The sequence below is a fragment of the Patescibacteria group bacterium genome (genome assembly GCA_041662965.1).
Taxonomy (GTDB): domain Bacteria; phylum Patescibacteriota; class Patescibacteriia; order Patescibacteriales; family GWC2-42-12; genus JACPHD01.
In genome coordinates this window covers 1-57,671 of the sequence record JBAZRI010000005.1, presented here as the reverse complement: position 1 = coordinate 57,671, position 57,671 = coordinate 1, and the positions used below count along the sequence as shown (strand labels likewise).

The window sequence follows — 57,671 nt, the reverse complement described above, 5'->3', positions numbered from 1 at the left end:
GTCAACCAGGGTAAAAAATTATCCGAGGCTTTATCGTCCGGCTTATTCTCTAAAGCTTTGTCATTTTTCGGCGATTTAATCAACGCCGCCAAGCCGAACGCGCAAGCCAATAAGCCGGAAAAGGAAAACCGCTTAACCGCCATGGAGCAGGAAGTTTTAAAGCTGATTGAAGAAAAAAATTCCAAGGCCGGGCTGGATGTCAATATCAGGCTGGTGGCCAGCGCCCGAGATTCAATCCGCGCCAAAGTTTTTTTAAATAATATGATCGGCGTTTTCAGTCAGTATAATTATTACCAGTACGGCAATGTTTTTACCAATAAAATCCCTTTTTACAATAATTACATCCAAAAATTTTTAGTTAAAGATTTTATTTACCGGCGTTTTAAGCCAAGCGCAGGCTTTATTTTAAATACCGAAGAGCTGGCCTCGCTTTATCATCCGCCTCTAGCCAGTGCGGAAACGCCGAATATCCGCTGGCTCATGGCCAAATATTCGTCCGCGCCGTCTAATATCCCGGGCGAGGGGATAATTTTAGGCAAAAATATTTATCGCTCCGTAACCACGGAAATAAAAATGAAGCGCGAAGACCGGCGCCGGCATACTTATGTCATCGGTAAATCCGGCGTGGGCAAATCGGTTCTGCTCGCCTCCATGGCGATTCAAGATATCATTAACGGCGAAGGTGTCTGCGTGATTGATCCGCACGGCGATTTAGTTAATGACATAATAAGCCGCATTCCGCCCGAGCGCGCTGATGACGTGATTTTATTCGCGCCGGCCGATACCGAGCGGCCGCTAGCTTTAAATTTATTGGAATTTGACCCGCGCTATCCGGAGCAAAAAACTTTTGTCATTAATGAAATGATCAAGATTTTTGATAAATTATACGACCTGAAAGCTACCGGCGGGCCGATTTTTGAGCAGTACATGCGAAACGCCATGCTCCTGGTTATGAGCGATCCAGGGAGCGGTTCAACTTTAATGGAAATTCCGAAAGTTTTAGCCGATCCGGAATTCAGGAAAATGAAATTGGAAAAATGCCAAGACCCGACCGTGGTTGATTTTTGGCGCAAAGAAGCGGAAAAAGCCGGCGGGGAAGCGGCTTTAGCTAATGTCGTGCCATATATTACCTCAAAATTGACTTCGTTTATTTCCAACGATACCATGCGCCCGATAATCGCCCAGCAGAATAGTTCGTTTAATCTGCGCGACGTTATGGATACAAAAAAAATCCTGCTAGTGGATTTATCCAAAGGCCTAATCGGCGAGATGAACGCCCATCTTTTAGGCATGATACTGGTCGGAAAAATTTTAATGTCGGCTTTATCGCGCACCGACCAGCCGCAAGAAAAAAGAGTGGATTTTTATTTATACATTGACGAATTCCAAAATTTTACCACCGATTCGGTTAATTCCATCTTAAGCGAAGCCAGAAAATATAACTTGAATTTAATAATCGCGCACCAATATTTAGGCCAGCTGGTAAAAAATCAAGACACTTCCATTAAGAACGCGGTTTTCGGCAACGTCGGCACTTGGCTCCTATTTAAAATCGGCTCGGAAGACGCGGAAACCATGGCTAAAGAATTCGCGCCAGTCTTTAACCAGTATGATTTAATCAATATTGAAAAATACACGGCTTATGTTAAATTATTGGTAGATAATACGGCGACACGGCCATTCTCCATGTCCACGATTTGGCCTTTGCCCGGAATCAAGCGGGAAGATTTAACGGCTAAAATTAAATCCCTCTCCCGGCTTAAATACGGGCAGGACCGGAATATAATAGAAGCGGAAATTATGAATCGGGCGAAAAAATTATGATAGCTTTACAAAATTGATGTTTTTAGTTAAGATTAGTATAATTAAAACTTAAAAACAAAAATTTATGCCAAACCAAAATAAAAACATAGACGATGATTTGGACTTAGAAAATGAAGCCGAAAATCCGGAAATTAAAGAATATTTAAGCACGGATCCGCCTAAACGGCCGGCTAAAGAAGAAAACATCACTATCGCTAAATCAAAAATGGTTTTAGCGAAAAAGCTGCTCATAAATATTAAGGAAAATAACGAACGTTTAATCCAGCTTCTGTCCGGCAGCTTATCCCCGGAAGACGAATCCGCTATCAGCATCGCCCAGCTAAGCGATGATAATTTTGACTCGGGCGAAGAAAGTTTAGGCGAAGCCCGCGTGATTGAAGGCGTGTTTGACGGGGAAAATATGATCGGCCCGGACGGCAAGCAATACAGCGTGCCGGCCAATTACGCTTCCAAGTCAAAATTGGTTGAAGGCGATATTTTAAAACTTACCATAACCGCGACCGGCACTTTCGTCTATAAGCAAATCGGGCCGATTGAACGGGCCCGCGTGGTCGGTACGCTGGAACGCTCCACGGCCGGCGAATATTTCGCTTTGGCCGACGGAAAAAAGTGGCGGCTCTTAACCGCCAGCGTAACCTATTATAAAGGCGAAAGCGGGGACGAAGTCGTTATACTTGTGCCGAAAAACGGCGAGTCAAAATGGGCGGCGGTGGAGAATGTGGTTAGGCAGAAAGAATAATGATGGACGGATAACGGGCGAAACAAAACATTTAATTTATTTTTTAGTCTTTAAAATTTTCAATTTTCAATTTTCAATTTTCAATGAATTTTTAATTTTTTAATTTTAAAATTAAGAAATTGAAGCATTGTTTAGAAATTGGAAATTAGAAATTGGAAATTTTTATTTGGCAAAATTCACGAACTTGCCTTTTAAGCCAAATGAGTTAATATAAAAGCATGTCTACCTTATACCGAAAATACCGGCCGCAGAATTTTAGCGAAGCGGTCGGGCAAAATCACATAAAAATAACTTTAGAGCAGGAAATAAAGACCGGCAAAATCGCCCATGCTTATCTTTTTTGCGGACCGCGCGCCGTCGGTAAAACCACTTTAGCCAGAGTTTTTACCAAATCAATTAACTGCGAAAAGCGTAAGAAAGATTCGGCCGATCCTTGCAATACCTGCTTAAGCTGCTTAGAAATTACCGCCGGCCGAGCTTTAGATATCATTGAAATTGACGCGGCTTCAAACACGGGCGTGGATAATGTCCGCGATAACATAATCGCGAGCGCCAGAGTCGCGCCGTCAAGGTCAAAATATAAAGTTTTTATCATAGACGAAGTGCATATGCTGTCCGCCCAGGCTTTTAACGCGCTACTCAAAGTCATTGAAGAGCCGCCGGCCAACGTAGTATTTATTTTATGCACGACCGAAGCGCATAAAGTTCCGGCCACGATTATTTCGCGCTGCCAGCGCTTTGATTTTAAAAGAATCGGCGTTAACGACGCGGTTAAAAAATTAACCTATATAATCCAGGCGGAAAAAATAAAAATTAGCAAAGATATTTTAGAAGCTATCGCCCGCCACTCCGACGGCTATATGCGCGACGCGGAAAGCCTATTAGGGCAGATTATTTCCATCGGCGGCGCCGAGGTAACGCAGGCCGAAGCTGATTTAATAATCCCGCGCTCGGATTTAAATGAAGTTATAAATTTACTGGATTTTTTAATAAAGAAAGACGCGGCCGGCGGCATCAGGCTCGTAAATAAATTAATGGACGACGGCGTTGACCTTAAAATATTCGTTAAAGATACGATTGAAGTTTTGCGCAAGCTTATGCTCATGAAAATAAGCCCGAGCTTAATAAATAAATTATCGCTGGAGCTTGGCGAAACGCTTGAGCTGAAAATAAACAAATTAGCCCAGGATTTAACCGTTGAGCAGGCTTTAAAGCTTTTGGAAAAATTCATTAAAGTTTCCGGCGAGATAAAAGCTGATTTTATCCAGCAGTTATCTTTAGAAATGGCGATCGCTGAAATTTGCACCGCGGCCGCGGCGGTTAGGAGCCCGCTCGGCGCTAGCCCGAGTTTTTCGGCCGGCTCAAGGTTTAATCAGCCGAAAAGCCAAACCGTAGCGGTTAAAACGGAAGCGGACAAAGCAGTTAGCGCCGGCGAGCCGGTACAATTCAGCGACAGCCAAATCCAGGAAAAATGGAACGAAGTTTTAGCCAAAGTCAAGCAGTATAACCATTCTTTATCATTTATCTTGCGCGTCTGCCAGCCGCGCAACTTAAGCGGCAACCAGCTTTGTCTAGCTTTTAAATATAAATTTCATAAAGACCGCGTCAGCGAAATCGCCATCAAAAATATTATAGAAAAAGTTTTGCATCAGGTTTACGGCGCGCCGGTGACGATTGAAGCGGTTATTGACGAAAATCTGGAAGTGGCGGCCAATAAATTAGTCTCCGACGAGCCATTGGTTATAAAAAAAGAAGCTGAACCGGCGCAGGGCGAGCAGGGGAATATGATTGATAATTTATTAAAAACTTTCGGCGGGAAGATTGTAAGTTAAGTTTCGTTGCTATGAGTTCACTGACTATAAAATTATTAGCTTTGGCATTAATTATCATCGGCGAAGCCGTAATGATTTACGCTGAAATCAGCGGCGCTAAAATCTATTCGGGAAATTTTACGTTTCAGCAGGCTTTTTTAAAAAGCATTGCCGCGATTTTTATCGGCGGCGCTATTTTATTGTCCGGCTATATAATGGGCTATAGAGGCTTTAAAAACATTTGGATTGTCAGCGCCGTTTCCGTCACTTCAATTTTAGTGATTGAACCGGTTTTAAATTATTTAATATTCCAGCAGTTGCCGACCAAGGGCGCTTTAATCGGCTTGATTTTAGGCATAATTGGTTTTATTTCGGCTTTGTTTATATAATTGCGGGATCGTCCAATGGTAAGACATCGCCCTCTGGAGGCGAGTATCTTGGTTCGAATCCAAGTCCCGCAGCTGGTATTTTATGACAAATTCAACCTTCAAAAAAATAATCAAAGATTCGAAGGCGGAAATTCAAAGAATTGCCGGTAGAAACGGCTGGATGTGGTTTTATGAAATGCATCAAAAAGAAGTTATTAAATACGCGGAAAAATTGCTAAAAATGTATAAAGGAGCGAATTATGAAATAGTTTTAATTTCCTGCTGGTTGCATGATATAGCTCATTATTATGCCAAAAACGATATAGAAATATTAAAAGTTAAAAAATTGCATCATGTCAACGGAGCGAAAATCGCGGAAAAATTTTTGCTTAAATATAATTTAGAGAAAAAAGAAACAGAAAATATAAAAAATTGTATTTTAAGACATAGAAATAATAAGCAATATCCAGTTCGGACATTAGAAGAAAAAATCGTGGCGGTCGCCGACACTTTATCGCATTATGGCAGTATTTTTTATTTCACCTATTTTAAATTTCACCCGAGACATTCTTTAGAGAAAATGGTAGAAGATGATTTAGCCAAGCTAAAAAGAGATTGGCGCGATATACAAATTTTACCCAAAGCTAAAAAATTAGCCGAAGCCGAATATAAAATGTTGAAAAAATTGTTTGAAAATTATAATAAGAGATAATAGAGCAAAATAACCATAAAATTTTATGGCAGAAGTTAAAATTTTAATTGAAGGCTATACCACGGCGGATTTCGGCGGAGAAAAAACCACTCCGACAATTACATTAATCCGAGACGGAAATAATAAAATTATTGTTGATCCCGGCGTTTTGGAAAATCAAAAGATGCTGGCTGACAAATTAAAAGAAGAAGGGTTATCCGTTGATGATATAAATATTGTATTTATAACTCATTCTCATATTGATCATTACAGAAATATTGGCATGTTCCCAGAAGCTAAAACTCTTGAATTTTACGGACTATGGGATAAAAATATGGTAGAGGACTGGCAAGAACAATTTAGTGAAGATATTAAAATAATAAAAACGCCAGGCCACAGCTACGACGGTTTAACTCTTTTAGTTAAGACTAGCGATGGCGTCGTTGCTGTTTGTGGCGATGTTTTTTGGAAAAGAGATTTTCCGGTAGACGACGAATATGCCACGGATAAAGAAAAGTTAAAGCAAAGCAGAAAAGTAGTTCTAGAGTCGTCCGACTGGATAATTCCAGGGCATGCGGGGATGTATAAGATTAAATAAAATATGCAGAAAATTACCATAAAAAATCGTAAAAATCAGAATGTTGTTGTTTTATTGGAAAAAGCCGAAAAGCGAAAAGGCTTGGCGTTCGTTATGCACGGAAACGCCAGCAATAAAGATTTAAGACAAATTAAAACTTTTGCCCAAGTTTTTAAGGAAAATGGTTATACGGCAATCAGGTTTGATACAACCAATTCTTCTGGCGAAAGCGACGGGAAGATAGAAGATGCGACGTTCACAAATTATTATGAAGACTTGGAAGATGTGATTAGCTGGGCAAGCAAGGAAAATTTTTATCAGGAGCCGTTTATTTTGTGCGGTCATAGTCTGGGCTCGATGTGCGTAGCTTATTTCGCCGAGAAATATCCGGGAAGAGTGAAAGCCCTGGCGCCTATTTCCACTGTGGTGTCGGGAAAATTATCAGAAGAGACAACTGAATTTAAAATGATAGCCAAAGACTGGGAGAAAAAAGGCGTTAGAGAGTGGGCGAGCTTAAGTATGCCAGGAATAACTAAAAGATTAAAATGGCAACATGTTTTAGACAGAAGAAAATACGATTTATTATCCGAAGCTTATAAGTTAACTATGCCCGTGCTTTTAATCGTCGGCGACAAGGACGAGACCACGCCCTTGAATCAGCAAAAATTATTATACGAAAAGTTACCGGGCAGAAGAGAGCTAAATATAATTAAAGACGCATGCCATGCTTTTAAAGATAAAAAATACCTTGAAGAGATTTATCAGATTATGGATAAATGGATTAAAAATTTGTAATTTTCTTGCCTAAGGAGGTTCGAACTTTGTCCATTAAGTTTAGCCGATTTGGAAAGGTGCCGCTGATTTTCCCCGAGAAGTTTATTTTAAATTTATGGAAGATAAAAAAGCACTGGCCATTTTAATAAATCTGTTAAAAAAGCGTTGGCTTAACGCTGAAGAAAAAGAAGCGGTTTCGGCCGCCATCGGCATTCTTAGCTGGACTTCCTTATCTAAAAGCAGGATAAAAGCTTTAAAAGCCAAAAGGGATAAGAGCGTTAAATGGTAAATAAAATTTTATGATAATACTTGGAAGCATAATTTTTATAATCGTCTTGGCGGCAGCTTTGGTTATGGGAGTTAAAGAAGATAAGAATAAATAACATGCAAAAGGTAACCATAAAAAACCATCAAGATTCGCCTTTTTCTATTTTGGTCCGCCTGAATAAAGCCCTTGCTTTTAAATTTATTTTATGGTAATTTACCATATTCTTTAATAATTGAATAAAATTAAAATTTAAACAATTTAATTAGGGAGGGGAAGCCATGGATGAGCTAGAGAAGTTGACACTTTTATTAAATGTCGCGGGCATGCTTAAAAAGATTTTTGGCGAAGAGGGGTTTACTCTGAACGCCGCGCTAAAAGCCATAGACGATTGTTATCCTGGACTGGAAGGCGGGGCTTCAATAGAACTATGCCGTGAGATGCTTGCTAAAGTTATTGAAAAAGCGCCGGTAACCCCGACAGAGAAGTTAATCCCGGGATATGAGGAGAAATTTTTACTCATGCCAGCAGTTAGGGGGATACTGGAAGAAGTAGCCAAATTGAAAATATCATAACTGTACAATAACGTTAGCATTCATTAAAAGGAGATAAGCAGATGGAAAAAATCAGTTCAATTGTCGCCAACGCCAAAACGGCCGCCACGATCGCGGAGGGTAAAATAAAAGCCGGAATTACGCAAGTTGATTATCTGCATGGAAAAATTTCGGAAGGCAATGAAAAGCTGGCGCAGACCGAAGAAAAGTTGGTAGAAACCTGTGAAGGATTGCAAAAGGCCGGCGAAAAAATAAAAGATCTTGAGTCGCAGTTGTCGGCGGTAAATAGAGACATTTTGAAATTAACCGACCTGGTTGAAATTTTATTGTGTGAAAAAGCGGAAGCTGTCGACGGCCGCAAAAACGCGGAAGAAAAAGCGGCTACCCTTCTAGCCAATATTAATTGCGCACGCGATGCTCTTAAAAAAGGAATTTCGGCTGATAAGTTTTGGGCCAGGGGAGATGCTAAAAATATTTTTGAAGAAGTTATAAAAATTTTGGGAAAAAATAACGAAACTGACCATGAAATAGGAGGTGCGTAAAAAGTTTTTTAACCGAATAAATTCAAAGATCCGATTGTCTTAAACGGCGAAAGGATCTTTTTTATTTTGATTTAACTATTGGCGCGACGGCAAAGTATGCTATAATGCAATAAGTTGTTTAATTAAATTTTTAAATGAATATAATAGAAGTAAAAAATTTAACAAAAAAATTCGGCGAATTAACCGCGGTTGATAATATTTCTTTTTCCGTTGAAAAAGGCGAGATTTTCGGCTTTTTAGGGCCTAACGGCGCCGGCAAGTCAACTACCATAAGCATGTTGGCGGCTTTGCTTAAATCCGATTCGGGACAGGCTTTAATTAACGGTTTTGATGTAAATAAGCAGAGAAACCAGGTCAGAAAATCAATCGGTTTGGTTTTCCAGGATTCTTCGCTGGACGATAAGCTAACCGCCGAGGAAAATTTATATTTCCATGCCGATTTATACGGCGTAGATAAAAAGATTTTTAGCGAGCGCCTGCCCGAAGTTTTAAAATTAGTTGATTTATGGGACAGGCGCGATCATATCGTAAAAACTTTTTCCGGCGGCATGAAAAGGCGCCTGGAAATCGCTCGCGGCTTAATTCATTATCCGGCTGTTATGTTTTTAGACGAGCCGACTATCGGCTTGGATCCGCAGACCAGATTTAATATCTGGGAGTATGTTCTAAAGCTTAAAAAAGAAAAAGACATGACTATTTTCATGACCACGCATTATTTAAACGAGGCCGAATACTGCGACCGCATCGCCATTATTGACCAGGGTAAAATCGTGGCTTTAGACACGCCGGCTAATCTTAAAAAAATGGTGGGCGGGGATATTATCACCCTGGCCGCGCTTAATCTGGATAAATTAAAGCAAGAGATTGAAGAAAAATTTAAATTAAACGTTAAAAATTTTGATAATAAATTAAAAATTGAAGTAACAGACGGAGATAACTTTTTACCCAAATTATTTAATGAACTTGAAGAAAAAATTCAATCAGTGGAATTACGAAAACCCACGCTTGATGACGTATTTTTAAATTTAACCGGCAAAAAAATCCGCAAGGAAGAAGCCTCGGATAAAGAATTGATGCGGCGGAGGATTGCCATGAGGCGGTAATTTAGAATTGCCGTGTAAAGATGTTTGTTTTTCGCTTAGACGAAATTTGGGCGATTTTTTAGAAAAATCTTTACAATTTCGTATGCGCTCAAAACAAACATCTTTACACGATATTTTATTAATATGAATGAACTAAGAGCTATCTATACAATTTGGAGAAGGGAAGCCATAAGGTATACCCGCGATAAGGCCAGGATATTTTCCACCTTGCTCCAGCCTTTGATGTTTTTAGTGATTTTCGGCGCCGGCTTGGGCGGTACGTTGACTAAAGGCAGTTTTGGCATTGATTTCATGAAATTTATGTACCCGGGCATTATCGCCATGAACGTTATGGGCATTGCTTTTTTTTCCACCGTCTCCACGGTCTGGGACCGCGAATTCGGTTTTTTAAAAGAAATTTTAGTGGCGCCGATTTCCCGAACTTCAATCGTTATGGGGAAAATTTTTGGCGCCGTTACCGTGGCTTCAACCCAGGCGCTGCTTTTATTGGTTTTGGCGCCGTTTATGGGCATTCATTTGAATATTTTAATAATTATTAAGCTATTTTTGTTCATGATACTTTTGGCTTTCGCCATTTCCGGCATGGGGCTTTTAATCGCCACGCTCATGAAAACCACGGAAAGCTTCGGCATTATCATGCAGGTTTTAATTTTCCCCATGTTTTTTCTCTCCGGCGCGTTTTTCCCTTTGACTAACGTGCCTATTTGGATGACGGCGCTTTCCCGGCTTAACCCTTTGACTTACGGCGTTGACGCTATGCGGCAGATTATTTTAAACGGCATTCCGGCGGAATTAGCGCAAAAATTATTTTTATATCCGGTTCAGATAAATATTTTAGCCTTGCTGGTTTTTTCGGTCATTGTGGTTTCCATCGCCACTTTGGCGTTTAACAAAAGGAGTTAATAAAAAAGGTATAAGGAGGAATGAGAAATGACGATATCAGTTGATGTAGCGAAAGCAGAAGGGTGGAGGAATAAAGTGTTTCCTCCCTGGCAAGATTGCCGTGATTTACCGACTCCGCCGGTGGATACAAAAAACAAGCCAGTTTTGGCTTCAGACGCGACTTTGGCCGAGATTTTAGTTACTACAGCGGGCTACGCTAAGAAATTAAGAAAAAAAGTTTCGGCTGATCTTAAAAGAAGGAGGTTAAAATGATATTCTATTGTTCAGGTCCCGGTCCTAGCTAGGGAACTGGGTGTAGAGCCAAGAAAGAATTGATGAAGCCAGACGACTTTCAGAAATCAGGTTGGATAAAAACAAAGGCAGGGCCTTTATGCCCCAGATGCCAAAAGAAAGCGAAAAAAAGCAAGGAGTAAAAATATTATCTCCAAGTCAGATAAGGCCAAAGAAATTTGGCCTTTTTCATTTTATGCTATAATTTAATTATGGAAAATTTAAAACAACTGAAAAATGAATTAAATAAACTGGCAAATAAAAAGCAGGCGGAAAATTTGCAAAAGTTTTTTAAAACCGGCCCGGGCGAGTACGGGGCCGGGGATATTTTTTTAGGCATAAAAGTGCCGGCGCAAAGAATTGCGGCTAAAAAATATCCAAGCCTGAATTTTAATGATTTGCAGAAACTTTTAAACAGTAAAATTCATGAGCATCGCTTAAGCGCTTTACTAATTTTAATCGGCCAATATAAAAAAGCCGAATCCGGCGCTAAGAAAAAATTTGTAGATTTTTATTTAAGAAATACCGAAAATGTCAATAACTGGGATTTAGTGGATTTGTCCTGCCATTATATTTTAGGCGATTATTTACTGGACAAGCCGAGGCGAATTTTATATCAGCTGGCCGGTTCAAAAAATTTATGGGAGAGGCGAATCGCCATGATTTCCACTTTCGCTTCTATCAGAAACAAGGAATTCGGTGACACCTTGAAAATCGCCGAAAGATTATTAAATGACCAGCATGATTTAATCCATAAAGCCGCTGGCTGGATGCTTAGAGAAGCGGGCAAGCGGGACCAGGCGGTATTGATTGGTTTTTTGGACAAGCATTATAAGGCCATGCCCCGCACTATGCTAAGATACGCGATTGAAAAATTAAGCGAGAAAAAGAGAAAATATTATTTGGGAAAGTAGTCCATCGTTGTCATTGCGAGCGCAACGCAGTGAGCGAAGCCTGCCTACCGGTAGGCAGGCAATCTCACGTACTATTTATTAAAATTATAGATTGTTTCTGCAATGAAGATATATTCTGTAAAATTGTTCGTGAGATTGCCGCGTCGTCGCTACGCTCCTCCTCGCAATGACAAAAATTAGCCTATTTTTTAGGCTTTTAATTTATTCTTGACTTTCGTATTTTGTTCGTGTATAATGAAATTAGGCTAGACATAGATTGTGGATAACTAATTTTAAACATAAATATATGGGCAATAATTTAACAAAAAGGCAAAGGCAGATTTTGGATTTTATAACCGAATTTACCGGCGATAAAGGCTACGCGCCGAGCTTAAGGGAAATCGGCGAGCATTTTAATTTATCTAGTCCGGCCACGACTCACGCGCATGTGCAGGCGCTAAAGCAAAAAGGCATGCTTAAAACTTCGTTTAACGAAGCGCGGTCTATTGAGATTATTCCGGCTAACGTTAATTGGGCGGCGAGCTTGGAATTGCCGTTGGTCGGTTTAATTACCGCCGGCGAGCCGATTGAGGCGGTTGAAGACAACGATACAATCGCCGTGCCGGCTGATTTCGTAACCGATAGCGCCAACAGCTATGTTTTAAAAGTCAAAGGCGAATCAATGATTGAAGACGGAATTTTAGATGGTGATTACGTAATCGTGGAGCGCAATCCGTCGCCGCAAAATGGCGATGTGGTCGTAGCCTTATTAAATAACGCTTACGCCACATTAAAAAAGTTTTACCGCGAGTCAAAGCGCATCCGCCTGCAACCGGCCAACTCATCAATGAAACCGATTTACGCGGCCGACCCGCTGATTCAGGGAGTGGTCAGGGGAGTAATAAGAAAATATGCTTAAAAAATATAAGACGTCCGACGTCTGTCTAATATGTTGAATATAAATAAACAAGAATTTGAAAAAATTGTCGAACAAACTCTGGAAAGCCTGCCGGAGAAATTCAAAAGTAAACTTCATAATGTCGCCATCTTCGCTGAAGACGAACCGACCGACGAGCAGCTTAATAAAATTAAATTAAAGCGCGGCGATTTATTATTCGGCCTGTTTGAAGGCTATGCCCAGGCTAAAAGATTGAATTTCGGGCCGGTCTTGCCCGATAAAATAACAATTTTTAGAAAAGCCATTTTAAGCCAGTGCGCAAACGAGAATGAGCTTAAACAAAAAATTATTTCTACGGTTAAACATGAAATCGCGCATCATTTCGGTTCAGACGAAAAAGGCGCGGCCAAAGCCGGGAAAAGATAAGCAGTTTACTTTAAATAGCGCTGGGCTATATCTTTTCGCTTAGTTATGCTAATATTACTATAGAATAAAATAAATTAGTCTATTTTTAGTGAGAAATACAGTTTTTTTATTTAATATTAGCAGTTTAATAAATTAATCGTCTGATCGGATTAAGCCCCGGCGGCGAATAAATAACTCTATGGAAGCTTATTGCGTAAAATGCAAGGCCAAACAAGAAATGAAGGATGCTAATGAGGTGGAAATGAACGGCAAGGGCGGAGTAAAGCGCAAAGCCATGAAGGGCAAATGCCCGGTTTGCGCCACAGCTATGTTTAGAATCTTAGGCAAAGCTTAAAAAACTATTTTCATTTAGTGAAAATACCTCGGTTTTTTACCGGGGCGTTTTCATTAAAGACGGCTTGTAAAATTATTTAAAAATTAGTATAATTACTCCAGGTAATGCTAATTGCTTTAAATTTTAATTGTATGAGCGAAAATAAAAAAATTCTTATAATTGAGGATGACGCTAATTTGCTTTATGGCCTACAAGCTAAGTTTAGAGTAGAAGGTTTTGAGGTTATTACCGATGAAGGCGCGGATAAAAAAGAGGCTATGGAAAAAATAAAAATTCAGAAGCCGGGTTATATTATTTTAGATATTATTTTACCGAAGATAAACGGTTTTGACATGCTGGCTAAAATCAAAGCCGACCCGGCGATTTCTAAAATACCGGTTTTTATCTTTACCAATTTAAGCGATTCGGACAGCCGGCAAAAAGGCGCGGAGCTTGGCGCGGATTTTTATCTGATAAAAACCGAGTTGAATCTTGATGAGTTTGTTGATAAATTTAAAAAAATTATAGAAAATAGGAAAAAAACAAATGAAAATTTTTAAAAACAAATTTTTTATTATCGGTTTATTGATAATTATAGCGGCTACGGGCGCGTATTTTATTTTTAACAAAAAACCAAAGATTGAATATACGACCGCTAAAATTGAGCGGGGAAATTTAATCCAGACTGTTAGCGAAACCGGCATGGTTAAAGCCAATAAAGAGATTGATCTAAATTTTACCATAAACGGAAAAATCGCCAATATTTTCGCCGGCGTAGGCGATAAAGTCAAGAAAGATCAAATTTTAGCCGAGCTTGACTCAAGCGATTTGCTGTTAAAAGAAAGAGAGGCTACGGCCAGCTTGCAGGTTGCCCAGGCGAATTTAGCCAAGCTTTTAGCCGGATCCACGGCCAGCGAATTGGCGGTCAGCCAGGCCAGCGCCGACCAGGCCAAGACGGCTTATGTTTCGGCTTTAAATGAATTGGAGAAAATTAAAAATACGGTTAATGAAAATATAACGCAAGCGGAGAAGAGTTTAAGCGATCTTTATTTAACCTCCGGCGAAACTATAACCAGCTATCAGCAAGCGGTCAAAAATTATAAGGCCGTGGCTTTAACGACGATAGAGGCGAAAATTTCCGTGGCCGCCAACGCTTTGGACAACATCAACACCATATTAAATGATGATGGCGCCGAATATCTTTTGGGCGCGGGCGATTTTTCTTTGATTGACGCGACGGAAAAAGATTATCTTTCAGCCAATACGGCTTTAACCAAAGCCAGGGCGAGCCAAGCCGGCGGAAATATCAGCCAGGCAGCGGCCGATACTTTAGACGCTTTAAATAAAACTTTCAGCGCCTTAAAAAATTGCTATAATCTTTTAGAAGTAAGCATAGTCGGCGCGAGTTTTACCCAGGCGGAGCTTGACGCTTATAAAACAACTATCAGCGCGCAACAGACTAACGTTTCCGCCGGCATTGCTTCGGTGCAAACAGCCCAGAATAATTTAAATGATTCAGTTAATAATCTTAATAACGCGATTTTAGCGGCTAAAAATGCTTTAGCCACAGCTAAAGTAACCGGCGCGCAGCAGAACGCGGCGGCTCAAGCCAAAGTTGACACTTATTATAAGGCTTGGCTAGTGGCCGAAGCGCAATTAAGCCAGATTAAAGCCGGAGCGCGCTCGCAAGATATAAATTTATACCAGGCTCAAGTTAACCAGGCGCAAGCTTCTTTAGGCTTAGTGAGAAATCAAATTAATAACAATATTATCAAGGCTCCGCTTGACGGCACGATCACGAAAAAGAATTATGAGGCCGGCGAGCAGTTTTCTTCGGCCAAGCCGGTTTTTTCCTTGCTCGGCATGAATAATTTTGAAATTGAAGTTGATGTTTCCGAGGCCGATATAACCAAGGTGGCCGTAAACGATCAGGCGGAAATTACGCTTGACGCCTTCGGCGAAGATGTTAAATTTTACGGCCAGGTAAGCTTTATAGAGCCGGCGGAAACCGTTATTCAGGACGTAATTTATTATAAAGTAAAAATAAATTTTGACGGCAAAGAAAAAGATATTAAATCAGGCATGACGGCTAACGCCAATATCACCACGGCCAAGAAAGATAACGTATTAATCGTACCGTCAAGGGCGGTGATTGAAAAAAACGGCAGTGGTAAATTCGCGAGAGTTTTAATTTTAGAAGAAGTTAAAGAAGTGCCGGTTACTATCGGGCTCCGCGGCGATAACGGGTTGGTGGAAATTTTATCCGGGTTGAACGAAGGCGATATTGTGGTGACTTATATACAGCAAAGCAAATAATTTTTAAAAATTCCAAGCTCCAATGACCAATGACCAGTTTTTATTTAATTAGAATTGTTTGGTTATTGGGATTTGGTTATTGGGGTTTTTTTATTTCTTTTATGCTTATTCAGGCGTACAATTTAACTAAAAATTTCGTCAACGGCGAAATTGTCACGCCGGTTCTAAACGGCCTTAGTTTTAATATCGCTCAAGGCGATTTTATCGCTATCATGGGCCCGTCAGGCTCGGGCAAATCCACTTTAATGCATATTTTAGGGCTCTTAGATCGGCCGTCGGGCGGCAAATATTTTCTTGAAGGCAAAGACGTGACTAAATTGGACGACGATGAATTGGCCGGACTGCGCAACCGCAAAATCGGCTTTGTTTTTCAAGCTTTTAACCTTCTGCCGCGCACCACGGTTTTAGAAAATGTTATGCTGCCTTTGACTTATGCTAAGCGTAAAGAAGCGCCCGAAGCCCGGGCCAAACTGATTTTAGAAAGCGTCGGACTGGCGCATCGCTTAAATTATTATACCAATCAGATTTCCGGCGGCGAAAAACAGCGGGTAGCTATCGCCCGCGCTTTAGTTAACGACCCGGCGGTTATTTTCGCCGATGAGCCGACCGGCAACCTTGATTCAAAATCAGGCGTGCAAATAATGGAAATTTTGCAAAAATTAAACGATCTGGGCAATACCATAGTTTTAGTAACCCATGAAACTTATACTTCCGAGCATGCCAAAAGAATTATTAAAGTCAGAGACGGCTTAATAGTGGATGACTATGAAGTCACGCACCGAAGGATAGCTAAGGATGGAGAGATGCTGAAATAGTTAAACGTTAAACAGCAGTAGATTGGCTTTAGTTTTTGTAAATTTTCTACTGCGGAACTCGGCCGAGATTACTCGGCCTCAAACAGTCCTCGCACGAAAATTTTACAAAAGCTAAAGCCAATGTTTAGAAAAACGATATGCTGGAATTTTATAAACAATCCATTAAGACTTCAACCAGAGCGCTTCTGGCCAATAAGGGCAGAAGCTTTTTAACAATGCTGGGGATAATCATCGGCGTGTCGGCCGTTATTATTATTATGGCCGTGGGCGCCGGAGCGCAGAGCCTGATTATCAATCAAGTAAAAACTTTAGGCACCGATATAATCGGAATTTTGCCCGGCGCTTCGGAAGAAGACGGCCCGCCGGCCACTGTTATGGGCATAGTAATTACCACGCTAACTTATGAAGACGGTTTAGCCTTAAACGACAAAAAAAATGTGCCTAACATAGTTGATTTAGTGGCTTACTATAAGAGCGTCGGCAATGTCAGCTGGGGCGCGAATTCATATGATACCAATTTAAGCGGCGCGACGGTCGGCTATATGAATGTTGAGGGCGGTGAAATTGACCAAGGCAGATTTTTTACCAAAGAGGAAGAAACAAATTTAGCTAAAGTCGCGGTTTTAGGCAGCGCGGTAAAAAAAGAATTATTCGGCGAATCCGATCCGATCGGCCAAAGAGTGAAAATAAAAAAACATACGTTTGAAGTCATCGGCGTCATGAAAGAGAAAGGCACGGTGGCTTTCCAAAATAACGATGATCAGGTTTTCCTTCCGCTTAAAACCATGCAAAAATTAATCGCCGGAGTAAATCATGTCAGCATGATGAGGCTTAAAATTGACAGCGAAGAAGATACGGACAGGGCCATGCATGACGTTAAAGCCACTTTGCGCGAGAGGCATGATATTTCCGATCAAAGCGGGGCTAGTGACGATTTTACGGTCCGAAGTTCGGCCCAAGCCATGGAAATGATAACCACGATTACCGACGCCTTGAAATTTTTTCTAGTGGCTATCGCCGCCATGTCTTTATTGGTCGGCGGCATCGGCATCATGAATATTATGCTGGTAAGCGTTACCGAGAGAACCAGGGAAATCGGCTTAAGAAAAGCCGTCGGCGCCAACAATAAAAGCATTATGATTCAGTTTTTAATGGAAGCGGCCACGATTACTTTAAGCGGCGGAACCATCGGCGTTATAATCGGCAGTTTAATAGCAATTTTAATTTCGGTTATTGCCAATTTTTTGGGCTATAGCTGGGATTTGTCCATTTCTTTATTGTCAATTACGCTGGCTTTAGCGGTTTCGGCAAGCGTTGGCTTAATTTTCGGCTTATACCCGGCGCTAAGAGCCAGCAAATTGCAGCCGGTCGAAGCTTTAAGGCATGAATAATTTTTCAATATGAATTTTTTGTCTATTTTAAAAATTTCTTCGCGTTCCATCATGGGCAATAAGGTCAGAACCGGCCTGACTGTTTTAGGCATAGTTATCGGCATCGCCAGCGTTATCATCGTCTATTCGGCCGGAGAGGGAATTAGCGGCTTGGTTTACGCCCAGGTTGAATCTTTCGGCGGCACTGATTTAATAGAAACCGAAGTTAAAGCTCCGACCGGTAAAAAGGGCATAGCGGCCGAACAGCAAAGCGCCATAGCTATCGCCCAGGGCGCGCAAATTACCACTTTGACTTTAGAAGATATGGCAGATGTCAGTAAATTGCCGAATATTAAAAACGCCTACGCGGCCATACTGGGGCAAGAGCAGGTTAATTACGCCGAACAATCAAAAAAAACTTTGATTTTCGGCACTACCGCCAGCATCGTGGAGATTGATAAAACAGAAGTTGATTATGGCCGGTATTTTAACGATGCCGAAGACAAGTCGGAATCTCCGGTCGCCGTCCTCGGCTATAAAATAAAAGATAAGCTATTCGGCGATAGCGACCCCATAGGAAAATATATTAAAATCAGAAAAGTTAAATTTCGCGTTATCGGAGTGGCTAAAGAGAGGGGCGCGGTTATGACTTTGGATTATGATAATTTCGTTTACGTGCCGATCAGGACTTTGCAAAAAAGAATTTTAGGCATAGACAATGTGATGTTTATGATGCATCAGCTTAAAGATCCGGATTTAGCCGATCAAACGGCCGAAGAGGCTAGATTAATTATTCGTGAAAATCATGATATTGTTTCAACTCCTTTAGAGTTTAAACCCGGCGAACCGGTGGTTAAAAATATAGGCGAAGGCATGACCGATACCGGCAAAGACGATTTCAGAGTCGTTACCATGAAAGAATCATTAGGCGTCTTAGATACCGTAACCGGGGCCATTACCTTAATGCTTTTAGCCATTGTCGCCATCTCGCTAGTAGTCGGCGGCGTCGGCGTTATGAATATTATGTATGTTATTATCACGGAAAGAACGGCCGAGATCGGTTTGCGCAAAGCCGTTGGCGCCAAATATAACGATATTATGTTTCAATTTCTTATTGAGTCTTTAATTATAACTTTAATCGGCGCCGCGGTTGGTGTTTTGGCCGGCATCGGCGTGTCATATTTAATTTCGCTGGGCGCTAATTATTATGGCTTGGATTGGAGATTTTTAGTCCCTCTTAAAGCTTATTATGTCTCTTTGGCTTTCGCGGTTGTTTTTGGCTTGGGTTTTGGCATCTATCCGGCGCGTAAAGCCGCCAGGCTTGATCCCATAGAAGCCTTAAGGCAGGAGTAAATGCTTGGTTAAGCGGAAATAAGATGGTATAATGAATAATAATTTTAATTTTGTAATTTTTAAATAATGCTTAAATTTTTAATGTTTAAAAATTAAGATATTAGAAATTATTTATAAAATTAAAAATTAAAAATTTTATATTATCTATGTTTCATTTTTCAAAATCAAAACATATAAATTTTAAAGACTTGCACGAAGCGGCCGATGGCTTAATCGGCCGGCTTCCGCCGGTTAAAAAGCGCCGGCGCTTAAATTCAGCGTATAAAGTTTTAAAATATTTTTGCTTGACAGTAGTTTTTTTATTTTTACTGCTGCTGATTTTTTTATCGTCACAAATTATTGATTTAAAGCAAATTTACGATCAGGCAAATTTCGGCAAAGCTAATTTAGAGCAAGCCGTTATCTTCGCCGAACAGAAAGATTTTAATCAAGCCGTTAAGCTAGCCAAACAAGCGGAAAATAATTTTGATTTTTCAATCAATAAGCTTGAAGAGATAAAAAGCAATAATTTTATAAGCCGTCTGCCGTTAGCTATAAGCCAGCTAAACGACGCCGAAGGCCTTTTAATTTCCGTTCAATTTTTAAGCAAAGCGGTCGCTGGCGGGGCGAATTTCGGCCTTAGCCTTGAAGCTTTTTTAACCGGAGATAATAAATTTAATTTTTCTAAATTAAGCCCGGAAGTCAAGCGCAATCTTCTTGGAAAAATATTTGAGTCGGCGCCGGAATTAAACGGCATAAAAGCCGATCTGGATTTAGCTTATATTAATTTAGATCAAATAAGCACCTCGGGCATTTTGTTTATCTTAAAAGATAAAATCGGCCAGGTTAAAGAACAAATAAGCCAAGCCAGCCTTATTTTAGAGAAAGCAGTTCCTTTGTCGCAGATGATTCCGGCTCTGGCCGGCTACCCCAGCGAAGTTAATTATTTAGTCTTGCTGCAGAATAATGACGAATTAAGGCCGACCGGGGGATTTTTAGGCACTTACGCCATATTAAAAATTAAAGACGGCGATATAATAAATTTTGGCACGCATGATATTTATCACCTTGACATGCCGGCTCAAAGCAAAATGAATATGGAGCCGCCGGAACCGATTAAAAAGTATTTAAACGATAAATGGTATATGCGCGACGCTAACTGGTCGCCTGATTGGCCGACCGCCGCGAAAAACATAGATAAGTTTTATCAAATTGAAAGCCGTTTAAACCCGGAGGCGGAGAAAATTCCAAAGTTTAACGGCGTTATCGCCTTTACGCCGAAATTAATCACTGATTTTTTGAAAATAACCGGCCCGATAATAGTTGAAGGCCAATCTTATGACCAAAACAATTTTCACGATTTATTGCAATATCAGGTAGAAAGAGGCTATATGGTTTTAGGCGTTTCTAATTGGCAGAGGAAAGAAGTTATCGGCGAAATAGCTAAAAAATTAAAAATTAAAATTTTTGATTTGCCGCCGAACCAATGGTCGGAAATTATAAATACCGCGATTAATAATTTAGCCGAGAAGGATTTATTGCTTTATTTAACTGACAACCAATTAGAAAGCATCGCGGCGGCTAACGGCTGGGCCGGAGAAATAAAGAATTATTATAGCGATTATTTTATGGTAGTTGATGCTAATTTCGGGGCTTTAAAAACCGACGCGGTTATGAGCCGGAGCATAAATTATAAAGTAACCGAGGGGGCTAATGGCTTATTTTCTAAATTAACTCTTAATTACGCGCATAACGGCAAGGTTGATTGGAGAACCAGCGTTTATAAAAGCTATACCAGAATCTACGTTCCGTTAGGCAGCCAATTAATTAAAATCAGCGGTTACGACGCCAAGGAGATAGACACGGGTAATGAAGCGGGGAAAACTTGGTTTGGTTTTTATCTAACCGTTGATCCGGGGAAAATTAAAAATCTTACGGTTGAGTATAAGCTGCCGCCGTCGGTTAGGCTAAATAATAACTACGGCCTTTATATCCAAAAACAGCCGGGTAAAGAGCTAGATAATCTTACGGTTGACTTAAACTTCAAAAATAGTATAAAATCATATAGCCCAGCCAGCCTGTATATGCGAAAAGTAAGCCCGGCCAGTATCAAGTGGGAAGGGGACTTAAATATAGATAGAAGCTTTGAAGTTAAGTTTTAAATTCTTATTTGTCATTGCGAGCGAAATTTACTTCGTCATTGCGGGCTTGACCCGCAATCCAGAAACTTGTTTATAGCGTTTAAACCTGGATTCCCGCTTTCGCGGGAATGACAATAAGGAAGAGATTGCTTCGTCGCCTGATTACAGGCTTCTCGCAATGACATTATATCTTATGTTTATCAAGCGGATCGGCATAGATTTAGGTACAACTTATACTTTAGTGCATCTGCCTAAAAGAGGCATTATTATTAACGAACCTTCGGTGGTGGCGATTTCTTTGATTGATAAAAAGATTTTAGCCGTGGGCAATGAAGCTAAAGATATGTTAGGCCGAACGCCGGACACTATTGTCGCCATTAAGCCGCTGAAAGACGGCGTGATTGCCGATTATCATACTACCGAAGCCATGCTCCGATATTTTATCAATAAAGCTCTAGGCGGCATAAGATTGTTCCGGCCGGAAGTTATGGTAGCGGTTCCGGCCGGCATTACTTCAACCGAACGCCGGGCGGTTATTGACGCGACTATCGCGGCCGGAGCCAGAGCGGCTTATATTATAAAAGAGCCGATTGCCGCGGCTATCGGCGCCGATATTCCCATCGGTTCGGCTTCCGGGCATATGATTATTGATATTGGCGGCGGCACGGCGGAAATGGCGGTAATTTCACTAGGCGGAGTAGTAACTTCAACTTCGGTGCGCATCGGCGGCAATAAATTTGACGCGGCCATTCAGGAATTTATCAGGCGAAAATATAATTTAGCCATCGGCGAAAGAACGGCCGAGGAGACTAAAATTAAAATCGGCAGCGCTTTATATTTGGAAGACAAATTAACCATGGAAATACGCGGCCGCGATATGATTACCGGCTTACCGAGAAATATTATGGTTAATTCCGATGATGTTACCGAAGCGATTCAAAATGAGCTGGAAGCTATAATCCAAGCCGCTAAAAGAGTTTTGCAGGATACTCCGCCGGAATTAGCCGCCGACATTATGGATAAAGGCATGGTACTCTCGGGCGGCTCGTCGCTCCTAAGAAACATTGACCAGTTGCTTTCACGCACCACCGACGTGCCGGCTTACGTGGCGGACGACGCGCTTCTTTGCGTGGCCAAAGGCACGGGGATAGCGCTTGAGAATTTGGACTCGTATAAACGGAGTATTTTTGCGACGAAATAAAATTATTATACTACATATTAATTGGGCTAAATTTAGTAAATTTTCTACTGCGGAACTCGTCGCTTAAAGCTCCTCAAACCTGCCTGCCGGCAGGCAGGCAGTCCTCGCACGAAAATTTTCTAAATTTAGCCCAATATTATATACAATTTTTATGCTTATCGGCATTGACGCCTCAAGGGCGAATAGAAAATTTAAAGGCGGTACGGAGTGGTATTCTTATTATTTGATAAGAGAGCTGGCTAAAATTGATTCAAAAAATCAATATATTTTATATAGTGATAAGCCTTTAACCGGCGGCTTAGCTGATTTAACCGATGAAAATTATTCGGCTAAGCCGGGTAAAATAGACGGCTACGGCTGGCAAGAAATTAAAAGTCCAAATTGTAATTTCCGCGTTAAAATTTTAAACTGGCCTTTTACTTTTTTTTGGACGCAAATTCGCTTGTCTTATGAAATGTTAATGCATCGGGCAGACGTACTTTTCATACCGGCTCACACTCTGCCGGTTATTCATCCGAAAAAATCAATCGTTACTATCCATGACATAGGTTTTGAGCGCCAGGCCAAACTTTACAGTTCGGATAAAATCGGCCCGGCCAGCGGCTTAATTTCCGGAGTTTTCAATTTTTTAGTCAGGTTGTTTACTTTAGGCAAGTTTCATTCAAATGTTATTGATTATCATAGCTGGTCAACGAAATTCGCGCTCAAGCACGCCAAAACAATTATCGCGGTGTCTGAATTTACTAAAAAAGAAATGGTGGAATTTTATCAAGCTGACGCGGAAAAAATTAAAGTGGTTTATAACGGCTTTAACGGCGCGCTTTATCGCCCGATTCAGGACGCGGAAAAAATAAAACAAGTTTTAAATAAATATGACATTAAAGCCCCTTATATTTTTTATGCCGGCCGCTTGGAAAAAAAGAAAAATACCGCTAATCTGGTCGGCGCTTATGCCATCATGAGGCAAAAATTCAGCCAGATAAAGCCTAAGTTGGTTTTAGTAGGCAGAGCCGACTCCGGCTATGATGAAATTAAATATGTCATAAACGAATATGATCTTGAAGATAACGTAATTATGACCGGCTGGGTGCCGGAAGCCGATATGCCTTATATTTATAACGGCGCCGCTTTATTTGTTTTTCCTTCGCTCTATGAAGGGTTTGGCATACCTTTGCTCCAGGCCATGGTTTGCGGCACGCCGGTCGCGGCTTCCAATATCGCTTCCATAAGGGAAGTTGTTAAAGATTCAGCTTTGCTTTTCAACCCGGGGGATAAGGATGATATGGCGCAAAAAATGGCGAAAATATTATTGGACAGAGAATTGGCCGATCAATTAATCTCTAACGGTTTTATCAGAGTAAAAGACTTTAGCCTGGCTAAATGCGCCCGGGAAACATTGGCGCTTTTGGAAAAAATTTAGATTTGAAAAATACCGGCAACTTATGTTATAATAAAGATGTTATGAAAAAGAATATAACATCTTTTTTTATTATATTTTTATTTGGGCTGATTATATTCACCGGCCATAATGCTTTTGGCGCTATCCAAAATAATTTTGTCGCTGATGAAATATTGGTGAAATTTAAAGCTTCAACCGAACCGATAGCCATTAAAATTGCTCAAGCAGGCGATTTTAATAATTTTTTAAATTATTATAGCGGTTTGCCGGAAGTGGAATATGCCGAGCCGAATTATCTTTATCAAGCCGCCATAATACCGTCTGATACTTATTTCAATAATCAATGGTATCTGCAAAAAGTTAAAGCCATTGAAACTTGGGACAATAAAAGGGAAAGCCCCGAGATTGTCATCGCCATTTTAGATTCAGGAGTGCAAATCAGCCATCCCGATTTAAGAAGCAATATCTGGCTTAATAAAAAAGAAATCGCCGATAACAATATTGATGATGACAGAAACGGTTTTATTGATGATGTTAACGGCTGGGATTTTGTCAATAATGTGCCTGATCCGTCGCCAAAGTTTAAGCCGGATTTTAGCGAAGACGGAATATTGCACGGCACGATTATCGCCGGTATAGCCGCGGCTTCCGGCAATAACGCCGCCGGCATAGCCGGCATAACCTGGAAAGCGAAAATTATGCCGCTTAAAGTTTTGGATGACAAAGGCGAAGGCAGCGCTTCTAAAGTTATCAAGGCGGTTGATTACGCGGTCGCCAACGGCGCTAATATTATAAATCTAAGTTTTGTCGGCTTTGGCTACAGCCAAGGCCTTGATGACGCCATAAAACGCGCTTATAACGCCGGAATAATCGTGGTGGCTGCCGGAGGCAATGAAGTCGGCCAGGGAGATGGCTATTATTTGGATCAAACTCCCATGTATCCGGTTTGCCTTGATGGCGCTAACGGCGAGAACCGAGTAATCGGCGTAGCCGCAACCGATACTTTAGACCAGAAAGCGGCTTTTTCCAGTTTTGGCAATAAATGCATTGATATTGCCGCGCCCGGGGTCAGTGTTTTCAGCACAGTGGTTTATTCGCCTGATAATTACTTAAATGGCCAGCCGTTTAATAAATATTATGACGGTTATTGGTCCGGTACCTCGGTCGCCGTGCCCATGGTAAGCGGCGCGTTGGCTTTAATAGCCAGCGCTAACCCGGCTTTAAACCGAGACCAGATTATAAAAACGCTATTGGATAATACGGATAATATCAGTCGGTTAAATCCGAAATATTTAGGCCAGCTTGGCAAAGGCAGGCTGAATATCGCGGCCGCGGTTAATTACGCGCAGAGCCTGTTAAATAATAAAATTGAAAAATTGCTGATTGGGCCGAAAAACGGCCTGGCCAGCCTTATAAAAATTACCGATCAAGACGGCAAAAAAGATAGCGAGTTTTACGCCTACGCCAATAATTTTAAAGGCGGCGTTAATTTTGCTTCCGGGGACATAAATCATGACGGCCAACAGGAAATTATTACCGCGGCCGGGCTTGGCGGCGGGCCGCATATCAGGATTTTTAACCTGAAAGGAGAGCCGATCGGCCAATTCTTTGCTTTTAACAGTAATTTCCGCGGCGGCGTTAACATTGCCGCTGCCGACGTTAACAATGACGGCAGTGATGAAATTATCGCCGCGCAAGCTACGGGCGGAAATTCGGAAATAAAAATTTTTAACGGCCGCGGCCAGGTGCTAGGCTCATTTTACGCTTATGATAATAAGTTTAAAGGCGGGCTTAATATCGCTACCGGCGACATAGACGGCGACGGCGAAGATGAAATAGTGACCGGTTTGGCGGCCGGAAAAATTCCCGAAGTTAGAATCTTTAAAGCCGGCGGCATTTTACAAGGGCAATTTTTGGCCTACCCTAAAACTTTCCGCGGCGGCGTTAAAGTCACGATCGCCAGCGTTAGAAGCGGCTCAAGGGGCAATCGAGCGGATATTATTACCGCGCCGGAAAAAAACGGCGGGCCGCATATTAAATTTTTTGACGGCAAAGGAAATTTATTATCGCATTTTTTCGCCTTTAACAGTAATTTCCGCGGCGGCGTGAATTTAGCTAAAGCCGACGTAGATAATGACGGCTTGGATGAAATTATAACCGCCGCCGGTCCGGGCGGAGCGCCTCATGTCCGCGTTTTTAAAGCTGATGGCAGAATCGTTGGCTCGTTTTATGCTTATGAAGAAAGTTTCGGCGGCGGAGTAAGCGTAGGCAGTATAAAAATCAATAAGTAATTTTTTAAAAATATAATTTATTAAATAAAATATATGAGCAAAAGAGCAATTTTTGACAAAAAAAACGTTTTAGTGGCCGGCGGCGCCGGCTTTATCGGCTCGCATTTATGCGACCGCCTTTTAGAAAATAACAAAGTAATTTGCCTTGATAATTTTTCCACCGGCGACGAAAGGAATATTGACCATCTGCTTTCCGACCCTAATTTTGAATTTATAAAGCATGATATTGCCGAACCGATTGATTTGGAAAAATTATCGGAGTTGCAAAAATTTAAAATAGAATTTCAAGGCGTCCAGGAAATTTATAATTTAGCTTGCCCGACTTCGCCTAAGAATTTTGATAAAAATAAAATTCAGACTATTTTAGCTTCGTCTTACGGCCTAAAGAATATGCTGGATTTAGCGGTCCGCTATAAGGCGAAAATTATGCATTTTTCTTCCTCCGTGGTTTACGGTCCAAGGCTGGACAGCCAGAAGAGAATCAGAGAAAGCGAAATCGGCAAAGTTGACTTTCTTTCTCAAAGAAGTTCGTATGACGAAGGCAAAAGATTCTCTGAAACCATGGTGGAAAATTATCGCCAAGTTCATAATATTGATTCAAAGGTAATCCGCTTATTCCGCGTTTACGGGCCTAGAATGAAATTAAATGAAGGCAATCTAATTCCGGATTTCATAAACAGCGCTTTGGAAAATTCAGATCTGGTTATTCCGGGCGATAAAAATTTTTCCAGTTCGCTTTGCTATATCAGCGATTGCGTTGATGCTTGCGTAAAATTAATGGATAGCCATATTTTAGGCCCGGTTAATATCGGTTCGGACGTTGATATGAAATTGGAAAAAATTTGTGAAATGATTATAAAAATTTTAGATTCAAAGTCCAAAATAACCTACGCGGAGAAAAATTTATTTATCAGCGAATTATGCTTGCCTGACATAACCAGGGCGCGGGAAGAGCTGGGCTGGATGCCGATTGTTACTTTGGAAAACGGCCTGAAAAAAACCATTGATGATTTACGGGCCAGCAAAGGTTTAAAAACTGTAATATAAAAAAATTTACGACATATAGTTTGGGCTAAATTTATAAAATTTTCTCCTCTCGGAACTCACCCAAGATTACTTGGGCTCAAACAGTCCTCGCACGAAAATTTTATAAATTTAGCCCAAACATGAGGTGCTAATATAATTATTTATGAAGATTTTTTGTGTCATTCCGGCGTTCAATGAAGAAAAAAACATAATAACAATAATTAACCAGGTACGTCCGCTGGTTGATAGGCTAGTGATTGTTGACGACGGCTCAAGCGATCGGACGGCTGATTTAGCCGCGCGGGCCGGCGCGGTTTTGCTTAAGCATATAATAAACCGCGGGCAAGGCGCGGCCTTAAGAACCGGAACTAAGTATTGCTTAAACAATGGCGCCGATATAATCGTCCATTTTGACGCCGATGGCCAGTTTTTAAGCCAAGATATAGAACGCATCGCGGCGCCGATTAAAGACGGCAGAGCGCAAGTTGTTTTCGGTTCGCGCTTTCTTAACGCCGAGCACAGCTTAGGCATGCCTTTTTTCAAAAAATATTTTATTATGCCTTTGGCTAAAGCGGTTAATAAAGTATTTTTTAATGTAAATTTGACTGACCCGCAAAGCGGTTTCAGAGCGATGTCGGCCGAGGCGGCGCGTAGAATCAGCTGGAAGCAGGATCGGATGGCGCATTGCTCGGAGATAATGTTTGAAGTAAAAAAGAATAATTTTAAAGTTAAAGAAATACCCATTAAAGTCATTTACCATAATTTCGGGCAAAGTTTTTCCGGCGGCCTGAAAATTCTAAAAGATTTGTTTATCGCCATGCTGGTCAATTAGAATTTTACAAAGCTGTAAAATATTATATTAATTATATTAATTTTATGCTGCAACAAACAATCGCGCTTATAATCATCGCTTTTTTTCTCGCCCGGCTTTATTGGCAAAAACAAAAAAATTATATCGGCATAAATGAATTTTTATTTTGGCTTATTTTTTGGATTTTAGCTGCAGTTTTAATAATTTCTTTGAAATTTCTCGATAAATTAGTGGCCGGGCTGGGCTTTAGCGGCTCGGGCATTGAAGTCTTATTATATTTAAGCGTGGCCGTGCTATTTTATTTTGTTTTCCGCTTAAGGCTAAAATTGGAAAAAATTGAAAAGGATATTACTAAAGTCGTGCAAAATATTGCTTTAAAAGATAATAACGCGAATAATAAAGATAATTAGTTTAATATTTGTAAATTAGCGTTTAATCTATGAAAATTGCGCAAATAACTTGCACTTTTCCGCCATACCGGGGCGGCATCGGCAATAGTGTTTATAATATTTCAGAAAGCCTGGCTGATTTAGGGTATAAAGTAACGGTTTTTACTCCTAATTATAATTATAAAAAAAACGAAGATGAATTTGACCGCCATGAAGGTAAATTCGTGGTTGAACGCTTAAGGCCGCTGTTTAAATACGGCAATGCCGCTTTCATACCCCAGCTTTTTTGGAAATTGAAAAATTTTGACATAGTCCATTTGCATTATCCGTTTTACGGAGCGCTTATGCCAATACTCCTGATAAAATTATTGCTGGGCCGTAAAATGAAATTAATGCTGCATTATCACATGGATTCGAGCGCCGGAGGATTCAAGGGCGCTGTTTTTTATTTATATAAAATTTTAGTTTTGCCATTGATGATCAGGGCGGCGAAGATTATTACCTGCGCTTCGCTTGATTACGTCAAACATTCTGATTTAAGAAAATATTACAAAGCCAAGCCGGAGAAATTCAGAAAAATATTATTCGGAGTTAATCTTGAACAATTTGTCACTTACCGCGATAATATAAATGAACAGCGGCAAAATAAAATTATTTTATTCGTCGGCGGTTTGGACGACGCCCATTATTTTAAAGGTTTGGAAAATTTGCTCAAAGCAACGGCCGCTATTATTAAAAGTTCGCGGTCAAAGCCGATTATTTTAAATGTGATCGGGCGGGGGAATTTATTGCTTTATTATAAAAATTGCGCGAAAAATTTAGGCATTGAAGACAACGTTAAGTTTTATGATAGTGTTGATAACAGCAAGCTGGTTAATTTTTATAATTATTGCGACTGCCTGGTTCTGCCGTCGATTAATAAAGGAGAAGCATTCGGCCTAGTTCTGCTTGAGGCGATGGCTTGCTCCACTCCGGTGATTACTTCAAATTTGCCCGGAGTCAGAAGCGTCTTTAAAAATGGCCGAGAGGGTTTATTGGTTAAGCCCGGGGACATTAATGACTTGGCCAATAAAATAAAAACTATTTTAAGCGATAAAAAATTAGCCGAAGCCATGGGCCGGGCCGGCAGAGAATTAGTAGAGAGTAAATATACTTGGGAAAAGGTCGGCAAAAGATTGGATTCTATTTATCATTATGTAAAATACAGCCCGAAAGTATGATGCTGTAAAATATTATCCGCTAAGCCGTGCGATTTAAACATTATGAAAATTTGTTTGAAACGCTATTCTGATAAAATTATTTTACCGCTTAGGCGAAACCTGCCTGCCGGTAGGCAGGTTTGTGCATTTTTTAAATTTAAATTTAATTTGTCATTGCGAGGAGCTTCAGCGACGAAGCAATCTCTGGTAAAAATCCACGCACACGCCATTAAACCAGAGATTGCTTCGTCGCTCATTACGCTCCGCTTCATTCACTTCTCGCAATGACAATATACTTATGAAAATTTGTTTAATAAATAATTTATATAAGCCCTTTAACCGCGGCGGCGCGGAAAAAGTCTCGGAAATTATAATTCAGGGCTTGATTAAAGCCGGACATGATGTTTTTATAATTACGACGAGGCCGCGCGACAAGGAATTGCCGATCGCGGATTCAAAATTACGAATTTATTATTTAAACAGCTTATATTATAATTTAAACAAACTGCCTAAATTTTTGCGTTTTTTTTGGCAGATTTGGAATCTATTTAATTTTAGCGGTTATTTTAAAATTAAAAAGATTTTGGCGGCGGAAAAATGCGAGGCCGTTATAACTAATAATTTAATGGGTATAGGATTTTTAACGCCGTTAGCGGTTAAAAGTTTAAAAATAAAATATTTGCATATCGCGCATGATATTCAGCTAATCCATCCGTCCGGCTTAATGTATTACGGGGAGGAGGGGATGATAAATAGTTTTTTCGCTAAAGTTTATTCAAGCGTGTGCGGTAAATTATTTGCGCCGGCGCCGGCCGTTATCTTCCCTTCGCGCTGGCTTAAAGATTTATACATAAAAAGAAATTTTTTTGCGCAGGCAAAAATTGAGGTTTTGCCTAATCCTGTGGAAATTGTGCCGGAACAGGTGAGCAAGCGCTCCGGTAATTTTATTTTTTTATTTTTAGGCCAAATTGAAAAACACAAAGGCGTGTTTTTATTGATAGATGCTTTTAATAAAATTAAAGAAAAATATCCGGAAGTTGAGCTGGTTTTAGCCGGCGACGGTTCGCGGATTAAGCAGGCGCGCGCCAAGGCGGTCAAAAATAATAATATTAAATTTTTAGGCTGGCCGGGCGAGTCAGCGGCTGATAAATTGCTTGGCGCGGCTGATTGCCTGGTTTATCCGTCTTTAGTTTATGAAAACTGCCCTAACGCGATTCAGCGGGCGCTAGTAGCTGGGTTACCGGTGCTGGCGAGCGACCTGGGCGGTATACCAGAATTATTAAACCAAAACGCCGGCATTTTGTTTAAGCCGGCGGACGCCGATAGTCTAGCTGAAAAAATGATTTGGCTGATTGAGAATAAAAATAGCTTGGGCGATTTAGCCCAAGCCGGCCGGCAAAAAGCTTTGGATTTTAAGGTTGAAGATTATATTAAGGAGTTAGGGAAGATTATAAAGTGAAAATAAACAAATGAAGTTTTTTAAAAAAGCCTGAGCAAAATGTTTCGAGAACATTTTGTACAGGCTTTTTGGTTACAAAACACATATCAGCTTCAATTATTCTACGCGCGAGGCCAAGCGAGTGGCGCCGAAAATTGAAAGGACAATTTTCATATGTTCAGGTTCGCTCATGACGATATAACTAAACTTGGCAGCGAGAACATCGTCTTGCATAATAGCCTCAACTGAATCTCCGGAGATAACATTATTAAATGACACTGCTTCAGCGCGTTCAAGAATTCCTTTAATACGCTCTTCCCCTAATTGTGGGTTATCTTCTACAAATTTTTTAATGTTTCCCAACGCATACATGTTTTTTTCCTCCTTTTTATTGATTTATAAACAACGTTGAATAGTTGAATATATTAATATTGCATAAAATAAATAAAAAGTCAATATATACTTATCTCTCATACTTAAACACAACCGCTTCGCCGTTGTTAATTACTTGCCAGCTATCGGCGGATAATTTTGCTTCGTCTAAAATTTTAGTGAAAGCCCACCAATATCTGTTCAAAACAAAATAGCCTTCATCAACGCCGGCTAAAGCCATGGCCGCGGACATTGTTTCGCGGCTGGGTTTTTTATATACCATGTCCAGATAATACCCGTAAAGCGGCGAGCTGGTCGGGATCGGGTAATAAAAAATTTGATCGGTTCCGTAATATTTTTTAAAGCCGTAGCGGCTTAAAGCGGCCGCGCCTACTTGCTGGTTGGCTAAAACTATAAAATCCGACTTTGCATCGTTATTAATGAAATCCACGGCTTTAATATCCGCGGCCGAAACCGAATAGCCGCGGGAATTAAAATAATTATCGTAGCGCGGATAGGTTATGTATAAAGAAGCGCTAATCAGCAAAGATAAAAACACCGAGAAACTTAAAATAATAAAAGTATTTTGCTTGGCGATTTTTTCCAGCATGGCGTAAATAGAGAGGATAAAGAAAGGCAAAAGGAACAGAACCGCGGCCAGCAATATCCTCTGCGGATAGTCGTCTCTTTCATAATTTATTAAAAAGGCGAACGGCAGTTTAGCCGTAATTAAATACGACATGAATAAAGCGGCGGACAGAGAAAAATAAAGCCATAAAATTTTACATTGCTCTTTATGCTTATAAGCGATAAAAATTCCGCTTAGGGCCAGTAAAATAAAGATAAATTTCAGATTAAAGCCGTAAAGATAAGCAAAATTTAAAATAAAATTTTCCCGCCCCGGGATATTTAATTGCAGCTGATTCGCGCTTTGGGCTAAATTATCGCTCGGCGCGGCCGCGGCCAGGTTTCTGTTTAAAAAATAAAACAAAGCCGGCAAAATAACGATGGCAATTATGATTAAGAGGGGATAGAGATATTTTTTTATTTTATTATCGCTGTAATAGACCGCTAACAGCGCGCTAAACAGCAAAGCCGGCAGGCCGGCGACCGGATGAGTTATGGCCGCGGCCGCCGAGAGAAGCAAGATAATTAAATAATCATGAGAATTTTTACAAGTTAATCCCAGTAAAATCGCTAAAATCAATAAAAAATACGCCAGATTTTGGGGCGTGGTAACGATTAAAAAGGGAAAACTTAAAGCTAGAAGGGCGAGAATTAATATTAAATTAAGGCTTAAAGAATCAAACCATGATTTTAAAACGCGCCAGAGAGTTAAAGGCAAAAATAAAGCGGCGAGCAGGGGCAAGAGAAGCTTATCCAGCCAAATTATGGGCAGAGTAGTTATTTTATGAGTAATTACCACTAAGGCGTATTGGCCTAAATAGTAAAACGGCTTAGGATCTACCGCGCCGGTCTTATCAATTAAATTTTCCGTGGCTTGGTGAATGAACGAGTCATAGCCGTAGCCCAGCTTATAAATTATCAGCGCTACGGAAAAAGATAAAAAATAATGGAGCATTATGAGCCATAAGGCGAATTTTTTATTAATTACCGCATTGCCGATTAATAACAGGGTCGCTAGGGTATAAACAATAAAAAAATATTTTGGCGCCGCTTGCCAAGGGGAAACTATGGCCGCGCCGGTTCTATGGCTGAATAAAATATAGAAGCAGGATAAAATAAATATAAAATATAAAGCATAAAATATAAAATTAATTAACTTAAACTTATCGGCGTTAATTTTCTCCGGTTTTTGGCGTCTGATTTTTTTGCTTGCTAAAAGGCGGAAATATTGTATAATAATAAAAGAAATAACCGCTAAAATTAAGCTAATTATTAGGCCGAGCTTATTAAGCGAATAAAAACGGTAAATTAAGCCGCCAAATATTGAAATAAGGCAGATTAATATCAAGAGTGAATTAATGATATTTAACAGTTTGTTAGTCATTATATTCTCATTTTACCACACTTTATGATAATTTCCATCGTTCTCTATAGCTTAAGCATGGCTTTTTTATTGTTTATTATCGTCTGCGGTTTTAGCTTAATTTTTTCGGTTTTGTCATTCGCCCCCTGGGTGCCGAGCCGCGGCCGCGACTTAGAAAGAATTTTTAAGTTAGCCGATTTGCGTCCCGGGCAAACTTTTTATGATTTAGGCTGCGGCGACGGCAAAGTTGTAATTTACGCGGCTAATAATTATAAAGTTAAAGCCATCGGCCTAGAAATTTCCTTGCCGCTATATTTAGTCTGCAAGTTAAGGCAGGCTTTAAATAAGCAAAGCAATATTGAATTTAAGTTTAAAAATTTGTATAAAGAAAATTTATCTTCGGCCGACGCGGTTTATTTTTTCGGCATGCCCCATGTTTTAAATGAAAAATTTTGCTCAAAGCTTAAACGAGAGTTAAAGCCGGGCGCGAAAGTTGTTTCCTATTCTTTTAAATTGCATGATTGGCAGCCGAAAATAACAGATAAGCCGAGCGAAAAAGATTTGCCGATTTATTTGTACGAAATGTAAAATATATAGTCATTGCGAGAAGCCCCGTACTCGGGGCGACGAAGCAATCTCTGGTTAAATTCCGAGTACGTGAGATTGCTTCGTCGCTGAAGCTCCTCGCAATGACAGTAGAAACAATGTAAAAAAATATATGATATTGGGCGTATTTAAAAAATGGCTGAAAAAATACTGGCGTATAATTGTTATAATTATGGCCGCGGTTTGTTTTTTCATCGGCACGGCCAGCTTTAATTATTATACGCAATCCGGAGATTTTGTTAAATGGCTGTCGCCGGACGAATCGGCGAATTATAATTTTACCAAACTTTACGCCCAGGAAGGCCAGCTGATGATTTATGAAAAATATAATATTCTGTCTTCCGATATCCTGCATCCGCGCAGCGTCAGAAGCGATTTCGGCTACTTAAAGCCGGTAAGTTTTTTAGGCATTATTTTAATTTACGGCAAGATCGCCGGCTTAACCACTTATAAAATTTTACCGTATCTCACGCCGTTTTTCGCCGCTTTAGGCATTATTTTTTATTATTTATTGATTAAGCAGATTTTCGGCAAACGCAACGCTTTAATTTCCGCGCTGGTTCTCGCCGTTTTTCCGCCCTTGGTTTATTACAGCGCCCGCAGCATGTTCCATAATGTGCTGTTCGTTGTCTTGCTTGTCATCAGCCTTTATTTCGCCGTAATATCCGTAAAAAAGAAAAAGGCCGAGCCGGATATGGATAAAGTTAAGACTGCCGCCGCCGGTATTTTACCGAATCTGGCCGCCGGTTTAAGCGGCGCTTTTTTAGGCCTAACTATAATAACGCGGACTTCTGAATTAATCTGGCTGGCTCCGGTCTGGCTCGTAATCTGGCTGTTTAATATTAAAAAATTCGGCCTGATCAAGCTTATGATTTTTATCGCCTGCTTATTTTTCGCTTTGTCGCCGGCCATGTATTGGAATAAAATACTCTATCAATCATTTTGGCGCGGCGGCTATAACGAAATGAACCAGTCTATCTTAAATATTGCCAGCGCCGGCTCGGAAATTTTAAAAATCGGGGCTATAAATTCCGGGGCGGTTAAAAACGATTTAACGCAGATAAAAAATAATATTTTTCACTTCGGCTATCAGCCGCTTAAAAGCCTGAAAATGCTGTATTTTTATTTCGCTAAAATGTTTTATTGGATTTTCTGGCCGGCGTTTTTCGGCTTTCTGCTCCTCTTGTCAAAAATAAAAAAATGGCGGAAAAAGCATTATGTTTATTTATTGGCTTTATTCGCCGCGGCCGCGATTTTAATTTCCTATTACGGCAGTTGGGATTTTCATGACAATCCGGATCCTAAAAGCCGGACCATCGGCAATTCCTATACCCGCTACTGGCTGCCGATTTATCTTGGCGCCATACCTTTGGCCGTTATTTTTTTAGTGAAGTTATCCAATATTTTCAAGAAAAAAATATTTATTTACGGCCTGCGCGCCTTAATAATTTTATTGGTATTTTTTATTTCCATCAGGTTTGTTTTATTCGGTTCGGAAGAAGGCCTGATAAAATCGGCGCAAAAGCAACTGGCGGTTCGCGCCGAATACGAGCAAATTTTGAATTTAACCGAAGCCAGAGCGGTTATCGTCACCCAGTATCATGATAAGCTGTTATTTCCGGCCAGAAAAGTGATCGTCGGCTTGTTTGACGACCCTAATATGATAAAAGAATACGCGGTTTTAACTCAATATCTGCCGGTTTATTATTATAATTTTACTTTTCCGGAGAAAGATTTTAATTATTTAAATAACAGAAAACTGCCGCCCTTCGGCTTAAAAATAGAAACCGTAGCCAAAGTTACCGAAGATTTTACTTTATATAAATTGTCATTGCAAAGCTCAATTTCCTCTGTCATTCCGGCCTCCGAGCCGGAATCCAGAATAGAAAGCACAGGTGTTGTTTCTGAAAGTATATTTTAATCGCAAATTTATTACGGATTTAACCTGGATTGCGGGTCAAGCCCGCAATGACATAAATTTATTTATGAATAAAGAAAATAAAATCAAACGCATCGGCATTGACGCCCGCTTTTACGGGCCCTTAGGCAAAGGCTTGGGCAGATATACGCAGGAAGTCGTTGATAATATCATTAAGCTTGACCGGGACAATGAATACGTTATTTTTTTGCGCCAAGAAAATTTTTCCGCTTTTAAATGCGACGGCCTACGGGTAAAAAAAGTTCTGGCCGACATAAGATGGTACGGCTTGGCCGAGCAGATAGTTTTTCCATTTTATATTTGGCGCCAGCGTCTGGATTTAATGCACTTTCCGCATTTTAACGTGCCGATTTTCTGCCCGGTTAAATTTATCGTTACCATTCATGATTTGATTTTAATAAAATTTCCGACTTTGCGCGCCACGACTTTAGGGCCGGTTATTTACAAAATAAAAAATCTGGCTTATAAAATCGTTATTTCCTTAGCGATTAAAAGGTCAAAAAAAGTATTAGCCGTTTCCGGATATACTAAAAAAGAAATAGTCAAACAATTTAAAACTAATCCGGAAAAAATAATCGTAACTTACGAGGGCGTAGCTGAATTAACTAAAATTAACGAACCCGTAGATATTAACGAGGTTTTAAATAAATATAACATCAGCCAGCCGTACTTACTTTATGTCGGCAATGCTTATCCGCATAAAAATTTGGAAGGCTTAATAGAAATTTTCCCTGAAATCATAAAAAATCACCCGGATTTAAAGTTAATTTTAGTGGGTAAAGAAGATTATTTCTACGGCCGGCTAAAACAATTCGCTAAAATTTTTTCCAGTAATATTATTTTTCCCGGCTATGTTCCGGATAATGAATTAAAAGCCTTGTACGCCGGCGCGGCTCTTTATGTTTTTCCTTCTTTTTACGAAGGTTTCGGCTTGCCGCCCTTAGAAGCTATGGCGCACGGCCTAGCGGTCGTTAGCTCAAATAAAACCTGTTTGCCGGAAATACTCGGTCCAGCCGCCTCGTATTTTAATCCAAGCGATAAAATGGATATGAAATACGCGATTGAAAAAGCGCTGGCCGATAAAGCTTCGCAAGAAAATTTAAAAAGCAGGGGATATGAACAAATAAAAAAATACAGCTGGACAGATTGCGCGGAAAAGACGCTGGAGGTTTATAAAAATTTGCTGTAAAAACAAAATTTATTAACATAAAGACATTATCGGCTGATAATGTCTTTTAATAAATTATAAAAATGGCTAATATTTAAATAAAATTATATATAATTTGAAATATATTGACATAAAGTGAAAAATATGATATAGTATTTTATTAATAAAATTATTTATTGGCATGGAAATAAAAAAAATATTAATTCCCAATAAGCCGCATTTAGACCCGATTGCCGCGATTTATCTTTTAAGGCAATATGGCAAAGAAAAATTTCCCGGCGTTGAAACCGCTGAGATTATTTTTTGGGAAAACAGCCATGATCCGAAACCGGAAGATATTAATAAATTCATAGCCGAAAAGGTTTTATCAATTGATATCGGTGGCGGCATGTTTGATCATCATCAAAGCGTTGCTAAAGAAACGGCTACGTCTCTTGTTGCCGCTAACTTGGAGATAGAAAAAAATCCGGAATTAATCGCTTTATTAAATTATGTTAGAGAAGATGATTTAGAAGGCTTGCATAACCGCTATGGCGATTTAGCTTATTTAATAAAATGTTTTCATAAACAAAAGTTATCTTCATTAAAAGTTGTAGAGCTTGGTTTAAGGTTAATTAATTATTTTCAAACTTCGCAGATTGACTGGCATTATAATGTTAAAAAAGAATATGAGAATAAGTGTAAAATTTATAAAATAAAGAAAAATAACAATAAATTAAAAATCGGCGTAGTTGAATCGGATAATTCCCAGCTGGCTAACTACGGCATAACCATGGACAACTTATCATCGGTAATTCAGAAACGTTCAACCGGCCATGTTATGATTTTAACTAATAAACATCATCGCCTTAATTTAAAAGAAATTGTCGCCGCCATTAGAATGAGAGAACTGGAATTAAGCGGTTATACCAAGCCGATTGATCCGGCCAAACTGCAGTTTGAAGGCAAAAATTCTTTGATCCCCAATTGGTTTTACCATAGAAGCTTAAATGCTTTTTTAAACGGCTCCGAAGCTTTAAATAAAGCCGAGCCGACCAAGCTTAAATTAAGCGAAATTGTTTCTTTTGTCTGGAACGGCTTAAGTTCGGAACATTCGGAGTATTGCGATTGTGATCAAGAAGGTTTAAGTTGTCCTTTTTCCAAATATGGTTTTAGTAAATGTCAAGATAGAAAAAGATAACATAAAGCGATTAACGCAATCTTTTGTTTATTAATTTTAGTAAATAAAAGATTGCGTAAGAATCGCGAGAACTTTAATAACGAATGTAATACATTCGATAATATGTCAAACATCAAATGGGAGGAGGAGAGATGTCAATAAAAGTATTATTTTACTATTGGGACTGGAAAGGGCAGATAGAGATTGATACTCTGCAGAGAGCTGTCAACGCAGTTTTTGATGGAGTCCATCCGCCTTATATAACGGATAAAATTAGTGGGCTTGATTGGGACCAATATACGATTGCTGTTTGTTCCCAACCTGTTACGTCGGAAGTCCTCGGAAAGCTATTTAATGATAACGACGAGTCCGAGGACTACTGGTGGGAAGAGCTGGGCGAACCTAAGCCTTTGAAATTTTAAATTAGGAAATTAAACGTATAACAACAAAAGATAGGAGGGATTACGATGAATACGATTATATTGTTGGCGGAAGTTCTGGCGTCGGGCAAGGGTTGTCCGGTTTGCGGTAAAAACAAATCAGATAAAGCAAGGACTTGTAGGAATTGTTTTGAGGTTATCGGTTTTGAGGCGACAAAAGCAGTAGATAGTATTGTCAAGACGGCGGACGAAGCCAGAATCGGCAATAATGTAGCAAATGCAGGTGGAATAGCCAGAGAGAATATCTGGGAGCCGGTTTTGGCGAATTTACGCATTGACCGAGATGCCAAATACAATCAGCCTGGCCAAGGCATAGAGCCGTACTGGGAATGCCGGAAAAGTGTCAAAGGAGGATTTATACCAGTCTATGTTTTTGGGGCGGAGAAAGAAAAAGCTGGTAGTGAAGTAACGGCTTTAATAGAGCTCAAAAACAAGGAAACAAAAAAAGGCAAGATATCCTATCTCCGCGCACAGGCGGTGGATGGATCCACCAAAATTAAATCAAACGTAAAATTGGCGGTTAATCAGTTTTTTGACGTTGGCAAATTCATTGTAAACTCATTGCCTTCCACTCAAATAATTGAGTCAGGCAGAAGATTCTCCGTCGGTTTCTTACCGGTGGCGTAGTCCGAAGTTCAAAAGGTTTGGATGCAGATGCTTACTTAAAGCAAATGCATTCAGACCTTATTTTTTTATAAAATCTAATATTTTCTTCTTTTCCATATTTTGTGTTATAATAATAACTGTTAATAACTACTCACACTGCTTTAAAAACAGAAATTTTTTGTATTTTATAAAAATAAATGGCTTTAAATAATCCCCATAATTTAAAAGTTAACCCGGATGTGAAATCGTCCCGTTTTGTTATTGATTTAAAGCAGAATCTGCCTAAAGAAGAAACCAAAGCAAAAGACGTCCGACGTCTTGGAGACGTCGGACGTCTTGAAGAAAAGCTGGAAAAATTGGCGGAAGTGGATTACAAGGGAATACTAAAGGCGGGGAGTGAAAATGCCAAAAAGAATATTATAGCCTTAATGGTTCGCAGCCGTAATTTCTGGATTCCCGCCTTCGCGGGAATGACAAAGGAAAAGCCAGCTCGCAATGACAAAAAGAGAAAGAATAAGATTGCCGCGCTCCCTGCGGTCGCTCGCAATGACAGTTACTTGGTTGTTTTATCTAATCAGCTGGCGCTTATCGTTTTAGGCAAGGCGCTGTATTTTATTCTAAAAAAAGTTTATTGGCTGCTTTATAAAATTTGCTACGCGGCCGGCTGGACAATCGTCTTTATTTTAAGGCTGGCTTACTTTTTGCTTTTAGCCATAATTAAGCCGATTAAAAAAGCGGGTTATCTGTTATTTATTAAATTTCACCCGGCAGTAAATAAAGTTATTAAAAATATACCTCAAGACCTTCAGGCTAAGCAGCTAGCGGCTGTTTCAATCTTCGCGAGATTGCTTCGCTCCCTGCGGTCGCTCGCGGCGGCGGAAAAGAAATCTGTTGGCGAAGAAAGAGATTGCTTCGTCGCTATCGCTCCTCGCAATGACAGGCGGTTAGTTGGCTACTTAAAGCCGGTTTTAATTTTCGCCGGAATATTATTTATCATAATTTTACCGGTTAAAGCTTTTACCTATTATAAAGTTATCAACGTGGTTCGCGGCAAGGTTTTAGGCGCCAGCGAGAGCGCCATTGGCAATTTAATTTCCGCCGGGCAATCGGCCGCGAATTTTAATTTTAACCAAGCCGGCCAAGGCTTTAAAAGCGCCGGCGATAATTTTTTAAGCGCGCAAAACGAGCTAAAAGAAATCAACGGTTTGCTTTTCGCTTTAGCTTCGGTTTTGCCTGATAAAAATATGCGCCTGGCCGCCGCCGGCAAAAATATTTTGCGCGCCGGCGAGCTAAGCGCGGCCGCGGGAAAAAATTTAAGCTTGGCTATGGAGAGCCTGTTTAGCTACCGGGCCGATAACGTTAATAACATTTTAAAGAATTTAAGTTTTTACGGAAATAACGCCATAACCGATTTAAGCGAATTAAATAAAACCTTAGACCAGATAAACAGCGAGGTTATACCGGAAAATTACCAAACAGAATTTATTTTATTAAAACAAAAAGCCGGCCAGCTTAGCCGCGGCTTAAAAGAATTTATCAGTTTAGCCGATAGCCTCGGAAATTTTTTAGGCGCCAGCGCGGCTAAGCGCTATCTATTAGTCTTTCAAAATAACTCGGAACTGCGCGCTTCGGGCGGCTTTATCGGCAGTTTTGCTTTAATAGATTTTTCCAAAGGCGAGATAAAAAATATTGAAGTTCCGGGCGGCGGCAGCTACGATACTGATGCCGGTTTTTTAAAAAAAATAAAAGCGCCGGAGCCTTTAAGTCTGGTTAGGGCCGATTGGCATTTTTGGGACGCGAATTGGTGGCCGGATTGGCCGACCAGCGCGGAAAAGCTCGCTTGGTTTTATGAAAATTCCGACGGTTCAACCGTTGACGGCGTTATTAGCTTTACGCCAACCGTGATGGAAAAATTGTTAGCCATAATCGGCCCGGTGGATTTGCAAGAAAAATACGGCTTAACTATCGGCGCGGATAATTTCTTTATGGAAACGCAAAAACTGGCCGAGCAAAAACCGGACGTAACCAGAGAGCCGAAAAAAATCATCGGTGATTTAATGAATAAAATTATTGAAGAATTGCCTAAGCGGCTGACTAAGGATAATTTAGGGCCGTTATTTAAGGCGATTGAAGAGTCGCTCGCCGGCAAAAATATTTTATTTTATTTTACGGATGAAGCTTTACAGGCTAAAGCCGATGACTTGGGCTGGAGCGGCCGGATTAAAGATACGGCCGGCGATTATTTAAATGTTATCAATACTAACATCGCCGGCGGAAAAAGCGACCGTAAAATCAAGCAGGAAATTATCCAGCAAAGCGAAATTCAGCCGGACGGGTCAATTATTAATAATTTAACTATTAGGCGCGTTCATGAAGCGATTAAGCGCGAGCCTTTTTCCGGAGTGAGAAACGTTAATTGGCTAAGAGTTTACGTGCCGCTCGGCTCGGAATTATTGGAAGTTAGCGGCTTTAAGCCGGTGGATAAAATATTTTTTGATAAAGAAATGGCCGGCCTGGAAAATGATCCCGAAGTTTTCGCCGCCGAAAGCCAGGCGCGAACGGACGAAGCCACCGGCACGAAAATTTATAATGAATTCAATAAAACCGTCTTCGCCAACTGGTCCCAGCTTGACCCGGGGGAAACCGTTGAAATAAATATAAAATATAAACTGCCTTTTAAATTAACCGCTAAGCCGGAGCCGGCCGGAGATAATTTCGCGGATCAGCTTATCACCAAGGCCGGCGCGGTTTTAAATCCGGAACAGAAAAATTTATATTCATATTCGCTGTTAGTGCAAAAACAGCCGGGCATGAATTCATCCACCATAACCAGCGAATTAAAATTAGGCGGCGGCTTCGCGCCAATCTGGAAATATCCGGTTGATTTAGGCGGCGGCGCGGACGGCTGGTTAATCACCGAAGATTTAAATCAGGATAAAATAATCGGCATAATCGTTGAGGAAAAATAAGGCTATTTGTCATTGCGGGCGACTCTGTAGTTTTGTCATTTCGAGCCGTAGGCGAGAAATCTATAATTCTTGACAGTCGAGCTAGCCGACTATTATAGATCTCTCCTCCCTGCGGTCGTCGAGATGACAAATAATCAGATTGCCGCGTCGCACCGCCGCTCTCCTCGCGATAACAATTAATTTAGAATGACAATAAATATGAAAAACAACGAAATAAAAATAAAACAGAAATCATCAAGCCTGTCGGAATTCATCCAGCGGCCGATAGCCTCGGACGAGGAAGTTGAAGCTTTTGAAGAATACGCTCAAAATGAAGCCAAAGAAGAAGAGATAAAAGACAGTTTAACGAAGATTTACCAAGACGACCAGGGCCAGGCGGTTGACGTGAGAAAAATGATAATTAAGCCGAAGCGCGGCCTGCTGTTTAATATATTCACTTTTTTAATCGTGCTGTTTGTTTTTGCCGGTTCAATTTACGGCGCCTATAATTATATTTATCTAAAAATGATTAACAGCAAGCCATCGGCCACCCTTGAATTTGAGTCTAAAAAAGAAGCGGCCGCGGGCGAAGAATTTTATTATGACTTAAATTATAAAAACGAAGACAGCGTCGGCTTAACTAAAATCGGGATAAAAGCCACCTACCCGGATAATTTTATATTTTTAAGCAGCGACCCCGAACCGAGCAAAAATAACGATATCTGGGAAATAGCCGGCCTGAGCGCGAACCGCAGCGGCGTTATAAGGATAAAAGGCAAGCTGGCCGGGCCGATTGATTCAAGTAATATTATTTTAGCCGATATGCTGTATACGCCGCAGAATTTTTCCAGCGAATTCAAAAAATCCGCCAGTTTTGAAACTAAGATAAACGATATCGGCCTGGATTTTTCGCTTAGCAATTCTTCAAGCGCGCTAATTAATGAAACCAATGAAATTATAGTTAAATTTAAGGCTAAAACTGAAAATTATATTGATAACTTCCGTTTAAGCCTTGAATACCCGGGTGAAGTGGAAATAATCAATACGGCTTCAAGCTCGCCAGCCGTAGAGGCTGGCTCGCCGGCCGGCCTAAAAATAGAAGCCAGCGGTCCGGGCGCCTGGCTGTTAAGCAATTTCGGCAAGAATGAAAATGAATTTAAAATTAAGTTTAAAATCAAAGAAAAAAAACAGCCGAATATCAATATAAAATTAAAATTTGAATTGCCGGAAGAAGTTTTAAACCTGCCGGCGAAATATCATTTATTTTACGCCAAAGATTTAGCCATTGACGTGGTTAAAAGCGATTTAAACATGAATTTGATAATCAACGGTTCGCCGTTTGACCAGGGAGTTGATTTCGGCCAAACTTTAAATTATTCAATTAACTACGCGAATAAAGGCGATGCCGTCATGAAAGACGTTATCATTATGGCGATTATAGAAAGCGATTTCATTGATTGGCAGACTCTAAGCGACGCGAACAACGGCCGAGTAAGCCTGTCTGCCGGACAGGCGGGCGGCAACACCATTAGCTGGAGTAAAGAGGAGCTTCCGGCTTTAGCCGAATTAGCCAGCGGCGCCGAAGGAGTAATTGACTTTTCGTTAAAATTAAAAACGCAGGCGGAAATTGATTTAAGCAAGGCCTATCAGGCAAAAAGCTACGCGCAATACAGCATCGGCGGCAAAAGCGCCGCTACCGACAGCCAAAGCAATACTGTTATTAATAAAATCAACAGCGATTTAAAGCTGTCGGAAGAGGTAAGATATTTTAATGATGATAATCTGGCGGTTGGCTCCGGGCCTCTGCCGCCTAAGGTCGGGCAAAGCACCAGCTTAAAAGTTTATTGGGTGATAAATAATAATTTGCATGAATTAAGCGATTTGCGGATCAGCGTAACTTTGCCGGCTAACGTAGCTTGGGATAATAAAAATCGGGCTTCGGTCGGGTCGCTTGATTACGATGCCCAAACCAACCAAGTCGTCTGGCAAATCGGCCGTTTGCCGGTTACGGTTTATAAAGCCGACGCCGAGTTTAACATCAGCGTTAATCCGGGCGAAGCCGACAGAAATAAAATCATGATAATTCTCCCGGGCACGGGCGCGACGGCCGTTGACTCGGAAACCGGCATGCAGATAAATAAAACTCTGAAAGCCAAAACCACTAAGCTGGAAGATGATAATATGGCGAGCGGAGACGGAATCATACAATAAATTAATTAAAATAAAAATCCCAAGCTCTAATGACCAATGACCAATAAAATCTCAATGAACTAAATCCAAAAAATTAAATTAGGGTTTGGGGTTTGGGATTTTATTGGATATTGGGATTTGTGCATTGGGTTTTATAATTAATATTAATGTTTAAAATAACTAAAAAATCTAAAATTTCTAACGCCCGTTTGGGCTTAATAACCACCCCGCACGGCCGATTAGAAACGCCGGTTTTTATGCCTGACGCCACCAGGGGAGTGATCAAGCATTTAAGCGCCGCCGAACTCGCCGGGCTGGGCTTAGAGTGCCTGGTGGCCAATACTTTGCATTTATATCTGCGGCCGGGAATTAAACTGATTAAACGGGCCAAGGGCCTGCATAATTTTATGGATTGGCCTAAGCCGATTTTAACCGATAGCGGGGGGTATCAGGTTTTTTCCCTGATCCATAAAAGCGGCGCGCGCGGTTCGGTTAATGATCAAGGCGCGATTTTTAATTCTCCTTTAGACGGGGCTAAATTAACCATAACTCCGGAGCTATCCATAAAAATCCAATTTGCCTTAGGCGCTGATATGATGGTTTGCTTTGATGATTGCCCGCCCAATGGCTTTAATGACGCCGGGCTAGCCGACTCGGTTTCGCGCACGATTAAATGGGCGAAAAGATGCAAGCGCGAATATGATAAGCAAGTTAAGTTGCTTAAAAATAATAAAAGACCATTGCTCTTCGCGGTTATCCAGGGCGGCAATAATTTAAAATTAAGAGAGCATTGCGCGCGAGAACTTATTAAAATCGGTTTTGACGGCTTTGGCTTCGGCGCTCGCCATATTGACGAAGCCGGAAACTTTTTAACCGAGGCCTTAAAATGCACGGCCGAGCAGATTCCGGAAAATAAATTGCGCTTCGGCTTAGGCATCGGCTTGCCCGAAGATATTATCAGGTCGGTTAAAATGGGCTATGATATGTTTGACTGCGTTATCCCGACCAGAGAAGGCCGGCACGGCCGGCTTTTTTCCCGGGGAAAAACAGCCGATAAAAATAATTTTTACCAAACTATAAACATCACCAACGCCAGATTCGCCAAAGACTTTTCCCCGATTAACGAATTCAGCGAGCTAGGAGAGCTGCGCCGCTATTCAAAAGCTTATTTAAATTATTTATTTAAAATCGGCGAACCTTTGGCTTTAAGGCTGGCCAGCTTGAATAATCTTGAGTTTTATCTTAATATGATAAGAGAAGTTAAAGGCTTGATTAAAAAGGATAAGCTTTAGCCGCTAGACATAATTCGGCTTATTATGTTAAAATTAGAATAATTAATATATCTTTATAAATAATTTATTTACCCGATTAAATCAAGGAGTTTAATCCGGGGGCCAACATCTATGGAAGAAAAAAAGATTATTTCCAAACACCAAATAACCACCACCAAGGGTTTGGATTTCGTTATCATCGGCGCGATTTTTATGGTATTTTTTCTCTGCCCGCTGTTTTTTACCGGCCTGGTGGCGCAAAACATGGGTTTTGAAAAAATGACTTTATTCTACTTCTTGGTGCTCTTAGGCGCCGTGGCCTGGGTGACTAAAGCCGTGATTATCGGCGAATTAAACATTAAAAGAACGCCGCTTGATTGGCCGATCGTCGGCTTTTTAGCCATTTTTATAACTTCCACGATTTTATCAATCAGCCAAAAGGACAGCTTATTAGGCACTTACGGCAACCAGTCTAAAAGCCTGGCCGCGGTTATAGTTTTTATTTTATTTTATTATTTGATCATAAATAACATTGACCAGAAAAAAATTAAATTATTATTTTGGGGCATAATCGGCTCAACTTCAATAGTCGCAATTTTTTCGCTCTTGCAGCTTTTAGGAAAATATGTTCTGCCGTTCGCTTTTACTAAAGCCATCAGCTTTAATTCTTTAGGCTCGCTTTCCGGCTTAACCATGTATTTAATAATGGCTTTGCCGCTGTTAGTAATCGGCATGGCGCAAGTTAAAGAAATTCACGCCGGCTTAACCAATAAAGCTTTAATAATTGCCATTAAAACGGCCTTAGGCATAGTAATCCTAATATCGCTCTTCGTTTTAACTTTGCTTAACGGCTTTACTTTCTGGCCGGCGGCTATCGTCGGCATAGTTATCGTTTTAATGTTTCTCTTGTCAAAAATTATTAAAATCACGAGCTCAAACATAGTTATTCCGATTACCAGCTTTTTGCTTTTGATTATTCTTTTGGTTTTAGGCAATTTTAATATCATGAGCTTAAGCCTGCCGGTGGAAGTGAGCCTGTCGCGCGGAGCTTCTTTCAATATTGCCAAAGCCAGCTTGAAAAATAATCTGTTATTCGGCTCCGGACCGTCAACTTTCTACTACAGTTTTGACAAATATAAAAGCGCTGATTTTAACGCCTCGCCTTTATGGGACGCTAAATTCAATAACGCCTCCGGCTATTTGTTTGAAATGGCGGCCACGATCGGCGGTTTAGGCGTTTTAGCCATAATTATTATTTCCCTGATTGCTTTGTCAATTTGTTTTTTAACTTTGATTAAAGTGCAAAAGAACGACACGCAGTCAATTCTTTTAGCCTTATTCTCAAGTTTTATTATTGTCATTATTTTCAGCTTATTGTTCTCCATGAATAATTCGCTGGTTTTAATCTCCGGGCTGATCGCGGTTTTAGCCGTGGCCATGGGCATAGTCAATTATCCGGAAAAATTCAAAACTCTTAATCTGTCATTCCGCGCCTCGCCTAAATACGCCTTGGCTTTATCGGCTATTTTCTTAACCTTAAGCGCGGCCGTGGTGATTTTATTCACCATGGGCGTAAAAATGTATCTGGCGGATATTTATGTCATGCAATCTTTAAAGACCGCCGATGTCAACCAAAAAATAGAAAAAATAAATAAAGCCATTATTTTAGCGCCTTACCAGGATATTTACTATTTGAATTTGGCCAATAATTATATGGCTTTAGCCAACCAGGAAGCCTCCGGCGGCCGCGACCAAGCGGTTATAGAGAACAGCTTGTCTCAAGCCATAGATACGGGTAAAAAAGCTTTAGCTTTATCGCCGAACAGCACTGCCAATAACGAAGCCATGGCCTTAATTTACGAAAACGCCTCTTTTTATGTCCAGGGCGCTTTGGAATGGGCGGAAAATCTATATAATAAAGCCATAGAATTATCGCCGGACAGCCCGACGCCTTACTTAAGGATGGCTTTAATCAATATGGCGCGGGCCAACGCGGAAACGGATAAAACTCAGAAAGAGTATTATATCAACGAGGCCATTAAAAAATACGATCTGGCCTTAGGGAAAAAAGCTGATTTCGGCGCGGCTAACTACGGTAAAGCTATCGCTTATGAACAACTGAATAAAACGGATGAGGCTATTGACCAGCTGAAAAAGGCGGTTATTTTAACCAAAGATAACGTTGATTACCGCTTTGAGCTCGGCCGGCTTTATTTCAACCGCGGAGTCGCCACCAACCCGGGCATAGCCCAGGCCGCGACCGAAGATATCACTAACGGCACGGAAAACAATCAGGACTTAAGCGTTTCCGGCCAAACCGGCGGCACGGTTAAAAAAACCGACGATATCATCATGGCCGAACAATTATTTTTAAGCATCGTCCAGGCCAATCCGAACCATGCCAACGCGCTTTACAGCTTGGCGCTTCTTTACCAGAAAACCGGTGAGACGGAAAACGCCAAAATCGTTATCAAGCAATTATTAATAGTAGTGACGGATCAGCCGTCAATAGACATCGTGCAAAAGCAATTCCCCGGCTTGTACTAACAGCCTGCCGACAGCATGATTATAATATAAATATTTATTATTTTATGGCGAAAAAAATAACTATCAATGATTTAGGCGTTATGGTAAAAAATGGTTTTGACGCGGTTGACAAGCGTTTTGATGAAGTTGGCCACGAAATTAAGGAATTAAAGCAAGGCCAGGAAAATATTGAATTAAAATTATCCAACGTGGCTTATCGCTTTGAGCTTGAATCTGCCAGATAACTATATAAAAATTTAGGCCATAAAAACGCCTCGTAGGAATACGGGGCGTTTTGTTTATAGGGCAAGGCTTGATTTTTTGGCGATTTTTGTTGTAAGAAAACTGCATACTCTTGCCATAATCGTATCAATATGATACGATTATAGAGCATAAATGATACGATTATGATTGAATTAAACAAAAAACATCAGCAAATATTGCTTATAGTTCTTAAGGGAGGCGCTATGTCGTCTTCCGACGTTCACACTGAAGCGTCTAAGCCTGGCGACAAAACTTCTTTAATTACCATAAAACGCGCCCTATCTCAAATGGTTAAGCTGGGCCTTTTGGTTGTTTCCGGTTCCGGACCGGCTACGCAATATAAAATAAGCGTTTTGGGCAGGGTTTTAGCGCCTATTGATGCTCGCGAGTATTGTTTGGCTGAACCCGATAAGCGATATGGATTTAAAGGCTATAATTTTAATTTATTGCCTGATTTGCCGGCCGATATTTTCACGGCTAAAGAGTTAGAGCGGCTGGATAAGGCAACCGCTCAATACCAAGAGAGAACGGAAAATTTACCGCCGGCCATTCAAAAAAAAGAGTTAGAGCGGCTTATCATTGAGCTATCATGGAAGTCATCAAAAATTGAAGGCAATACTTACACGCTTTTAGATACGGAAAAATTAATTTTGGAAAATAAAGAGGCGCCCGGACATAATAAGCAGGAAGCGCGGATGATTTTAAATCATAAAGACGCTTTTAGCTTTATCCGTGAAAACACGCCGCGATTTTCCACTCTGACGAGAAAAAATCTTGAGGAACTGCAGGCTATTTTGATTAAAAATTTAAATGTCGGCTTAGGCTTGCGCCAAAAACCAGTCGGCGTAATCGGCTCAATTTACCAGCCGCTTGATAATTTTCATCAAATCAGCGAAGCCGTTGATAGCCTTAGCGCCGCCATAATAAAAATGCCATCGCCTTACGCTAAAGCGCTAATCGCCCTATTAGGCATCGGTTATATTCAGCCGTTTGAAGACGGCAACAAAAGAACCGCCCGTTTAATGGCCAACGCGATATTGCTGGCGCATCATCGCGCGCCTCTTTCGTACCGCAGTGTTGATGAGGTTGAATACCGCGAAGCCATGCTGGCGTTTTACGAATTAAATTCAATTTTGCCGTTTAAAAAAATATTTATTGATCAATACGAATTCGCGGCGAAAAATTACGCGATTAAATAACATTTCAACTAAAAACGCCCCGTATTTTCACGGGGCGTTTTTTATTTAAAGTTTTCCTCTTACCTAGCATCCGTACGTTCCAAAATTTTAAATCCGGCCATAGTAGCTTCGCAAAGGAAATCTTCTAATTGGCTATGGTCTTTTTTAGTTTGAGCTTTATAAAGATAAGCATAATAAAGCTGTTTTTGTTCTTGGCGAATTATTGCCGGGGCAAAATTAGCGCCAAGCAGCATCGCGTTCATAAGCAGGCGGCCAACTCGGCCATTACCGTCAGAAAAAGGGTGAATTTGCTCAAACCTTTCATGGACATCGGCGCATAGAGCAATAGTGTCTTTGGTTTTTTGAGCGGCCGGAGCCATAGCTATAGGCATCAATTTTTGGATACTCATATAATTCGCGGTCGGCAAATTAACGCCGGTGATGCGAACGGCGTGATCGCGGTAAACGCCGGCATCCGGACGAACTCCATTCATAAGAATGCCGTGGAGTTTAAGCGCCAGGCCCTCGTCGACTTTTCCTTTTTTAGCGATATGTTCAAATAAATAATTTAAAGCCGTTTGGTGGTTTTTTGCTTCAAGCTGTTCGGTCAAACTTTTATTAGGCAAAGCCGCGTTGTCAAAAAGAATGGCCGCCGTGTCCGGTTCGGTCAGCGTACTGCCTTCTATGCTGTTGCTATGATAAGTCAGTTTTAAAATAAATTGATCGCGAATATCCGGGTTATCTAAAATTTTAGTTATAATATTTTTGTGTTCGGCCGATTTTTTCAGAAGCGCTTGCTTTTTTGCCGTAAGCTGATTATCGGAAATTATTTTCTGCCCGGTTACTTCTAAAAAGAGCTCGTCTATAGCGGCTAGCATTTTTGGCCTGGGGTTTGATTTGCCGGTCCACCAGCTATTAAAGGCGGCAAAAGAGACGCCGAATTTTTCAGCTAGCTTAGTTTGAGTTAACCCCAGCATTTTTTGGATTATTTCCAGTTTTTGGCGGATAGTCATATATTTATAATATATCAAACTTTATAAAGTTATGCAAAATACAGGAATTTTATAAAGTTAGCGTTTGATTCAATATGCGCAAAAATTGCGCATATTGCTCCGGAGCAACCTGAAAGAAAAATTTTTATAGCTTGCTTTTTCTAATAAAAACGCCTCGTAGGAATACGGGGCGTTTTTTATTTACAAAAACAATAGAAAATGTTATTTTTAAAATAATATGAATATGGCTAGAAAAATCAAAAAGAAAAACAATCAAGTTGTCGTGTATCAGGCTAAAAACGGCGCGATAGAGCTAAAAAAAGACGCTTCCGGGGATACGATCTGGGCGACCCAGGCGCAAATGGCTGATATTTTTGGCGTGAATACGCAGGCAATTACTAAGCGCATAAAAAATATTTATAAAGAAGGTGAATTATCCGAGCCGGCAACCTGTTCCAAAATGGAACAGGTTCAAAACGAAGGAGGCCGTTTAATCAGACGTTCAGTGTTAATATAATTTAGATAATATGAGCCTGTTTCTTGACTATAAGTTATCAATAAAGTATTATAATAAGTATTATTATACATTATTTAAGAATATATAATCAGATGAAAAATAACTATAAAAAGCTGGTAAAATATTGGCAAGAAACCGCCGCCTATGATTATGATACGATGAAAAGTTTAGTGAAAAGCCAGCGCTATGCCAGCAGTTTATTTTTCGGGCATATCGTTTTGGAGAAAATTTTAAAAGCCTTGGTAGTAAATGAGACTAAAGCGCATGCTCCCTATACGCACAATCTTATTCTGCTAATAAAAATTTCTAAAATTAAGCTAAATGAAGAAGAAATGGATTTGCTAAAGGCGGTTAATGATTTTAATATAGAAGCGAGATATCCTGAATATAAGTTAAAGTTTTACAAACTTTGTACCAAGGAGTACGCGAAAAATAAAATTGAAGAAATTGATAACTTATATAAAAAATTATGTCAAAAGTTGAAGCCAAAAAAATAGTTAAAAAATACGCGGAAAATTTAAAGGCTAAAAAGTATCCTTTTTCAGCCGTATATTTATTTGGCTCCTTCGCCAAAGGAATTCCTAGCAAATGGAGCGATATTGACGTGGCAGTTATTTCCAAGGAGGTAGATAAGGATTGGATGGGATCAAAAATGAAATTATGGAAATTTAGCGAGGGGATTGATGATCGGATTGAACCGCACGGTTTTTCTCCCGAAGACTTTAAGGATTATTGGAATCCAATGGCGCATGAAATAAAAAAGACGGGAATTAGAGTAGCCTAGCCTATTAATTTCAAACCATAACGCCCGGCATCTCGTCGGGCGTTTTTAATTTTCCGTCCATTTACACCACAAAAAAATTATTCTGTCAAAAGGGGATAAAAGTGCTTGACAATAAGCAAGTTGTTTGTTAAAAATATAAAGCGAATAATAAAAAGTAAAAGCTAAAATTATGAGCTTTTATGCAGTTAAATTTTTACCGGTAAAAGGTTGGCGTTTTTCGCCTTGTTTTTGCGGACCAAAATTAAAATATGAATTAAACCTAAACCGCGGCTAATCTGGCCGGCGGTTTTTTGTTTTTTTCTGTCATCTCCGGCTTATCCGTCCGTCATAAATAATAGTAGCCTTGACCCCGCGAATCTCGTTTCGCAGACGACGAAGCAATCTCACACCATTCTGTCATTCCGAGCGAGCCCGTAATCGGGCGACCTGCCTGCCGGCAGGCAGGCGAAGGAATCTCGTAAAAATTAACAATTTACATATAAAGGAGGAAAAATTAATAAATTTAACGACAGCAGAATCTATGAAAAAAATTATAATTAGCTTAGCCATGATCGCGGCCGTCGGCGCGTTAGCCATCGGCGCCACCACGGCTTTCTTCTCGGACACCGAGACTTCCACCGGCAACACCTTTACCGCCGGAGCGATTGATTTGAAAGTGGATAGCCAATGCACTTACAATGGCGTATCTTCTAATGAATGTGGAACTTGGGGACAAAACGATGGTAAAGATATTGTTGGTGAAAAATTCTTCAGCTTTATTGATCTGAAACCAGGTGACCAGGGAGAAAACACCATTAGTTTGCACATAGATAACAATCCAGCCTATGTTTGCGCAAAAATTGCAATAACAAGCGACTTAGATAAAACCTGTACAGAGCCAGAACTGCTTAATGATACCGGCTGTGCAGTTGATACGGCAGGTTATGGTGGTGAAATTGCAGAAAACTTGTCTTTAGCTTGGTGGGCTGATGATGGAGATAATATTTTAGAAGATGCTGAAGAATCATTTTTATTCTATCTAAGCGAAATGCCTCTTAGCAGTATGTTAGCTTATGGCACCGATAATACGCTTTATTTGACACTTGCTGATAGTTCTCAGAATTTCTTTACAAATGTTGCCGGACCTATGAATGGTTCACAGACATATCATTTTGGCCTGCGATGGTGTTTTGGTTCTATGGCTATTGATAAATCAGGTACTGGCAATCCTGCTATCACATGTAACGGAGCAAATGTGGATAATGGTTCACAAACAGATAGTTTAACCGGCGACTTAGCTTTCTCTGCAATACAAGCAAGAAATAATGGAACCTTCGTCTGCGCTGACACATTTAAGCAGCATGGAACGAGTTGGTAAACTAGCAGTTTATTCATATTCTCTAAAATGGAGGAAATTAATATGACAGAGAATATTAACAAGAATTTATGAAAAAAATACTTATCAGTTTAAGTATTATTGCTACGGTAGCGGCGGTAGTGGTTGGCGGAACAATGGCGTTGTTCAACGACATGGAAACTTCAACCGGAAATATTTTTACAGCCGGCAGTATTGATTTGAAGGTTGACCATTTGGCGCAAACATATAACGGAGATGATTGCGAAACATGTTCGCTCATACTTTACAGCGGCGACGGCGGAGCGCAAGTAACCGCAGGAGTAAATACTGTAATCACTTCATTTCCGTATCCCGCTCTCTTAGTAACGCCCACTACTATCACTACGCAATACTGGATAACCCACCCAACAGCCAAATGGATTTGGGCTACAGATCCAACACTTGCAGGTGATGCTGGCATTAATGGTGCTGTTACTTACACCTTTGAAGACAAATTCAATTGGTGGGGTGGCGCTGTTAGCGTTGATCTTCTAATGAATGTTGCGGCCGATAACCAGTATCAGATACTTCTTAACGGCACCTCTATAGCATCCGGTTTAGGCAGTGCTCAATACACAACGCTTGATCCGATTGCTGAAGGCACATTCTTAGCGGCGGTTCAATCAGGAGAAAATACGCTTACGTTCATCGTCACTAATTTAAGCCAGACGAATCCTGCATACAACACTCCTCTCAATAATCCGGGTGGTTTGCTTTACTACCTTAAGGTGGAGCGTGATTCAGAGGACTGTAACGCAAACAGCGCGTTCTTGCAGAATTGCACGCTTTTTGGCGAGAAAGATTTAGCCACTGGCGACCACTTCTGGATGTTTGACGATGTTAAACCCGGCGATTACGGCACAAACTTAATCAGTTTGCACGTGTCTTCAAACGATGCTTTCGCCTGTTTGATAACAAACAATATTAATGATCAGGAAAATGATATTGTTGACCCGGAAACTGCGGCCGGCGATTTGCCAAATGTTGGCAATCAAAGCGGATATGGCGAACTTTCGCCGTTCATTAAGGCCTTTGCCTGGTATGATGACGGTGATGGAGTTTATGAAGGAGAAACGGTTATTAGCGGGCCAAACGTGCCGCTAAGCACGGCTATCGGCACCATTACGCTTCCGACATCCAGTACTAAAAATATTGGGGTCGCTTGGTGCGCGGGCACTCAAACTGTAGTAGGGAATGTTATTTCCTGCAACGGAGCGAGTATGGGTGATATCGCCCAGACCGATTCCTTTACCGCTGACGTCACCGCTTACGCGGTCCAGCAGAGGAATAACGGCGACTTTAACTGCGCGAGATTGATACAATAATACTTAAAAGCTTTTTAGGTTGCCTCTTTTAAAGGGGCAACCGATAAAGGTTTTAAATTATTAATAAATAATAAAAATATATGAAAAAAATAATTATTAGCTTAGGCGTTATCGGCGCGGTAGCGGCAGTAGTAGTCGGCGGAACAATGGCTTACTTTAACGACACGGAAACTTCAACCGGTAATATTTTCACGGCCGGCAGTATTGATTTGAAAGTTGACCACACTCTCGCAACCTATAATGGACAGGCGTGTGTTGGCGATTGCGCGGAAACAGGGAGCGAACTTATCCTGAACGGCGGATTTGAAACGCCGGTAGTAACGGACAACGGCGGTCAATATCAGATATATCCGAGCGGGATTAGCGGATGGGCGGTAGAGTCTGGCGCTCTTGAACTTCAGCGCAACGGCGTAGCGGGCGCTCCGCATGGCGGCGTTCAACTTACAGAGCTAGATAGCACCCAATCATCTTCAATATCACAGACTATCGCCACGGTTCCGGGCGGTAAATACCGTTTGCATTTCTGGTACTCGCCTCGGCCGAATAACGCGGCGAATGACAATAACATCGGTTTTACGGTAAAAGTTGTAAGCAACAGTTCAGTTATCATTAACGATACTGTCGGCGGCGGAGCAGCCGGAAGCGGGAATACGGTCTGGACTGAACATATTTATGACTTCATCGCGGTTGACGGTTCAACTAAAATAGTTTTTAGCGATGCCGGAACAATTAACAACATGCTTGGCGGATATATTGACGACGTATCAATGTTCGCGCTTAATTGCACGGAGACAGGATTTCCTTACGGAGGACAGTGCCATCTTTGGAATGAAAAGGATCTTGGCGATAGCGATCAGTTCTGGAATTTTCCTGATGTTAAACCCGGAGATCATGGCACTAATGTTATTTCTCTGCATGTTGACAGCAATGACGCTTTTGTTTGTTTATTAAACAATAGTGTTCAAAACATAGAAAATGGCGTTGTTGAAGCCGAAGGAGCTGATACAGAACCGACAGGTGAGCTTTCCGGATATATGGATTTGTTTATTTGGAATGATGAGAACGGCAATGGCATTTATGAACCAGCGGGAGAAGCTAGTCTTTATGAAGACGGATTTAACCCGGTGGCTATGACCAGATTATCTTTACCGGCAGGCGGAAATGACAATTTAGGAGTGGCTTGGTGCGTAGGCAATCAAAGCGTTAGCCATACAACCGGCGCTATTTCCTGCGACGGAACCGGCAATCAAGATAACGCGCAAACAGATAAAGTAGTGGCTGATATTGTTCTTTATGCTGTCCAGCAAAGGAATAACGCCGGATTTACTTGCGCGAGTTTGAATTTGCCACAGCTAGTATACTAACATCTGTCATTGCGAACCCCGTACTCGGGGTGAAGCAATCTCTGGTTCAATGGAAGGTTAGTGGATTTTAACCGGAGATTGCTTCGTCGCTAACGCTCCTCGCAATGACAATTAAGAAAAAGCGGGGGATGACGAATGAAAAAAATAATTTAAAAATAATAAAATATGTTTATGAACATCAGAAATGTCTTTTTGAATAAAAAAGCGCTTGTCAGCTTGTCGGTCGTAGCTATAGTCGCTGTTATTGTAATTGGCGGAACAATGGCTTACTTTAACGACACGGAAACTTCCACAGGGAATAAATTCACGGCCGGGAAGTTTAATCTGTTGGTTGGCAGTGAATGTACCTATAACGGTGTATCGCAAGCCCCTTGTAATTGGGTAAAAAAAGATTTAGCCAGCGAATTATTCTTTAATTTTGACGATATCAAGCCGGGGGATTCGGGAGAAAATACCATAACTCTTAAAGTTGATAACAACGACGCCTGGATTTGCGCAGAATTAGCGAATTTAGTAGGAGATGATAATGGCTGCGATAGTCCGGAAAATAAAGTTGATAACACCTGTGGAGCCGGACAAGGCGAACTGCAAGATAATTTATATTTTACTATTTGGAAAGATAACGGCGCCGGAGCGAACGCCTGCAATAATATTTTAGATGCGGATGAAACGGCTATCGTCAGCGACCAATCAGCGGAAAATTTACTCTGGCCGATCGCCGATTCGGAGCACGGCCCGGCGATTACCGGCGACACGGATTATTGCGTGGGCGTAGCCTGGAATGTGCCGATTGCCACTTCAAATATAATTCAAACCGACAGCTTAGTGGGAGATGTTAAATTTACCGCGGTTCAGGCGCGCAATATGAATAATTTTAAATGTTCGGACTTATATACGGAAATTTGCGGCGATCAGAAGGACAATGATTATGATGGACAGATAGATGAAGGCTGCGCTGAAATATGCGACGGCATAGACAATAACGGCAACGGGCAGATAGATGAAGGATTTACAAATACTGACGGCGACGCGCAAATGGATTGTATTGATCCGGATGATGATAATGATGGCGTGACAGACTTCGGCGATAATTGTTCATTGATTGCAAACCCCGATCAAAGGGATTCGGATTCAGACGCCATAGGCGATGCTTGCGATGAATGTGTTCCCGCGACAGAAGTTTGCGATGGAATAGATAATGATTGCGATGGGTCCACAGATGAAACATTTCCCCAGCAACAACAAAATCCCTGCTATTGTAATATCCCGCCACCGGGCGGTTCTTATCCTTCCATTTATCAATGTGTAAATGGCGTTGTAAGTTGTATCTGCCCTAATTAAAAGTTATATCCAAAATCCTATAGTGATTCATATAAAGAGAAAAATAATTTAAAAATAATAAAATATGTTTATGAACATCAGAAATGTCTTTTTGAATAAGAAAGTACTTGTCAGCTTGTCAATCGTGGCAGTAGTTTCCGCCATCGTCATCGGCGGAACGATCGCCTATTTTTCCGACACGGAAACTTCCACCGGCAATAAATTCACGGCCGGGAAGTTTAATTTAAAAATTGACAACACTTGCCATTATAACGGCAGGGAATGTATTTGCGATGGAGCCTGCGAATGGGCGGGGACGGACGAAGAATGTTTTTGCACCTGGGAAGCCAAAGATTTAACCAACGAGCTTTTCTTTAATTTAGGAGACGTTAAGCCCGGCGATTACGGCGAAGACACGATTAGCTTGCATATAGACAACAACGACGCCTGGATGTGCGCCGAGCTTTCTAATTTAAAAAACAATGATAATGGCTGTGAAAATCCGGAATTTAAAGATGAAACGTCAGCTTATGGCGCGAGCTACGAAACCTGCGCTAACCCTGGGCTGGGCCAAGGCGAACTGCAAAGCAATTTATTATTCAGCATTTGGAAAGATAATGGCGTCGGAGCGGATCATGCTTGCAATAATATTAAAGAC

54 protein-coding genes and 1 tRNA gene (1 of these 55 running past the window's edge) are annotated in these 57,671 nt (G+C 40.7%); 52 read left to right on the top strand and 3 right to left on the bottom strand.

What is annotated here, in order from left to right; all coding sequences use genetic code 11:
• The 32 genes from WC639_03575 to WC639_03420 form a co-directional block, all read left to right on the top strand.
• Positions 1-1,824 carry the 3' portion of a type IV secretory system conjugative DNA transfer family protein gene (locus WC639_03575; protein ID MFA6306858.1) on the top strand. 717 nt of this gene lie to the left of the window's left edge, so 1,824 of the gene's 2,541 nt are visible here — the last part of the coding sequence; its start codon lies off the left edge, out of view; it ends in the stop codon at positions 1,822-1,824.
• 64 nt (positions 1,825-1,888) lie between these two features.
• Positions 1,889-2,563, top strand: a complete 675-nt coding sequence (locus WC639_03570; protein MFA6306857.1) for a hypothetical protein — start codon at positions 1,889-1,891, stop codon at positions 2,561-2,563.
• Between the two features lie 218 nt (positions 2,564-2,781).
• Complete coding sequence (gene dnaX, locus WC639_03565; protein ID MFA6306856.1) at positions 2,782-4,395, top strand: DNA polymerase III subunit gamma/tau; 1,614 nt, start codon at positions 2,782-2,784, stop codon at positions 4,393-4,395.
• A gap of 11 nt (positions 4,396-4,406) precedes the next feature.
• Positions 4,407-4,763, top strand: a complete 357-nt coding sequence (locus WC639_03560) for a hypothetical protein (GenBank protein ID MFA6306855.1) — start codon at positions 4,407-4,409, stop codon at positions 4,761-4,763.
• Position 4,764: 1 nt separating this feature from the next.
• Positions 4,765-4,835, top strand: a tRNA-Gln gene (locus WC639_03555).
• 10 nt (positions 4,836-4,845) lie between these two features.
• Positions 4,846-5,454, top strand: a complete 609-nt coding sequence (locus WC639_03550) for an HD domain-containing protein (GenBank protein MFA6306854.1) — start codon at positions 4,846-4,848, stop codon at positions 5,452-5,454.
• Positions 5,455-5,479: 25 nt separating this feature from the next.
• On the top strand, positions 5,480-6,031 hold the full coding sequence (locus WC639_03545; protein ID MFA6306853.1) for an MBL fold metallo-hydrolase: 552 nt from the start codon (positions 5,480-5,482) through the stop codon (positions 6,029-6,031).
• A 3-nt stretch (positions 6,032-6,034) separates the two neighbouring features.
• Entirely contained in the window at positions 6,035-6,805 is a 771-nt protein-coding gene (locus WC639_03540) for an alpha/beta hydrolase (protein MFA6306852.1), read from the top strand.
• A 94-nt stretch (positions 6,806-6,899) separates the two neighbouring features.
• A complete protein-coding gene (locus WC639_03535; protein ID MFA6306851.1) occupies positions 6,900-7,073 on the top strand; it encodes a hypothetical protein in 174 nt (57 codons plus the stop codon).
• Between the two features lie 257 nt (positions 7,074-7,330).
• The gene (locus WC639_03530) at positions 7,331-7,624 is read left to right on the top strand and encodes a hypothetical protein (protein ID MFA6306850.1); all 294 of its coding nucleotides are present in this window, start codon (positions 7,331-7,333) and stop codon (positions 7,622-7,624) included.
• Between the two features lie 41 nt (positions 7,625-7,665).
• Complete coding sequence (locus tag WC639_03525; GenBank protein ID MFA6306849.1) at positions 7,666-8,145, top strand: hypothetical protein; 480 nt, start codon at positions 7,666-7,668, stop codon at positions 8,143-8,145.
• A 134-nt stretch (positions 8,146-8,279) separates the two neighbouring features.
• Positions 8,280-9,248 carry an ATP-binding cassette domain-containing protein gene (locus WC639_03520; GenBank protein MFA6306848.1) on the top strand — a complete coding sequence of 323 codons (969 nt, stop codon included), beginning with the start codon at positions 8,280-8,282 and terminating at the stop codon, positions 9,246-9,248.
• Positions 9,249-9,371: 123 nt separating this feature from the next.
• The gene (locus WC639_03515; GenBank protein ID MFA6306847.1) at positions 9,372-10,151 is read left to right on the top strand and encodes an ABC transporter permease; all 780 of its coding nucleotides are present in this window, start codon (positions 9,372-9,374) and stop codon (positions 10,149-10,151) included.
• Between the two features lie 27 nt (positions 10,152-10,178).
• Positions 10,179-10,403: a hypothetical protein gene (locus WC639_03510; GenBank protein MFA6306846.1), complete on the top strand. Its 225-nt coding sequence runs from the start codon at positions 10,179-10,181 to the stop codon at positions 10,401-10,403.
• 230 nt (positions 10,404-10,633) lie between these two features.
• Complete coding sequence (locus WC639_03505) at positions 10,634-11,335, top strand: DNA alkylation repair protein (GenBank protein MFA6306845.1); 702 nt, start codon at positions 10,634-10,636, stop codon at positions 11,333-11,335.
• Positions 11,336-11,621: 286 nt separating this feature from the next.
• Positions 11,622-12,233 carry a transcriptional repressor LexA gene (gene lexA / locus WC639_03500; protein MFA6306844.1) on the top strand — a complete coding sequence of 204 codons (612 nt, stop codon included), beginning with the start codon at positions 11,622-11,624 and terminating at the stop codon, positions 12,231-12,233.
• A gap of 30 nt (positions 12,234-12,263) precedes the next feature.
• Complete coding sequence (locus tag WC639_03495; GenBank protein ID MFA6306843.1) at positions 12,264-12,638, top strand: metallopeptidase family protein; 375 nt, start codon at positions 12,264-12,266, stop codon at positions 12,636-12,638.
• A 178-nt stretch (positions 12,639-12,816) separates the two neighbouring features.
• Positions 12,817-12,972, top strand: a complete 156-nt coding sequence (locus WC639_03490; protein MFA6306842.1) for a DUF5679 domain-containing protein — start codon at positions 12,817-12,819, stop codon at positions 12,970-12,972.
• Between the two features lie 131 nt (positions 12,973-13,103).
• On the top strand, positions 13,104-13,511 hold the full coding sequence (locus tag WC639_03485) for a response regulator (GenBank protein MFA6306841.1): 408 nt from the start codon (positions 13,104-13,106) through the stop codon (positions 13,509-13,511).
• Positions 13,498-15,267, top strand: coding sequence for an efflux RND transporter periplasmic adaptor subunit (locus WC639_03480; GenBank protein ID MFA6306840.1), 1,770 nt, complete (start codon positions 13,498-13,500; stop codon positions 15,265-15,267). Before WC639_03485 ends, WC639_03480 begins: the two co-directional genes overlap by 14 nt.
• Positions 15,268-15,368: 101 nt before the next feature.
• A complete protein-coding gene (locus tag WC639_03475) occupies positions 15,369-16,082 on the top strand; it encodes an ABC transporter ATP-binding protein (protein ID MFA6306839.1) in 714 nt (237 codons plus the stop codon).
• 137 nt (positions 16,083-16,219) lie between these two features.
• On the top strand, positions 16,220-17,473 hold the full coding sequence (locus tag WC639_03470; protein MFA6306838.1) for an ABC transporter permease: 1,254 nt from the start codon (positions 16,220-16,222) through the stop codon (positions 17,471-17,473).
• Between the two features lie 9 nt (positions 17,474-17,482).
• Positions 17,483-18,805, top strand: a complete 1,323-nt coding sequence (locus WC639_03465) for an ABC transporter permease (protein ID MFA6306837.1) — start codon at positions 17,483-17,485, stop codon at positions 18,803-18,805.
• Between the two features lie 146 nt (positions 18,806-18,951).
• Entirely contained in the window at positions 18,952-20,946 is a 1,995-nt protein-coding gene (locus WC639_03460) for a DUF4012 domain-containing protein (protein ID MFA6306836.1), read from the top strand.
• Positions 20,947-21,103: 157 nt separating this feature from the next.
• The gene (locus WC639_03455; protein ID MFA6306835.1) at positions 21,104-22,126 is read left to right on the top strand and encodes a rod shape-determining protein; all 1,023 of its coding nucleotides are present in this window, start codon (positions 21,104-21,106) and stop codon (positions 22,124-22,126) included.
• 151 nt (positions 22,127-22,277) lie between these two features.
• The gene (locus tag WC639_03450) at positions 22,278-23,546 is read left to right on the top strand and encodes a glycosyltransferase family 1 protein (GenBank protein ID MFA6306834.1); all 1,269 of its coding nucleotides are present in this window, start codon (positions 22,278-22,280) and stop codon (positions 23,544-23,546) included.
• Positions 23,547-23,587: 41 nt separating this feature from the next.
• Positions 23,588-25,816, top strand: a complete 2,229-nt coding sequence (locus tag WC639_03445) for a S8 family serine peptidase (GenBank protein MFA6306833.1) — start codon at positions 23,588-23,590, stop codon at positions 25,814-25,816.
• Between the two features lie 33 nt (positions 25,817-25,849).
• The gene (locus WC639_03440; protein ID MFA6306832.1) at positions 25,850-26,863 is read left to right on the top strand and encodes an NAD-dependent epimerase/dehydratase family protein; all 1,014 of its coding nucleotides are present in this window, start codon (positions 25,850-25,852) and stop codon (positions 26,861-26,863) included.
• Positions 26,864-27,005: 142 nt separating this feature from the next.
• Complete coding sequence (locus WC639_03435; GenBank protein ID MFA6306831.1) at positions 27,006-27,674, top strand: glycosyltransferase family 2 protein; 669 nt, start codon at positions 27,006-27,008, stop codon at positions 27,672-27,674.
• A 44-nt stretch (positions 27,675-27,718) separates the two neighbouring features.
• Positions 27,719-28,063, top strand: coding sequence for a DUF2304 family protein (locus WC639_03430; GenBank protein MFA6306830.1), 345 nt, complete (start codon positions 27,719-27,721; stop codon positions 28,061-28,063).
• 29 nt (positions 28,064-28,092) lie between these two features.
• Positions 28,093-29,262 (top strand): glycosyltransferase family 4 protein, encoded by a 1,170-nt coding sequence (locus WC639_03425; GenBank protein MFA6306829.1) that lies wholly within the window; start codon positions 28,093-28,095, stop codon positions 29,260-29,262.
• Between the two features lie 277 nt (positions 29,263-29,539).
• On the top strand, positions 29,540-30,700 hold the full coding sequence (locus WC639_03420) for a glycosyltransferase (GenBank protein MFA6306828.1): 1,161 nt from the start codon (positions 29,540-29,542) through the stop codon (positions 30,698-30,700).
• A 96-nt stretch (positions 30,701-30,796) separates the two neighbouring features.
• Here WC639_03420 and WC639_03415 read toward each other — a convergent pair whose 3' ends face one another.
• Together WC639_03415 and WC639_03410 are read right to left on the bottom strand one after the other, a co-directional pair.
• Positions 30,797-31,042, bottom strand: a complete 246-nt coding sequence (locus WC639_03415) for a hypothetical protein (GenBank protein MFA6306827.1) — start codon at positions 31,040-31,042, stop codon at positions 30,797-30,799.
• 100 nt (positions 31,043-31,142) lie between these two features.
• The gene (locus WC639_03410; protein ID MFA6306826.1) at positions 31,143-33,062 is read right to left on the bottom strand and encodes a hypothetical protein; all 1,920 of its coding nucleotides are present in this window, start codon (positions 33,060-33,062) and stop codon (positions 31,143-31,145) included.
• Positions 33,063-33,086: 24 nt separating this feature from the next.
• Between WC639_03410 and WC639_03405 the strand changes: the two genes are divergently transcribed.
• The 12 genes from WC639_03405 (at position 33,087) to WC639_03350 (ending at position 49,357) form a co-directional block, all read left to right on the top strand.
• Entirely contained in the window at positions 33,087-33,629 is a 543-nt protein-coding gene (locus tag WC639_03405; protein MFA6306825.1) for a class I SAM-dependent methyltransferase, read from the top strand.
• Positions 33,630-33,759: 130 nt separating this feature from the next.
• Complete coding sequence (locus tag WC639_03400; GenBank protein MFA6306824.1) at positions 33,760-35,568, top strand: glycosyltransferase family 39 protein; 1,809 nt, start codon at positions 33,760-33,762, stop codon at positions 35,566-35,568.
• A gap of 64 nt (positions 35,569-35,632) precedes the next feature.
• Positions 35,633-36,775, top strand: a complete 1,143-nt coding sequence (locus WC639_03395) for a glycosyltransferase family 1 protein (protein MFA6306823.1) — start codon at positions 35,633-35,635, stop codon at positions 36,773-36,775.
• A 160-nt stretch (positions 36,776-36,935) separates the two neighbouring features.
• Positions 36,936-37,934, top strand: coding sequence for a hypothetical protein (locus WC639_03390; protein MFA6306822.1), 999 nt, complete (start codon positions 36,936-36,938; stop codon positions 37,932-37,934).
• 131 nt (positions 37,935-38,065) lie between these two features.
• Positions 38,066-38,335, top strand: coding sequence for a hypothetical protein (locus tag WC639_03385; GenBank protein ID MFA6306821.1), 270 nt, complete (start codon positions 38,066-38,068; stop codon positions 38,333-38,335).
• A 45-nt stretch (positions 38,336-38,380) separates the two neighbouring features.
• Positions 38,381-38,980: a hypothetical protein gene (locus tag WC639_03380; protein ID MFA6306820.1), complete on the top strand. Its 600-nt coding sequence runs from the start codon at positions 38,381-38,383 to the stop codon at positions 38,978-38,980.
• Positions 38,981-39,156: 176 nt separating this feature from the next.
• Entirely contained in the window at positions 39,157-41,928 is a 2,772-nt protein-coding gene (locus WC639_03375) for a DUF4012 domain-containing protein (protein ID MFA6306819.1), read from the top strand.
• A 198-nt stretch (positions 41,929-42,126) separates the two neighbouring features.
• Entirely contained in the window at positions 42,127-44,118 is a 1,992-nt protein-coding gene (locus WC639_03370) for a hypothetical protein (GenBank protein MFA6306818.1), read from the top strand.
• A gap of 146 nt (positions 44,119-44,264) precedes the next feature.
• Complete coding sequence (tgt, locus tag WC639_03365) at positions 44,265-45,389, top strand: tRNA guanosine(34) transglycosylase Tgt (protein ID MFA6306817.1); 1,125 nt, start codon at positions 44,265-44,267, stop codon at positions 45,387-45,389.
• Between the two features lie 111 nt (positions 45,390-45,500).
• Positions 45,501-47,915 (top strand): hypothetical protein, encoded by a 2,415-nt coding sequence (locus tag WC639_03360; protein MFA6306816.1) that lies wholly within the window; start codon positions 45,501-45,503, stop codon positions 47,913-47,915.
• Positions 47,916-47,959: 44 nt separating this feature from the next.
• Positions 47,960-48,139: a hypothetical protein gene (locus WC639_03355; protein ID MFA6306815.1), complete on the top strand. Its 180-nt coding sequence runs from the start codon at positions 47,960-47,962 to the stop codon at positions 48,137-48,139.
• A gap of 162 nt (positions 48,140-48,301) precedes the next feature.
• The gene (locus WC639_03350) at positions 48,302-49,357 is read left to right on the top strand and encodes a Fic family protein (GenBank protein ID MFA6306814.1); all 1,056 of its coding nucleotides are present in this window, start codon (positions 48,302-48,304) and stop codon (positions 49,355-49,357) included.
• Positions 49,358-49,416: 59 nt separating this feature from the next.
• Here the strand turns inward: WC639_03350 and WC639_03345 are convergent, their stop codons facing one another.
• The gene (locus WC639_03345) at positions 49,417-50,349 is read right to left on the bottom strand and encodes a Fic family protein (protein MFA6306813.1); all 933 of its coding nucleotides are present in this window, start codon (positions 50,347-50,349) and stop codon (positions 49,417-49,419) included.
• Between the two features lie 223 nt (positions 50,350-50,572).
• On the opposite strand from WC639_03345, the gene WC639_03340 reads away from it, so the two are divergent.
• The 8 genes from WC639_03340 to WC639_03305 all read left to right on the top strand — a co-directional run.
• Positions 50,573-50,845, top strand: a complete 273-nt coding sequence (locus WC639_03340) for a hypothetical protein (GenBank protein MFA6306812.1) — start codon at positions 50,573-50,575, stop codon at positions 50,843-50,845.
• Positions 50,846-50,937: 92 nt separating this feature from the next.
• Positions 50,938-51,342 (top strand): HEPN domain-containing protein, encoded by a 405-nt coding sequence (locus WC639_03335; GenBank protein ID MFA6306811.1) that lies wholly within the window; start codon positions 50,938-50,940, stop codon positions 51,340-51,342.
• The gene (locus WC639_03330; GenBank protein MFA6306810.1) at positions 51,315-51,629 is read left to right on the top strand and encodes a nucleotidyltransferase domain-containing protein; all 315 of its coding nucleotides are present in this window, start codon (positions 51,315-51,317) and stop codon (positions 51,627-51,629) included. Before WC639_03335 ends, WC639_03330 begins: the two co-directional genes overlap by 28 nt.
• Before the next feature lie 520 nt (positions 51,630-52,149).
• Entirely contained in the window at positions 52,150-52,986 is an 837-nt protein-coding gene (locus tag WC639_03325) for a TasA family protein (protein MFA6306809.1), read from the top strand.
• Between the two features lie 68 nt (positions 52,987-53,054).
• On the top strand, positions 53,055-54,329 hold the full coding sequence (locus tag WC639_03320) for a SipW-dependent-type signal peptide-containing protein (GenBank protein ID MFA6306808.1): 1,275 nt from the start codon (positions 53,055-53,057) through the stop codon (positions 54,327-54,329).
• Between the two features lie 80 nt (positions 54,330-54,409).
• Positions 54,410-55,693 (top strand): TasA family protein, encoded by a 1,284-nt coding sequence (locus WC639_03315; protein MFA6306807.1) that lies wholly within the window; start codon positions 54,410-54,412, stop codon positions 55,691-55,693.
• A 171-nt stretch (positions 55,694-55,864) separates the two neighbouring features.
• Positions 55,865-57,034: a SipW-dependent-type signal peptide-containing protein gene (locus WC639_03310; protein ID MFA6306806.1), complete on the top strand. Its 1,170-nt coding sequence runs from the start codon at positions 55,865-55,867 to the stop codon at positions 57,032-57,034.
• A gap of 70 nt (positions 57,035-57,104) precedes the next feature.
• Positions 57,105-57,671, top strand: a 567-nt coding sequence (locus WC639_03305; GenBank protein ID MFA6306805.1) for a SipW-dependent-type signal peptide-containing protein, incomplete at its 3' end; no start/stop codon positions are given.

Excerpts from the sequence above, each read along its gene's own strand:
- WC639_03395 (MFA6306823.1), top strand. The coding sequence starts at position 35,633 with ATGAATAAAGAAAATAAAATCAAACGCATCGGCATTGACGCCCGCTTT.
- tgt (MFA6306817.1), top strand. The coding sequence starts at position 44,265 with ATGTTTAAAATAACTAAAAAATCTAAAATTTCTAACGCCCGTTTGGGC.
- WC639_03405 (MFA6306825.1), top strand. The coding sequence starts at position 33,087 with ATGATAATTTCCATCGTTCTCTATAGCTTAAGCATGGCTTTTTTATTG.
- WC639_03510 (MFA6306846.1), top strand. The coding sequence starts at position 10,179 with ATGACGATATCAGTTGATGTAGCGAAAGCAGAAGGGTGGAGGAATAAA.
- WC639_03410 (MFA6306826.1), bottom strand. The coding sequence starts at position 33,062 with ATGACTAACAAACTGTTAAATATCATTAATTCACTCTTGATATTAATC.
- WC639_03470 (MFA6306838.1), top strand. The coding sequence starts at position 16,220 with ATGCTGGAATTTTATAAACAATCCATTAAGACTTCAACCAGAGCGCTT.
- WC639_03350 (MFA6306814.1), top strand. The coding sequence starts at position 48,302 with ATGATTGAATTAAACAAAAAACATCAGCAAATATTGCTTATAGTTCTT.
- WC639_03425 (MFA6306829.1), top strand. The coding sequence starts at position 28,093 with ATGAAAATTGCGCAAATAACTTGCACTTTTCCGCCATACCGGGGCGGC.
- WC639_03560 (MFA6306855.1), top strand. The coding sequence starts at position 4,407 with ATGAGTTCACTGACTATAAAATTATTAGCTTTGGCATTAATTATCATC.
- WC639_03375 (MFA6306819.1), top strand. The coding sequence starts at position 39,157 with ATGGCTTTAAATAATCCCCATAATTTAAAAGTTAACCCGGATGTGAAA.
- WC639_03340 (MFA6306812.1), top strand. The coding sequence starts at position 50,573 with ATGGCTAGAAAAATCAAAAAGAAAAACAATCAAGTTGTCGTGTATCAG.
- WC639_03495 (MFA6306843.1), top strand. The coding sequence starts at position 12,264 with ATGTTGAATATAAATAAACAAGAATTTGAAAAAATTGTCGAACAAACT.
- WC639_03485 (MFA6306841.1), top strand. The coding sequence starts at position 13,104 with ATGAGCGAAAATAAAAAAATTCTTATAATTGAGGATGACGCTAATTTG.
- WC639_03440 (MFA6306832.1), top strand. The coding sequence starts at position 25,850 with ATGAGCAAAAGAGCAATTTTTGACAAAAAAAACGTTTTAGTGGCCGGC.
- WC639_03460 (MFA6306836.1), top strand. The coding sequence starts at position 18,952 with ATGTTTCATTTTTCAAAATCAAAACATATAAATTTTAAAGACTTGCAC.
- WC639_03535 (MFA6306851.1), top strand. The coding sequence starts at position 6,900 with ATGGAAGATAAAAAAGCACTGGCCATTTTAATAAATCTGTTAAAAAAG.
- WC639_03445 (MFA6306833.1), top strand. The coding sequence starts at position 23,588 with ATGAAAAAGAATATAACATCTTTTTTTATTATATTTTTATTTGGGCTG.
- WC639_03380 (MFA6306820.1), top strand. The coding sequence starts at position 38,381 with ATGAATACGATTATATTGTTGGCGGAAGTTCTGGCGTCGGGCAAGGGT.
- lexA (MFA6306844.1), top strand. The coding sequence starts at position 11,622 with ATGGGCAATAATTTAACAAAAAGGCAAAGGCAGATTTTGGATTTTATA.
- WC639_03475 (MFA6306839.1), top strand. The coding sequence starts at position 15,369 with ATGCTTATTCAGGCGTACAATTTAACTAAAAATTTCGTCAACGGCGAA.
- WC639_03385 (MFA6306821.1), top strand. The coding sequence starts at position 38,066 with ATGTCAATAAAAGTATTATTTTACTATTGGGACTGGAAAGGGCAGATA.
- WC639_03315 (MFA6306807.1), top strand. The coding sequence starts at position 54,410 with ATGAAAAAAATAATTATTAGCTTAGGCGTTATCGGCGCGGTAGCGGCA.
- WC639_03530 (MFA6306850.1), top strand. The coding sequence starts at position 7,331 with ATGGATGAGCTAGAGAAGTTGACACTTTTATTAAATGTCGCGGGCATG.
- dnaX (MFA6306856.1), top strand. The coding sequence starts at position 2,782 with ATGTCTACCTTATACCGAAAATACCGGCCGCAGAATTTTAGCGAAGCG.
- WC639_03545 (MFA6306853.1), top strand. The coding sequence starts at position 5,480 with ATGGCAGAAGTTAAAATTTTAATTGAAGGCTATACCACGGCGGATTTC.
- WC639_03310 (MFA6306806.1), top strand. The coding sequence starts at position 55,865 with ATGAACATCAGAAATGTCTTTTTGAATAAAAAAGCGCTTGTCAGCTTG.
- WC639_03570 (MFA6306857.1), top strand. The coding sequence starts at position 1,889 with ATGCCAAACCAAAATAAAAACATAGACGATGATTTGGACTTAGAAAAT.
- WC639_03450 (MFA6306834.1), top strand. The coding sequence starts at position 22,278 with ATGCTTATCGGCATTGACGCCTCAAGGGCGAATAGAAAATTTAAAGGC.
- WC639_03360 (MFA6306816.1), top strand. The coding sequence starts at position 45,501 with ATGGAAGAAAAAAAGATTATTTCCAAACACCAAATAACCACCACCAAG.
- WC639_03430 (MFA6306830.1), top strand. The coding sequence starts at position 27,719 with ATGCTGCAACAAACAATCGCGCTTATAATCATCGCTTTTTTTCTCGCC.
- WC639_03540 (MFA6306852.1), top strand. The coding sequence starts at position 6,035 with ATGCAGAAAATTACCATAAAAAATCGTAAAAATCAGAATGTTGTTGTT.
- WC639_03490 (MFA6306842.1), top strand. The coding sequence starts at position 12,817 with ATGGAAGCTTATTGCGTAAAATGCAAGGCCAAACAAGAAATGAAGGAT.
- WC639_03325 (MFA6306809.1), top strand. The coding sequence starts at position 52,150 with ATGAAAAAAATTATAATTAGCTTAGCCATGATCGCGGCCGTCGGCGCG.
- WC639_03550 (MFA6306854.1), top strand. The coding sequence starts at position 4,846 with ATGACAAATTCAACCTTCAAAAAAATAATCAAAGATTCGAAGGCGGAA.
- WC639_03505 (MFA6306845.1), top strand. The coding sequence starts at position 10,634 with ATGGAAAATTTAAAACAACTGAAAAATGAATTAAATAAACTGGCAAAT.
- WC639_03400 (MFA6306824.1), top strand. The coding sequence starts at position 33,760 with ATGATATTGGGCGTATTTAAAAAATGGCTGAAAAAATACTGGCGTATA.
- WC639_03320 (MFA6306808.1), top strand. The coding sequence starts at position 53,055 with ATGAAAAAAATACTTATCAGTTTAAGTATTATTGCTACGGTAGCGGCG.
- WC639_03335 (MFA6306811.1), top strand. The coding sequence starts at position 50,938 with ATGAAAAATAACTATAAAAAGCTGGTAAAATATTGGCAAGAAACCGCC.
- WC639_03455 (MFA6306835.1), top strand. The coding sequence starts at position 21,104 with ATGACATTATATCTTATGTTTATCAAGCGGATCGGCATAGATTTAGGT.
- WC639_03390 (MFA6306822.1), top strand. The coding sequence starts at position 36,936 with ATGGAAATAAAAAAAATATTAATTCCCAATAAGCCGCATTTAGACCCG.
- WC639_03435 (MFA6306831.1), top strand. The coding sequence starts at position 27,006 with ATGAAGATTTTTTGTGTCATTCCGGCGTTCAATGAAGAAAAAAACATA.
- WC639_03480 (MFA6306840.1), top strand. The coding sequence starts at position 13,498 with ATGAAAATTTTTAAAAACAAATTTTTTATTATCGGTTTATTGATAATT.
- WC639_03515 (MFA6306847.1), top strand. The coding sequence starts at position 9,372 with ATGAATGAACTAAGAGCTATCTATACAATTTGGAGAAGGGAAGCCATA.
- WC639_03355 (MFA6306815.1), top strand. The coding sequence starts at position 47,960 with ATGGCGAAAAAAATAACTATCAATGATTTAGGCGTTATGGTAAAAAAT.
- WC639_03370 (MFA6306818.1), top strand. The coding sequence starts at position 42,127 with ATGAAAAACAACGAAATAAAAATAAAACAGAAATCATCAAGCCTGTCG.
- WC639_03525 (MFA6306849.1), top strand. The coding sequence starts at position 7,666 with ATGGAAAAAATCAGTTCAATTGTCGCCAACGCCAAAACGGCCGCCACG.
- WC639_03465 (MFA6306837.1), top strand. The coding sequence starts at position 17,483 with ATGAATTTTTTGTCTATTTTAAAAATTTCTTCGCGTTCCATCATGGGC.
- WC639_03345 (MFA6306813.1), bottom strand. The coding sequence starts at position 50,349 with ATGACTATCCGCCAAAAACTGGAAATAATCCAAAAAATGCTGGGGTTA.
- WC639_03520 (MFA6306848.1), top strand. The coding sequence starts at position 8,280 with ATGAATATAATAGAAGTAAAAAATTTAACAAAAAAATTCGGCGAATTA.
- WC639_03420 (MFA6306828.1), top strand. The coding sequence starts at position 29,540 with ATGAAAATTTGTTTAATAAATAATTTATATAAGCCCTTTAACCGCGGC.
- WC639_03330 (MFA6306810.1), top strand. The coding sequence starts at position 51,315 with ATGTCAAAAGTTGAAGCCAAAAAAATAGTTAAAAAATACGCGGAAAAT.